Below are 48467 nucleotides of genomic sequence, written 5' to 3' on the forward strand. Positions count from 1 at the left end.
TCTCCTGAGAGATTCTCTGAGTGTCTTAAAATTTGCGCGCGATAATAGCACACTTCACTCGGCACCCAGCCACTTCTGCCAGCTGTCACGCACCAGTGTACGTTCAGCGTCGAAGTGCTCCGGCGCCACATGGCCCGGAAGTTCCTGCAATGCAAGATGGTGAAGTTCATCACGCAACGTCGTATAAGCACGGGTAAGCGCCAGCGCTTCCTGCTCGTCCATAATGTCGTTTTGCGCCAGTAATTCCAGAATGCGCACGTTATCCGACCAGCGCGTCAGCTTCGGTTTTTCATGCGCATAGCGCAGCACCAGATACTGCGTAATAAACTCAATATCTGTGATGCCGCCTTCATCCGCTTTGATATCAAAACGATCGCGATGCTTATTACCCAAATGGGCACGCATTTTCTCACGCATTTCGCGCACCTCGGTCTGCAAGGTTTTCCCATCACGGACGAGGGTCATGATATCGCGACGAATCGCATCAAACTGAGAGGTCAACTGCGGGTCGCCGTACACTACGCGAGCACGCACCAGCGCCTGATGCTCCCATGTCCAGGCTTCGTTACGCTGATAATCGGCGAAAGCGTCAGCTGATGTCACCAGCATCCCCGCCGCCCCTGACGGACGCAAACGCGCATCCACTTCGTATAAAATACCGGACGAAGTACGGGTACTAAAGAGGTGCATAATGCGCTGCGCCAGACGCAGATAGAACTGTCGCCCGTCAATCTCACGCTCACCGTCCGTCATCACGTCCATCGGACAGTCATGCAGGAAGATCAAATCGAGATCCGAGCTGTACCCCAGTTCCCAGCCGCCCAGCTTGCCATAACCGACGACGGCAAAACCACGCCCCTCGCGTTCGCTAAGATGAGTGGGTTGACCGTAGCGCGCGACCATCTGCGTCCACGCCTGCTGGACTACCGCATCAATAATAGCTTCCGCCAGCCAGGTTAAATGGTCGCTCACCTTCATCACCGGCAGTGTACCGGCGATATCAGCCGCGGCAATACGCAGTAGCTGCGTTTGCTTAAACTGGCGCAGAGCCTCCAGTTGCTGCTCTTCGTCATCTTCAGGCACGCGCAGCAAATACTGGCGCAGCTCATCACGGTAGGCGTCCGTCGCGGTGGGTTGATACAGGGTGTTCGGATCCAGCAGTTCATCGAGCAACAGCGGATACCGCGCCAGCTGGCTGGCCACCATCGGCGAGGCCGCACAGAGCGAAATCAGATGCTTCAGCGCCCCGGGGAATTCGCTTAGTAGTTCCAGATAGGTCGTACGGGTAACAATCCCCACCAGCAGAGGGGTAATGCGCGACAGCGGGACTGAGGCGTCGTCACGCGTACAGACATCGCTCAGCAGATGCGGCATTAAATGGTCCAGCACCTGGCGTCCGCGTGGGCCAATAGTGCGTTTATCCAGCTCTTTGCGGAAATCGGCTATCAGAGACAGCACGCGCCGACGATCGTCATCCGCCAGATGCGTCAGCACCGGCGTGGTGTCATCTTCCTGTAATGCATCCTGCCACAGTTCGCGCCACTGTTCTGAGAGCGACTCTTCCTGAGTTTCGGCCTCGTCATCGCCAATCAGCTCGTTAAATACCCGGCGTACGTTGTCCATATGATTGGCCAGCACATCAGTTAATTGCTGCCAGTCATCAACGTTCATCCCCCACGCCAGCCGCGCGCGATTCAGCTCATCGCCTGGCAGCGTTTGGGTCTGTTCATCATTGATGCTTTGCAGCAGGTTTTCCAGGCGGCGTAAATAGAGATAGGCTGCTCGCAGTTGTTCCGTATCGGTATCAGACAGCAGGTGCAGCGCATTGATGGCGCTAAGCGTCGGTAACAGTGAGCGGGATTGCAGCGACGGCTCGCGCCCACCGCGAATAAGCTGGAATACCTGCACGATAAATTCAATTTCGCGAATACCGCCCGCCCCCAGCTTGATGTTGTCTTTCAGACCACGGCGGCGCACTTCACGCGCAATCATCCCTTTCATGTTACGCAACGACTGGATCACGCTGAAATCAATATAGCGACGGAAAACAAAAGGCCGCAGCATGGCACGAAGCTCGCTGACGTAAGTGCCGTCGGCATCGCCCATAATGCGGGCTTTGACCATCGCATAGCGTTCCCAGTCGCGCCCTTGCTCCTGGTAATAATCCTCCAGCGCAGAGAAGCTCAGTACCAACGGACCGCTGTCGCCAAACGGGCGTAAACGCATATCCACCCGATAGACAAACCCATCCATTGTGGGCTGATCTAATACCTTGATGAGCCGCTGGCCCATACGGGTAAAGAACTGGGCGTTATCCAGCTCGCGGCGCCCGCCCTGTGTGCTGCCATGTTCTGGCCAGGCAAAAATCAGATCGATATCGGAGGAAAAATTCAGCTCGCCGCCACCCAGTTTCCCCATGCCTAAAATCAGCAGCGGCTGCGCCACACCTTCAGGATTACAGGGCGTACCCCATTCGCGACAGCAGGCGGCGTATAACCAGTCACGCGCGGCGACGATCAACGTTTCAGCCAGATGGCTTAGCTGCTGCAAAATACTCTCTTCGGTCACCAGCGACAGCGTCTGTGCCCAGGCGATACGCACCATAATGCGACGGCGAAACAGGCGTAACTCACGCATCAGCGTGTTTTCGTCACTAACGTCAGCCAATGCTTGCTGTAACCAGTCGGCATAGTGTTGCCATTCATCCGCCAGGGGTGGGGTGCTTTCCAGCTCAACCAGCCATTCGGGATGGGCAATAATGCTGTCACGGACAAAATCACTGAATGTAAGTACTGACTTCGCCTGAACGCTAAGCGAGGACTCAGATATTGCTGCTGGCAGCCGCTCAACAACGGTCGGCCAGTACTGCTGTAACGGTGAAGAGAGCTGCTTCATTTATGGGTTATCCTTTGAATGGTGCCGGATGCGTCTTTTCGCCTTATCCGGCCTACATGACAGTTACACACATCGCGTAGGCCTGATAATCGCAGCGCCATCAGGCATCCCGGCCTCGGCCCTGATTATCGTTTTCCGCTGTGCAGCCAGAACGGTTCCAGTGCAATTGCCTCGTTACGGAAGTGTTCAATTTCAATATATTGGTTGGCCGCAATGGCGTGGCGCAAACCCTGCCAGTTGGCGATCCATTCTGATGCGACATTTTCATCGTAGTATCCCGCCAGCATCAGCATGCTATCAATGTTGCGCGTCAAACGAGGAAGCTGATCGGCGTACTGATCGCCCAGCGGCTGCGCAAAAGCGGTCTTCAGCTCAGCGGCATGGCGTGAAAGATGGGTATCCGAGAAACGCTTAAAGGAGTCGGCAATTTTTCCCTGCGCCTTCGCATCAAGGAACGGCTGCCATCCTTTGGTCACCAGCCATTCGGTCAGCGCCAGCTTGGCCATTGCCGTTTGCGTGCTGTAAACCGCCGAAACAGCAGAAACGTCCGACGAAATGATCGCTTCCGACTGGGTCAAAAAATCACGTAAGTGAGCGCTCGCTTTTCGCGGCACATTACCGCCAAAAAGCATCAGAATGTGACGCACCAGGCCCATAGCCGCCAGCACCTCGGCTTTCGCCCCTTTAACGCCGCGCACCCACAGCTCTTCATGGTACTGCCACTGTGATAATGCCAACTCCAGCGCCGCTTCCAGCCCCTGCTCAATACTCGCTTTCGCCGGAACTTTCAAAATGCGTGTAGGTTTGAGTTCGCGCGGCGCATTCCCCTGAGCCAGGTGATAACCGCGCGCTGCTTTGCTCAAGCTACCCTGGCGTAAACCGGTTTGCGAAACCAGCTGGTTTGCCAGCTTCAGTACCGCACGGGTATCGCCGCTTAGCAGTTCAAGTTCAAGCTCACAGATAGGTTCTGCAAACTCGCCCGCTTTCACCTCCCCCAGATCGAGGGCCATTTCAATCCGGCTGCCATCAACATCAACCAACCATTTCTCACGGTAAAAATCGGTGCTGAACAACGGCTGCACTTGAGAAGCAAGTTCAGCAGGCAGCTCGCCATCAGGCCAGACTTCCGTTGGGAACAAGGTGAGGTCCAGCTCAGGCGCGTTTAGCGCAACGTTATATTCTGGCCGCTGGTGCAGTCCGCCCGTCACGCGTCCGGCAATTTTCATGGTCATTTCGTAATGACCATTTTCACCGCGAATACGCAGCCCCATATCGTGACCACGCAACCACGCATCCGGTGTTTCGTAGTAGATATTCAGCAACTGACTGGGCGCATGATGCTCTCCCCCCAGCGTATTCAGACGTTCACGTAGCGCATCTACAGCGTCACTATTGACGATAAATTTTAATTCGATTTCCTGGGCCATGGTCTTGTACTTATGGGTTATGTCACAGTTGAGAAAACTGACTGCGAACTAAGTTCGTTCTTTATGGTCAGTAGATAGTATTTTGCGCCAAATTGCCATGCAACGAGCAATTTGACGGGCGTAAAAGTTTCGAGTGGTGGCAAAAAGGACACAGATGATTCCGATTGATGTCGAATGCTTTGCGTAGAGACACTGATGCCACTACTATCGTTCCACTTTCTATGACAATAACGACAGCCTGATGCCAAAATTACGCCTGATTGGATTAACTTTACTCGCACTTAGCGCCACTGCAGTCTCTCATGCCGAAGAAAAGCGCTATGTCTCTGACGAACTGAACACCTGGGTCCGCAGCGGTCCGGGAGATAATTATCGCCTCGTGGGTACGGTTAACGCCGGCGAGGAAGTCACGCTATTACAGACTGATGCCAACACTAACTACGGCCAGGTGAAAGACAGCACCGGACGTACCGCCTGGATCCCGCTGAAAGAGCTGAACAGTACGCCGAGCCTGCGTACCCGCGTTCCGGACCTGGAAAACCAGGTTAAGACCTTGACCGATAAGCTCAATAATATCGATACCACGTGGAACCAGCGCACCGCCGATATGCAGCAAAAGGTAGCGCAAAGCGACAGCGTGATCGACGGGCTGAAACAAGAAAACCAGAAGCTGAAAAACGAGCTTATCGTGGCGCAAAAGAAGGTCAGCGCAGCCAACCTTCAGCTTGATGACAAACAGCGCACCATCATCATGCAGTGGTTTATGTACGGTGGCGGCGTGTTGGGTCTTGGTCTGCTGCTCGGCCTGGTTCTGCCACACATGATCCCAAGCCGTAAACGCAAAGATCGCTGGATGAACTGAATCGCCTTCTCCGCCACACTGACATATGATTAAGGGATCATAGTTTTCAAAAGGAAAGTGGCGTGAAGATTTATCTGGTCGGTGGTGCTGTTCGGGATGCGTTATTAGGGCTACCGATTAAAGATAAAGATTGGGTTGTTGTTGGCGCCACGCCGCAAGAAATGCTCGACGCGGGCTACCAGCAGGTAGGCCGCGATTTTCCCGTGTTTCTGCATCCGCAAACCCGCGAAGAGTATGCGCTGGCGCGTACCGAACGTAAGTCAGGCTCGGGGTACACCGGATTCACCTGCTATGCCGCCGCAGATGTCACGCTGGAGGCCGATCTTCAGCGTCGTGACCTGACCATCAACGCAATGGCCCGCGATGACAACGGGGAGATTATCGACCCGTATAACGGACGCGACGATCTGGAAAACCGTCTGCTGCGCCATGTTTCATCTGCCTTTAGCGAAGATCCGCTGCGCGTGCTGCGCGTGGCGCGTTTTGCTGCCCGCTATGCGCACCTCGGTTTTCGTATCGCTGAAGAAACCATGACGCTGATGCGTGACATGACCATCGCTGGTGAACTGGAGCATCTGACACCAGAGCGGGTGTGGAAAGAAACCGAAGGCGCATTAACCACCCGTAACCCACAGATATTTTTTCAGGTCCTGCGCGACTGCGACGCACTGCGCGTCCTGTTTCCGGAAGTGGATGCTTTGTTTGGCGTTCCTGCCCCCGCGCAGTGGCATCCGGAAATCGACACCGGTATTCATACGCTGATGACGCTGTCGATGGCAGCCATGTTAAGTCCGAAAGTCGACGTGCGTTTTGCTACGCTGTGCCACGATCTTGGCAAAGCATTGACGCCTAAAGCGCTGTGGCCGCGCCATCACGGCCACGGTCCGGCGGGTGTTAAGCTTGTCGAACAACTGTGCCAGCGCCTGCGCGTACCGAATGACATCCGTGATTTAGCCAAACTGGTTTCCGAGTTCCACGACCTCATTCATACCTTCCCGATCCTGCAGCCAAAAACCATCGTTAAGCTGTTTGATTCCATAGATGCCTGGCGCAAACCGCAGCGCGTGGAGCAAATCGCCCTCACCAGCGAGGCTGATGTGCGTGGGCGAACCGGTTTTGAAGCGGCAGATTATCCGCAAGGCAGGCTGTTGCGCGAAGCCTGGCAGGTTGCGCAGGCGGTGCCAACGAAAGACGTAGTTGAAGCTGGATTCAAAGGTCAGGCAATTCGTGAAGAACTGACCCGGCGTCGCATCGCGGCGGTAGCCAGTTGGAAGGAGCAGCGTTGCCCGAAAGCGTAGACACTGCGTTGCCGAATGCGCTGTGCTTATCCGGCCTACAGGTTCGACACGGATATAACCTGTAGGCCGGATAAGGCAGAACGCCGCCATCCGGCACCACGGTAAGTCATCAGAAGAACACGACGTAAACGGCAGCCGCCACAATAAAGCGGTAAATCGCAAACGGAATGAACGAGATGCGTTTAATCAGTTGCAGGAAGGTTTTGATCGCCACCAGCGCCACGATAAACGCCGTCACAAATCCGACTGCAAACATCGGGATATCTGATGCGCTGAGGAAAGACCAGCTCTTGTAGAGATCCAGCGCCGTCGCGCCCATCATCATCGGCACAGCCAGTAGGAAGGAGAATTCCGAGGCCGCGTAACGACTCACGCCCATCAGCATGCCGCCAGAAATCGTCGCCCCGGAGCGAGAAAAACCCGGCCACAGCGCCAGACACTGGAAACAGCCAATCATAAACGCCTGGCGATAGGTCATATCATCCAGCCCCGGCGCACGCGGCTCCTTCGGCTTCAGGCATTCTGCGGCAATCAGCAGTACACCACCCACCACCAGCGCATACATCACGTTGATCGGGTTAAACAGCGATTTGATAGTGTCATGGAAGATTAGCCCCAGTACCACGGCTGGAATCATCCCCAACAGGATATGTCCCAGCGTCAGTCGACCTTTGCCAGTGCCTTCATGCGGAGCCTTGCCGAAGTGAATACCGATCAGGCCAAACAGACGTCGCCAGAACATGACCACAACGGCCAGGATAGAACCTAACTGGATAACCACTTCGAATGTTTTTGCAGTGTCACCCTCAAAACCCAACAGGTGGCCAACAATAATCATATGGCCGGTACTGGAAACGGGTAAAAATTCCGTCAATCCTTCGACCACACCCAAAATTGCCGCTACCAGCAGCGAGTGCATATCACTCATTAATAAACCCCTAGATAGAGAAACCACGGCAAAAAAGAGCCGACGAAAGGACCCTTTTATACCCGTTTGTTTTAGAAATTATTAAATTAATTATTTTCTTTCAGATTATTGCCACGCTCAATGATAACCCCGACGTTCGCCGCACGGGCTACCGCGCCAGGTTTACTGAGTTTGATCCGTACCCAGGGAGAATTAAAGCGGCTAAGCAGCAGATCCGCCACCTCTTCCGCAACCCGTTCTACCAGCGCAAAGCGCCCACCTTCCACATGATTAACAACCGTTTGAGCAATATCAGCATAGCTCAGGCAATCAGCCACATCATCGCTTTTAGCCGATTTGCGGTTATCCCATGCCATTTCGATATCGAACACCAACCGTTGTTCGATCGTTTGTTCCCAGTCGTAAACACCAATAGTGGTGATTACAGAAAGTTGCTCTATAAATACAATATCCATCACGACCTGCCTGCTTTTTGGCTAACCCGGATACCACTTCCGGCGAAATATGCGTATTATCCACAGAAGTAGCGTTTTACACGACATTTTCAAAACGGAACAGCTTATGAGTGCAATCGCGCCTGGAATGATTATCTTCGCGTACCTCTGTGGCTCAATTTCCAGTGCTATTCTGGTATGCCGCCTTGCTGGATTGCCGGACCCGCGCGACAGCGGCTCTGGGAATCCGGGCGCGACAAACGTGCTGCGCATCGGTGGCAAGGGAGCCGCCGTCGCGGTGCTGATTTTCGACGTCCTGAAAGGTATGTTACCCGTCTGGGGGGCCTATGCGCTAGGCGTCAGCCCCTTCTGGCTGGGATTGATCGCAATCGCCGCCTGTCTGGGCCACATTTGGCCGGTATTCTTCGGCTTTAAAGGTGGGAAAGGCGTTGCCACCGCTTTTGGCGCGATTGCGCCGATTGGTTGGGACTTAACCGGCGTGATGGCCGGGACCTGGCTGCTGACCGTCTTATTAAGCGGCTACTCGTCGTTAGGCGCTATCGTCAGCGCGCTGATCGCCCCTTTTTACGTCTGGTGGTTCAATCCCCAGTTCACTTTTCCGGTGTCCATGCTGTCGTGCTTAATTCTGCTTCGTCACCATGACAACATTCAGCGTCTGTGGCGTCGTCAGGAGCCGAAGATCTGGACCAAGCTGAAGAAAAAACGCGAACGAGACCCCGAGTGATTTTATTGTCGGATAGCGACGCAACGGCGTCTTATCCGGCGTGGGGGATGTGATACCCCTCCACTGGCTTGCCTAATCGGTTCTGACACCACATCGCCAGAAATTCCACGCACACGCGCAGCTTCACGCTGCGATACAGCGGCTCCTGATAAACCGCCCAGATATTAGCGCTCTGCGCATAGTCCGGCAGCACACGCACCAGTTCACCGCTGGCCAGAAAAGGCTGCACATCCCATTCGGAACGCAACATAATCCCTTTTCCCTGTAGCGCCCACTGCAACACAATCTCACCGCTGTTAGAGGAAAGATGTCCCGCCACCTTGACCGACTTTTTCTCCTGACCATTGTCCAGTTCCCACACCCCGTGAGTCATATCTCGTTCTTTAGTGACCAGACAATCATGACGACTTAATTCCTGTAACGTCGTCGGCCCACCGTATTTTTGTAAATACGGTGGGGCCGCACACAATATTCTTTTGTTTTTCGTTAACAAATGCGCAATATAATAATCCGGAATCTCATCATTAATGCGAATATCCAAATCTATATTATCCTGTGCCAAATCAATTTGCCGATCGTAAAGCTCAAAATGCACCTGTAATTCAGGGTAGCTATGCATCAATTCGGTAATTGCCGGTGCAATATAACTGCGCCCAAAGCCAAAACTACAGCCAATACGAATCATCCCTGCCGGGCGCGTTTTGAGTTGCGTGACGTCATCGACCAGATGCTGATAACTCGCGAGGATCGCCTGCGCATGTTCATAGCAACGTTGACCACTCTCCGTGAGCGCTACGCCACGCGCTGAGCGGCTTAGCAGCGTCGTCCCCAGCGTGGACTCTAGGATCTGAATGCGTTTTGTCACAAACGCCGGCGTTTGTCCCAGCGTCGCGGCTGCGGCGCTGAAGCTGCCGCTATGCACAATTTCAACCAACACCTGCAGGTCTTTCGCCAGGGGATACGTGTTCAGCATGATCGGTCTATCCGTAATGTTGTTCACCGCAGTGTAATTCTCTCATGCGTCTTAAACCCTGCCTTTGCGCAATTTTTATTGCCTTATCCGGACATCATTCACGAACTGTTAATTGGATATTCACAGTGGCAAATAATATTAATCCACATTTTTAGTGGTAGTTTGTGGCGGAGAATTTATTTCCAGATAAATAAAAGAACTGGAGTTAACAAGATGAGCAATCAAAATAACCAAAATGCGATAAATACGCTGACGAACATTGTCGCTGATTTTACCGCCATGATTTCTACCCGCATGCCCGATGACGTCGTGGATAAATTAAAACAGCTGCGTGAAGGCGAAACCTCGCCGATGGGTAAAATCATCTACCACACCATGTTTGACAACATGCAGAAAGCTATCGACCTGAACCGCCCAGCCTGTCAGGACACCGGGGAGATTATGTTCTTCGTGAAGGTCGGTTCCCGTTTTCCACTCCTCGGCGAACTGCAAAGCATCCTGAAGCAGGCCGTTGAAGACGCCACGGTAAAAGCGCCGCTGCGCCATAACGCGGTCGAGATTTTTGACGAAGTGAATACCGGCAAAAATACCGGTACCGGTGTGCCGTGGGTCACCTGGGACATCATCCCTGATAACGATGACGCGGAAATCGAAGTCTACATGGCAGGCGGCGGCTGTACGCTGCCGGGACGCTCAAAAGTGTTAATGCCTTCTGAGGGCTACGAAGGCGTCGTGAAATTTGTTTTTGAAAATATCTCCACGCTGGCAGTCAACGCCTGTCCGCCAGTGCTGGTGGGCGTAGGTATTGCCACCTCCGTAGAAACCGCCGCCGTTCTTTCTCGTAAAGCGGTGCTGCGCCCTATCGGCTCACGTCATCCGAATCCGAAAGCGGCCGAACTGGAACTGCGTCTGGAAGAAGGACTTAACCGTCTGGGCATTGGTCCGCAAGGATTGACCGGTAATAGCTCGGTGATGGGCGTGCATATCGAATCCGCCGCGCGCCACCCGTCGACTATCGGCGTTGCCGTCTCTACCGGCTGCTGGGCCCACCGTCGCGGCACGCTGTTGGTTCATGCTGACCTCTCCTTCGAAAACCTGTCTCACACCCGGAGCGCGTTATGAAAAAGATCCTCACAACCCCGATCAAAGCCGAAGATCTGGCAGACATTCGCGTTGGCGATGTCATTTACCTGACCGGTACGCTGGTGACCTGCCGTGACGTTTGCCACCGCCGCCTGATCGAACTGAAGCGCCCGATTCCTTATGACCTGAACGGCAAAGCCATTTTCCACGCGGGCCCGATCGTACGTAAGAACGGTGAAAAATGGGAAATGGTTTCCGTCGGCCCAACCACCAGCATGCGTATGGAAGCGTTTGAGAAAGACTTTATCGAACAGACTGGCGTCAAACTGGTGGTCGGCAAGGGCGGCATGGGACCGCTGACGGAAGAAGGCTGCAAGCAGTTTAAAGCGCTGCACGTCATCTTCCCGGCAGGCTGCGCAGTCGTGGCGGCAACCCAGGTTGAGGAGATCGAAGAGGTGCACTGGACGGAACTCGGCATGCCGGAGTCCCTGTGGGTGTGTCGGGTAAAAGAGTTCGGCCCGCTGATCGTTTCCATCGATACCCACGGCAATAACCTGATCGCTGAAAACAAAAAGCTGTTCGCTGAACGTCGCGACACTATCGTCGATGAAATCTGCGAGCACGTGCATTACATCAAATAACCCTCCCGGAGAGGCGCTACGCCTCTCCCCTTTCGCAGGGATACAACAATGGCACCTTTAGCTGGTTGGTGGCGATACCTGGCTCCGCTGGTGGTCATCGCCATTATTGCTGTTCTGCCCGTTCCCACCGGTCTTGAGAGCCACACCTGGCTCTATTTTGCCGTCTTTACCGGTGTGATTGTCGGACTTATTCTGGAACCTGTACCGGGCGCGGTGGTGGCGATGATTGGTATTTCGATCATCGCCGTCCTTTCACCGTGGCTGCTGTTCAGCCCAGAGCAACTCGCGCAGGACGGTTTTAAATTTACCGCCAAATCGCTGTCGTGGGCGGTATCTGGCTTTTCAAACTCGGTCATCTGGCTGATCTTCGCGGCCTTTATGTTTGGTACTGGCTATGAGAAAACCGGACTCGGTCGGCGAATCGCGCTGATGCTGGTGAAAAAGATGGGGCACCGGACGCTGTTTCTCGGCTATGCGGTGATGTTCTTCGAACTTATCCTCGCTCCCGTCACGCCTTCCAACTCCGCCCGTGGGGCCGGAATAATCTACCCGATTATCCGCAACCTGCCGCCGCTGTATAACTCACAGCCCAATTGCGCCAGTTCACGCTCCATTGGCTCGTACATCATGTGGATGGGGATTGTCGCCGACTGCGTTACCAGCGCTATTTTCTTAACGGCAATGGCGCCGAACCTGCTGTTGATCGGTCTGATGAAAGGCGCGTCCCACACCGCGCTGAGCTGGGGGGACTGGTTCTTAGGCATGCTGCCGCTGAGCATTTTACTGGTGCTGATCGTGCCGTGGCTGGCGTACGTGTTATATCCACCGGTGCTGAAATCCGGCGATCAGGTGCCACGCTGGGCGGATGCGGAGCTAAAAGCGATGGGACCGCTCTGCGCTCGCGAGAAAAAGATGCTGGTGCTGATGGTCGGCGCGCTGGTGCTGTGGATCTTCGGCGGTGACTATATTGACGCCGCGATGGTCGGATACAGCGTGGTAGCGTTGATGCTGGTATTGCGCATCATTAGCTGGGATGACATCGTCAGCAATAAAGCCGCGTGGAACGTCTTTTTCTGGCTGGCCTCACTGATCACGCTGGCCACCGGGCTCAATAACACCGGTTTTATTACCTGGTTCGGCAAGCTGCTGGCAAACGGGCTGAGTGGCTATTCGCCGATGATGGTGATGGTAGCGCTGATCGTGGTGTTCTATCTGCTGCGTTACTTCTTTGCCAGCGCCACGGCCTATACCTCCGCCCTCGCGCCGATGATGATTGCCGCCGCGCTGGCGATGCCGGAAATCCCGCTACCGGTCTTCTGCCTGATGGTCGGCGCCGCCATTGGTCTGGGCAGCATTCTGACCCCGTACGCCACCGGCCCTAGCCCTATCTACTACGGCAGCGGCTATTTGCCAACGGTGGATTACTGGCGACTCGGTGCTATTTTTGGCCTGATTTTCCTCGTGCTGCTGGTGATTACCGGTCTGGTCTGGATGCCCCTCGTTTTACTGTAAAACCCTGGTGGGGCGACGTATTGTCGCCCCTTTATCCATAAGCTTCTCATATGATCGATTTCCCGATGCGCTGAGGCATACTTTTTTGTATGCAAACACCCTCATGCTGATAAGGGAAACGCTCTGGACACGGTTGCGCACGAGACACTCACACGGGGCTGGCAGGCCGAACTGGATCTGCATTTTACCTGCACCGGGCACAAAACGGTGCTCGCCTCGGCGCGTCATCATGGTCCACTGACGGTTCAGCGCCCATTTTACCCCGAAGAAAACGTCTGCCATCTTTATCTGCTTCATCCACCGGCGGGGATCGTCGGCGGAGATGAGCTCCATATCGCCGTAACGCTCGACGAAAACAGCCACGCGTTAATCACCCAGCCTGGTGCGGGAAAGTTTTACCGCAGTCGCGGACCGCAGGCATTGCTGCGCCAGCATTTTACCCTCGCGCCTCGTGCGACGCTGGAGTGGCTGCCGCAGGATACGATCCTCTTTCCCGGTGCCAACGCCGCTATTCAGACCGTTTTTCATCTGACATCCGCAAGCCGCCTGCTGGCCTGGGATCTGCTGTGTCTTGGCCGACCGGTTATGCAGGAGACCTTCAGTTACGGCACGCTGCAAAACCGCCTGGAAGTGTGGCGAGATGGGCAGCCACTGCTGATAGAACGCTTGCAGTTGCAGGAGTGGAATCTGAGCAGCGTCGCACATCATCCCTGGGTCGGTACGTTACTGTGTTATCCGGCCAGCGAGCACATGCTCGAGGGCACGCGGGAGCGGCTTACGGCGCTTGGCGATTACGCCGGGGCAACGCTTAACGATTCGCTGCTGACAATCCGTTTTCTTGCTAACGACAACCTGGTTGTCCAGCGCGTTATGCGCGACATCTGGCAATTTCTGCGCCCGCTGCTGACACACAAAGCGCCCGTACTCCCGCGAATCTGGCAAACCTAAGAGAACCCTAATGGAACTGACTCCCAGAGAAAAAGACAAGCTGTTGCTGTTTACCGCCGCGCTGGTGGCGGAACGTCGCCTGGCCCGCGGGCTGAAGCTGAACTACCCGGAATCGGTGGCGCTGATTAGCGCTTTCATCATGGAAGGGGCACGGGACGGGCAAACCGTGGCCGCGCTGATGGAAGACGGGCGTCACGTCCTGCGCCGCGATCAGGTGATGGAAGGCGTACCGGAGATGATCCCGGATATTCAGGTTGAAGCCACATTTCCGGACGGATCGAAGCTGGTCACTGTCCACAACCCGATCGTCTAAGGAGCAGCAATGATCCCAGGTGAATATCAGATCGCAAAAGGCAATATTGCGCTTAATCAAGGGCGGGAGATCTGCACAATCGTGGTGGAAAATCATGGCGACAGACCCATACAGGTGGGATCGCACTATCACTTTTACGAAGTGAACCCGGCGCTGCGCTTTGACAGGCTGGCCGCACGCGGCTTTCGTCTGAACATTGCTGCGGGCACGGCAGTACGTTTTGAGCCGGGACAAAAACGCGAAGTCGAACTGGTGCGCGTTGCTGGTGCACAAAGGATCGTGGGTTTTCGCAGCGAAGTGATGGGCGCACTGGAGGCAGATAATGAGTGACATTTCCCGGCAGGCGTACGCCGACATGTTTGGCCCAACCACCGGCGATAAAGTGCGCCTGGCGGATACCGACCTGTGGATCGAGGTGGAACAAGACTTCACCACCTACGGGGAAGAGGTCAAATTCGGCGGCGGAAAAGTGATCCGCGACGGCATGGGCCAGGGACAAATGCGCACCGATGCATGCGTGGATCTGGTGATCACCAACGCGCTGATCGTCGATCACTGGGGGATCGTGAAAGCGGATATCGGCATCAAAAACGGCAGGATCTTCGCCATCGGCAAAGCAGGTAATCCCGATATTCAACCCAACGTGACGATCCCGATAGGCGTAGGAACTGAAGTCATTGCCGGGGAAGGCAAGATCGTCACCGCGGGCGGCGTGGATACGCATATTCACTGGATCTGCCCACAGCAGGCGCAGGAGGCACTGGTTTCTGGCGTGACGACGATGATCGGCGGCGGTACCGGTCCGGCGGCAGGCACTCACGCCACCACCTGTACGCCGGGTCCGTGGTACATCGCGCGTATGCTGCAGGCGGCAGACACGTTGCCGGTTAACATTGGTTTGCTGGGTAAAGGCAATGGCTCAAATCCAGACGCCCTGCGCGAGCAAATCAGCGCGGGCGCAATTGGCCTGAAAATCCATGAAGACTGGGGCGCCACGCCTGCCGCTATCGACTGCGCGCTGACCGTGGCCGACGAGATGGACATCCAGGTCGCGTTGCACAGCGATACGCTCAATGAGTCCGGTTTCGTTGAAGATACGCTGGCGGCAATTGGCGATCGCACCATTCATACCTTTCACACCGAAGGCGCGGGCGGCGGCCATGCGCCGGATATCATCACCGCCTGCGCGCATCCGAATATTTTGCCCTCCTCCACGAATCCGACGCTGCCCTATACCGTCAACACTATCGACGAGCATCTCGACATGCTGATGGTTTGCCACCACCTCGATCCGGATATCGCCGAAGACGTGGCCTTTGCCGAATCCCGCATTCGCCGGGAAACAATCGCTGCCGAAGATGTGCTGCATGACATTGGCGCGTTTTCCCTGACCTCGTCCGATTCACAGGCGATGGGGCGAGTGGGCGAAGTGATCCTGCGTACCTGGCAGGTGGCGCACCGCATGAAGGTTCAGCGTGGCCCGTTGGCAGAAGAAACCGGTGACAACGACAACCTGCGCGTTAAACGCTACGTCGCCAAATACACCATCAACCCGGCATTAACCCACGGTATCGCCCATGAAGTCGGCTCCGTTGAGCCTGGCAAACTGGCCGATCTGGTGCTGTGGTCGCCCGCCTTTTTTGGCGTAAAACCGGCGACGATCGTCAAGGGCGGGATGATTGCCTGCGCACCAATGGGCGATATCAACGCCTCGATCCCCACCCCGCAGCCGGTGCATTATCGCATGATGTTCGGCGCGCTTGGCGCGGCGCGGCACCACACCCGGCTGACCTTTATTTCGCAGGCCGCTGACGCGCAAAACATCCCGCAGCAGCTCAATCTGCAAAGCGCTATCGCCGTCGTCAAAGGCTGTCGGACGGTGAAAAAGGTCGACATGATCCACAACGGCCTGCAACCCAATATCACCGTCGATGCTCAGACTTACGAGGTGCGTATTGATGGCGAACTTATCACCAGCGAACCGGCAGATGTTTTGCCGATGGCGCAACGCTATTTTCTGTTTTGAGGAGTGACGATGATCTATCTGACCCAACGCCTTGACCACGCTCACCGCGTTACTGCAAGCGTCACGCTGCCCATTGATGTCCGGGTAAAAAGTCGCGCCAGGGTAGCACTGAACGACGGTCGCGAAGCCGGGCTAATGCTACCGCGTGGTTTGCTGCTGCGCGGTGGCGATCTGCTAAGTACCGAAGATGGCAGCGAAGTGATCGAAGTGATCGCCGCACCGGAGTCGGTTTCCGTGGTGCGCTGCGTCGATCCTTTCCTGCTCGCCAAAGCCTGTTATCACCTCGGCAATCGCCACGTTCCGCTGCAAATCCTGCCGGACGAACTGCGTTACCACCACGATCATGTGCTGGACGACATGCTGCGCCAGTTCAACCTTGAGGTGACCTTCGCCCAGTTGCCGTTTGAACCTGAAGCAGGCGCTTATGCCAGTGAATCACACGGGCATCACCACGGCCATGCGCACTGATGCATAACAGCCAACAGCTACGTCTGATGCAGCTCGCCAGCAGCGCGCTCCCGGTGGGGTCGTTTACCTGGTCCCAGGGTCTGGAGTGGGCGGTGGAAATCGGCTGGGTGAAAAGCGTCGATGACTTCTCTGCCTGGCAAATCCAGCAGATGGAGCAAAACTTTTTTACCGTTGACCTACCGCTGCTGGCGAGACTGTATCGCGCCTGCGAGCTGGACGATCTTGCCGCAGCACGCCGCTGGAGCGCTTACCTGCTGGCCTGTCGCGAAACCCGCGAACTGCGGGATGAAGAACGCAGTCGGGGCGCGGCGTTTACGCGGCTGGTCACCGACTGGGAGGCGGATTGCTCGCGAGAATGGCGCACCCTCTTTGTCGACAGCCAACTCTGCGGCATGGCCTGGCTGGGCGTACGCTGGAAAATTCCGCTGACGGAGCTGGCGTTAAGCCTCGGCTACAGCTGGATTGAGAGCGCTGTCATGGCTGGCGTCAAGCTGGTTCCTTTTGGACAACAGGCGGCCCAGCGTTTGATTATTGCGCTCTGCGATCGCTATGCGCAGGGTTTGGCACAGGCGCTGACGTGTCCTGACACCAGCCTCGGCTCCGCAACGCCGTTGGCCGCTATCGCGTCTGCCCGGCATGAAACCCAATATTCCCGATTATTCCGCTCCTGAGGAGAAAAAATGAGTAACTACAAGCATCCCCTGCGCGTGGGCGTTGGCGGCCCGGTTGGCTCGGGCAAAACGGCGCTGCTGGAAGCGCTATGCAAAGCCATGCGCAGCAGCTATCAGTTGGCGGTGGTGACCAACGATATCTACACCAAAGAAGACCAGCGCATTCTCACCGAGGCGGGCGCACTGGAGCCAGAGAGGATCGTCGGCGTGGAAACCGGTGGCTGCCCGCATACCGCCATCCGCGAAGATGCGTCGATGAATCTGGCCGCCGTAGAAGCGCTGAGCGAGAAATTCGGTAATCTGGATCTGATTTTTGTGGAAAGCGGCGGCGATAACCTGAGCGCCACCTTCAGCCCGGAACTCGCGGATCTGACGATCTATGTGATCGATGTTGCTGAAGGCGAGAAGATCCCGCGTAAAGGTGGTCCGGGGATCACCAAATCCGATTTTCTGGTGATCAATAAAACCGATCTGGCCCCTTACGTCGGCGCATCGCTGGAGGTGATGGAGCGCGATACCTTGCGCATGCGCGGCGAGCGTCCATGGACGTTTAGTAATTTAAAATCTGGAGAAGGCCTGGAAAAAATTATCGCGTTTCTGGAAGAGAAAGGAATGTTGCGGATGTAGTAAGAGCTATCGCCGGGCGGCGGATTCGCCTGACCCGGCCTACGGTTTTGTAAGCCCGGTAAACGCAGCGCCACCGGGCAAAAAAACTTATGCTGCCGGTAATTCCGCCAGCGGCCAGCGTGGACGCACGGTCACGCCAAGATCCGCCGTTGCACCCGCTTTAAAGCGCACCATGCCCGCGTAGGCGATCATCGCCCCGTTATCGGTACAAAATTCCGGACGCGCGTAAAACACTTCGCCACGACGTTTTTGCATCATCTCGGCCAGTTTTGCGCGCAGCGTACGGTTCGCACTCACGCCCCCCGCCATCACCAGACGTTTAAAACCGGTTTGATCCAGCGCGCGTTTGCACTTGATCATCAGCGTATCAACTACCGCGTCTTCAAACGCACGGGCGATATCAGCGCGGGTCTGATCGTCATTTTCGTTATTACGAATGGTGTTCGCGGCAAAGGTTTTCAAGCCGGAGAAGCTGAAATCCAACCCCGGACGGTCAGTCATCGGACGCGGGAAGACAAAGCGTTTTTCAACACCTTGTGATGCCAGCTTTGACAACATTGGGCCGCCAGGATAATCCAGCCCCAGCAGCTTGGCGGTTTTGTCAAACGCTTCACCGGCAGCATCATCAATCGATTCGCCTAGCAATTCATACTGACCGATACCGGTGACGCTGATCAACTGAGTGTGACCGCCGGAAACCAGCAGCGCGACGAACGGGAACGCAGGGGGATTATCTTCCAGCATTGGCGCCAGCAGATGCCCTTCCATGTGGTGCACAGGAATTGCCGGTACGCCCCAGGCGAACGCCAGCGAACGTCCTACGGTAGCGCCAACCAGCAGCGCACCAACCAGACCAGGACCTGCGGTATACGCCACCGCATCGATCTCTTTTGCCGTCAGTCCCGCTTCTTTCAGCGCGGCCTGGATCAACGGTACGGTTTTACGTACGTGATCGCGCGAGGCCAGTTCTGGCACTACGCCGCCGTAGTCAGCATGTAATTTCACCTGACTATACAATTGGTTGGCTAAAAGACCTTTTTCATCGTCGTAAATGGCGATGCCGGTTTCATCGCAGGATGTTTCAATACCCAGTACACGCATGACTTGTTTTACCTCGCTTTATTACCGCGCAGTGTAGGACCAATGCGGGTTGATGTAAAACTTTGTTCGCCCCAGGAGTTTCGCTCGTGTATACTCCTTGTCCTTATAAAAGTCCCTTTCAAAATCGCGTCGGTGCTTTACAAAGCAGCAGCAATTGCAGTAAAATTCCGCACCATTTTGAAATAAGCTGGCGTTGATGCCAGCGGCAAACCGAATTTATTAAAGGTGAGAGTTACATGCCGGTAATTAAAGTACGTGAAAACGAGCCGTTCGACGTAGCACTGCGTCGCTTCAAGCGTTCATGCGAAAAAGCAGGTGTTCTGGCGGAAGTTCGTCGTCGTGAGTTCTATGAAAAACCGACTACCGAACGTAAGCGCGCTAAAGCTTCTGCTGTGAAACGTCACGCGAAGAAACTGGCTCGCGAAAACGCACGCCGTACTCGTCTGTACTAATCCATTGAGAGCCAAAGCTCTCAATTCAGACTGAGTTGTAGTTGTAAGGCCGTGCTTCCGGAAGGAATGCGCGGCTTATTTTCGTTTATACACGTCATCATTCAAGCTGCCTCAGTGTTGGCTGCAGTCGCTCACCCCAGTCACGTACTGCTGTACGCTCCTGAGGATTCGCTTCCTTGCCGCCTTGATGCATCCTGAATGATTTTGTGTATATGAGTCATCAAAAAACAGGGGCTTATGGCTGGACGAATTCCTCGCGTTTTTATCAATGACCTGCTGGCAAGAACCGACATCGTCGATCTCATCGACGCGCGGGTAAAGCTGAAAAAGCAGGGCAAAAATTATCACGCGTGCTGTCCGTTCCATAACGAAAAAACCCCCTCTTTCACCGTAAACGGTGAAAAACAGTTTTATCACTGCTTTGGGTGTGGCGCGCATGGCAACGCCGTCGACTTTCTGATGAACTACGACAAGCTCGAGTTTGTGGAAACCGTCGAAGAACTGGCCGCAATGCATAACCTTGAAGTGCCCTATGAAGCAGGCAGTGGCCCCAATCAGATAGAGCGCCATCAACGGCAAAGCCTTTATCAATTGATGGACGGCCTGAACACTTTTTATCAACAGTCTTTGATGCAGCCCGCCGCTACCCCTGCGCGCCAGTACCTGGAAAAGCGAGGATTAAGTAGCGACGTTATCACCCGTTTTGCTATTGGTTTTGCGCCCCCCGGCTGGGACAACGTCCTGAAACGGTTTGGCGGCAATGCTGAGAATCGCAAATCGCTGGTCGATGCGGGGATGTTGGTCACCAACGATCAGGGACGCAGTTACGATCGCTTCCGCGAACGGGTGATGTTCCCCATCCGCGACAAACGTGGTCGGGTCATTGGTTTTGGTGGACGCGTGCTGGGCGATGCCCTGCCGAAATATCTGAACTCCCCGGAAACCGATATTTTCCATAAAGGTCGCCAGCTGTATGGCCTTTATGAAGCCCAGCAGGATAACGCCGATCCACAGCGCCTGTTAGTGGTAGAAGGCTATATGGATGTGGTGGCGCTGGCGCAATACGGCATTAACTACGCCGTGGCATCCCTTGGGACGTCAACTACCGCCGATCACATCCAACTGTTGTTCCGCGCGACGAACAACGTAATTTGCTGTTACGACGGCGACCGTGCCGGACGTGACGCAGCATGGCGCGCGCTGGAAACCGCACTGCCCTATATGACAGACGGACGCCAGCTACGCTTTATGTTTTTACCTGACGGCGAAGACCCCGATACGCTGGTGCGTAAAGAAGGGAAAGAGGCCTTTGAAGCCCGGATGGAGCAGGCGCTGCCGCTCTCCGCGTTTTTATTTAACAGCCTGCTGCCGCAGGTTGATTTGAGTACCCCGGACGGACGCGCACAGCTCAGTACGCTGGCATTACCGTTGATTACTCAGGTACCAGGCGAAACGTTGCGCATTTACCTGCGACAGGAGTTGGGGAACAAGCTCGGCATTCTGGATGACAGCCAGCTTGAACGTTTAATGCCTAAACTAGCAGAAAATGGGGCTTCCCGCCCTGTTCCACAGCTAAAACGTACGACCATGCGTATACTTATAGGGTTGCTGGTACAGAACCCGGGCCTCGCCCCGCTGGTTCCACCGTTAGGCGCACTGGATAGTAATAAGCTGCCTGGACTTGGCTTATTCAGAGAACTGGTCAACACTTGTCTGGCTCAGCCAGGTCTGACCACCGGGCAACTTTTAGAACACTACCGTGGCACAAATGATGCTGCGACCCTTGAAAAACTGTCGATGTGGGACGATATAGCAGATAAAGATATCGCGGAAAAAACCTTCACCGACTCACTCAACCATATGTTTGATTCGATGCTTGAACTGCGCCAGGAAGAGTTGATAGCTCGTGAGCGCACACACGGTTTAAGCAGCGAAGAACGCCGGGAACTCTGGACACTGAACCAGGAACTGGCCAAGAAATAGCTGAAAGACAAAAGTATTTAACGGCTTAACTGCCGAATATCGATCGGGAAGCCCCCGACAGCCGCACGGAGAGGCAGCGGCAAAATATAAGTATGCCCTCGTTTTGCCGTTGGCGGTTTTACCGCCCAACACCAATCAAACGAATTAAGTGTGGATACCGTCTTATGGAGCAAAACCCGCAGTCACAGCTGAAGCTTCTTGTCCAACGTGGTAAGGAGCAAGGCTATCTGACCTATGCCGAGGTCAATGACCATCTGCCGGAAGATATCGTCGATTCAGATCAAATCGAAGACATCATCCAAATGATCAATGACATGGGTATTCAGGTGATGGAAGAAGCACCTGATGCCGATGATCTGCTGCTTGCTGAAACCTCCAACAGCACCGATGAAGACGCGGAAGAAGCGGCTGCCCAGGTTCTGTCCAGCGTTGAGTCCGAAATCGGCCGTACAACTGACCCGGTTCGCATGTACATGCGTGAAATGGGTACCGTTGAACTGTTAACCCGTGAAGGCGAAATCGACATCGCTAAGCGCATCGAAGACGGGATTAACCAAGTTCAATGCTCCGTTGCTGAATACCCGGAAGCCATCACCTATCTGCTTGAGCAATACGATCGCGTAGAAGCTGAAGAAGCGCGTCTGTCCGATCTCATCACCGGCTTTGTCGATCCTAACGCGGAAGAAGACATGGCGCCAACGGCGACCCACGTCGGTTCTGAACTCTCTCAAGAAGAGATGGATGAAGATGAAGACGAAGATGAAGAAGATGACGACGACAGCAGCGATGACGATAACAGCATCGACCCTGAATTAGCGCGTGAAAAATTCGCTGAACTTCGTACCCAGTACGAAATCACCCGCGACACGATCAAGGCCAAAGGCCGCAGCCATGCTGCCGCGCAGGAAGAAATTCAGAAGCTGTCTGAAGTGTTCAAACAGTTCCGCCTGGTGCCGAAGCAGTTCGACTACCTGGTAAACAGCATGCGCGTCATGATGGACCGCGTGCGTACTCAGGAACGTCTGATCATGAAGCTCTGCGTTGAGCAGTGCAAAATGCCGAAGAAAAACTTCATCACCCTGTTCACTGGCAACGAAACCAGCGAAACCTGGTTCAACGCGGCAATCGCGATGAACAAACCGTGGTCTGAAAAACTGCACGACGTTGCAGATGACGTTCACCGCGGCCTGCAGAAACTGCAGCAGATTGAAGAAGAAACCGGCCTGACCATCGAGCAAGTTAAAGATATCAACCGTCGCATGTCCATCGGTGAGGCGAAAGCCCGTCGTGCGAAAAAAGAGATGGTTGAAGCGAACTTACGTCTGGTTATCTCTATCGCCAAGAAATACACCAACCGTGGTCTGCAGTTCCTGGATCTGATTCAGGAAGGCAACATCGGTCTGATGAAAGCGGTTGATAAGTTTGAATACCGTCGTGGTTACAAGTTCTCCACCTACGCAACCTGGTGGATCCGTCAGGCAATTACCCGCTCTATCGCGGATCAGGCGCGCACCATCCGTATTCCGGTGCATATGATTGAGACTATCAACAAGCTCAACCGTATCTCCCGTCAGATGCTGCAAGAGATGGGCCGCGAGCCGACGCCAGAAGAACTGGCTGAGCGCATGCTGATGCCGGAAGACAAGATCCGTAAAGTGCTGAAAATCGCTAAAGAACCTATCTCCATGGAAACGCCGATCGGCGACGATGAAGATTCGCATCTGGGTGATTTCATCGAGGATACCACCCTCGAGCTGCCGCTGGACTCTGCGACCACCGAGAGCCTGCGTGCCGCAACGCACGACGTTCTGGCTGGCCTGACCGCCCGTGAAGCGAAAGTTCTGCGTATGCGTTTCGGTATCGATATGAACACCGACCACACGCTGGAAGAAGTGGGTAAACAGTTCGACGTTACCCGCGAACGTATCCGTCAGATCGAAGCGAAGGCGCTGCGTAAACTGCGCCACCCGAGCCGCTCTGAAGTACTGCGTAGCTTCCTGGACGATTAATCTCGCCGCATAAGCATAAACGCCACCGCAAGGTGGCGTTTTTCTTTATAGTCCCCGCCTGACCAGGGCGTCATTCACTTCCCGATACGCCTCTACCAGTTTATCCAGCGTGATCCGGCTTAACCCGCTGGGATTCGGCAATACCCATATTTGCGTCGCGCCAATGGTCAGCGTCTGTTTTCCCCACTGCGCCCCACGCTGGCTAAGCCCCTGCTCAAATGCCTGCTTCCCAAGGATAGCGAGCGCGGCTGGCTGATACTCTTCTATTTTCTCAATGAGCAGACGACCACCGTTACGCATCTCCTGTAGCTTCACTTCATTAGCCTGCACCGTCGGCCTGTCGACAAACTTGGTCACGCCACAGCGGAAATCCAGCAGGTGTTGCGCCTCTTCTGGTTTCAGTTGGCGATCGGTAAATCCCGCCTGATGGATGACCTTCCAGAAGCGATTAGCGGGATGCGCAAAGGGGAACCCTGTACCTGCGGAAGATAGTCCCGGATTGATGCCGCAAAACACCACCCGCAGCCCTGGTGCCAGTATGTCCTTAACCATAATTACTCCGAACAATACATCAGAGTAACAGTATAACGGACTGAAAATACATTGTTTATAAAATCAGCATCCGTTCGCATATGTCTGGATTGCGACGCAGAGTTACTTTATAATCCACCGCCACGGCCCCTTAGCTCAGTGGTTAGAGCAGGCGACTCATAATCGCTTGGTCGTTGGTTCAAACCCAACAGGGGCCACCAGATAAAACAAGGAGTTAGATGAGAAATCGTCTAACTCCTTTTTCTTTGGATGCAATTTGGGTCAGGTAATGGGTCAGGTAAGGAATTGCTACCCTGCCCTCTTCATCTCGCTGCCAGCATCCCCGGATAGTGATGAAAGCCAGTAGCACTGCCTGTAATATTCACCGTACCGAATTTTTACGGCTTTGCCGCAACAAGCCAGTTGCCTGCCGTGCTCGCAGAATGTCTACAGCCCGGAGATAAGGGGATTGTTCCTGCCAGTTAAATCCCTTCCTGTCGATACGCACCAGTTCGTATTTTTCCACCAGAAAATTCACGGCATCAGCCAGCGTGATTCCGGCATCGATATGTTCCTGTATAACACGTTCCTCACTGAACGGTGTGTCGTTGAGGGTGAGACCATAGTGCTGTTTCAGCAGGCGGGTCAGTAGCATTTGCCAGACAGCCACGGGTGCTAGGCAGGGCTTCGCCGCCCGCTGAGTTGTTGCAGGTAAAGTTTTCATGTTTACTCTCGTGAAGGTAATTAACTCTGAGTGGGGTAAATGGCGATGTATACGTAGCCGCAACTGCCAAGAGTATCGGCTTCGCAGGTGAAACCGTTGTGGTACAGGGTGACGCAGTGGGCGTGTTGGGGACTGAGTTCACCGGTGGTTAGCATCGACTCCATCTGGCGGATAAAGTGCGGGCATGTTTCATCCAGCTTCCGGCATTCGGTGTCACTGAACCTGCCGGTGATGCTGGCCCTGTCAGCCAGATAGTGCAGTCGGTTACCCTCCTGCACCAGACGGGCTCCCAGGCGCGGCGTGATAGCCCGCTGCAGGCCCCAGTTGATGTGGGTCATGGCGGCTCTCCTTTTATTGTCAGTTCAGGGTAATACTCATTAGGCAGGCATAAGGCCCGTTACGGTCCTGGCGGCGTTCGGCGTATACCGCGAGGACTCCTGTGATATCCGGCACATCCCTGCCGGTGTAATGGCAGACGCTACCGTGCCACTGATATTTTCCACTGCAGTAGCGAAAGATCCGGGACTCAGGATGCTGGCGGTATATCGTCATTGCCCGGCGTTTACTGATAATTTTCATGTCATACCTCACAACAGACCGTGTTCTGCGAACGAATAGATTTGCCTGCCACCGACAATCAGGTGGTCAGGGACGCGGATATCCACCAGCTGAAGCACCTGAACCAGTCGCTGCGTGAGGGTTTTGTCGGCCTGGCTAGGTGTCGTCTCGCCGGAAGGATGGTTATGCGCGAGTATCACCGCCGCCGCGTTGAAGTGCAGAGCACGTTTGACCACCTCCCGGGGATGCACCTCGGTGCGGTTAATCGTGCCGGTGAAGAGCGTTTCATGGGCAATCAACTGATTCTGGTTGTCCAGATACAACACCCGGAACTCTTCCCGCTCAAGCGCGGCCATATGCAGTCGCAGCCATTCACGTACGGCGTGGGTAGAGGTGAAGGCTACGCCGGGCTCATGCAGGTGGCGGTCCAGAGCCCTGAGCGCCCGCTGAATGAGACGCCGGTCCTGTGGCGTCATCTCGCCGGGTAAAAAGGAAAGCTGTTTCATCTGTTGCTCCTTCGGTCAGTCGATAATACGCAGAATGGCGTGAGCCTCTGGATGTTGCATGGCATACTCCCGCAGGCGGTAATAGTGTGCGGTCATCGCGTCACATTCTGTACGGCAGGCATGGTGGCTATACGCAATCAGGCAGACAGCAATACCTGCTGCTTCTGCACTCATTTGGGCATCGTTACCGTTCAGGCAGTTAAACAGACGCCATGTCTCATCGTTGTCAGGCTCGGGGGACATAAATGCGCCGCCATTGCTGAGGGTGTAGAACGACCAGATACCACCGCTGTAGCCCTCACAGAAGCGGTCCATCCAGGCGAAGATATGCGGCTCCAGGAGTAGCCACTGCGGGATAGCGCCAAAGTACTGTGGCCAGAAATCGATACGCTGTTCATCGGGGACCGGCGTGACGGTCAGTTCAAATTCGGGTTGGTTAGCGGGTGCGAGGTCGTGCTGCGTCTGTGTTGTCATGGGTATGTCTCCGTCAATAAAAACGCCAGCGGCGATGGCTGGCGTATGGGGATATAAAGTGTGTTCGGGGAGGTGAATGCGGGTAAATGCTTCGCGATCAGCGGGTGGCCGTGTCTGTACGGATGCCTGAGGTGCGGATATAGCGGTTAAGACCTTCACCGGCATCCGGCTCAAAGTTCCATGCCCGCCAGACTATCCGGCCTTCAGTATCACGAACCACCAGACGGAAGTGACTGCCCTGGTCGTCTTCGAGTGTGATATTGCTGTACGTGGTAGTGACCGCTTGCGCTTGTCTCCGGGTGAAAGGCCCCGGTGGCAGCAACACGGATTGGGTCATTTTCGGGCTCCTGATAAAAGAAAACCCCGGCAGCCTGCTAGCTGTCGGGGTGGATTTGCTGGGGAAGATACTACTATCAGTCGTTGCTGCAGTCTCCGAGAGTGGACAGAACTTTCTCAGCGTTCTTCCGGTCCGCAGTGAAGGTCCCTGCTTTGTGGTCATTGACGTAGACGTCGAACTGCCCGGCCTCAGAGATATTGCTGATGAAGTCAAACCAGGCGTTATCGCCGTTACGCCAGCCCAGGCTGGACGGAATAATGTACTGCTGGTGATCCATCACTACGGTGATAGTAGTGTCGTCATCGTGCGAACTGACCATCTTGTCATCGGCAAGGGTAAGAAAGACTGAATGCTGATAGAAACCATTCTGGTCCGGGTTCCCTGTGCAGTTGATGGTAAACGTCTTTCCGCTGGCTTCGGTCACGCTGTATTCCGTATTGCCCTGACCGTAACCCTGCTGCCAGAACCCCGGGATAGCAGAGGCATTAAAGCTCGCGAGCAGTACACCCGCCAGCATAAACCGACTTAGTGAAAGTATTGTCATTCTTGTCTCCTTTGTCGTTGTTTTATTCCTGGTTCTCAGGGTTTGAGGGTATCAGCAGTCGCCCCATCAGTTTGCCGTCATGGGCGTACTCAAAGTATTTTTCTTTGGTATACGGGTCCGTCACCTCCTGGTATTCCAGTTTGATGTTATCGGCAATACACAGCGCATTCATCAGTGGCTGGACGGTTTTTTCCTGCATATCCACGAGGTAGTAGTAACTGCCATCCTCGCAGCCATCGGGCGACTGGCGGGTACGTAAAACCTGCAAGGTGGGACCGGATAAGTAGTCAACCTGTGACCATTCTTCACTGACATCATCCTGGTGGCTGACCACATCACTGAAACGCGGTGGGGTGAGGTCCTTAAATTTACTGATGGCCTTCAGGTCATCACTTCTGTCATCGCATGCGATGAGAAACAGAGTGGTGGCAACCAGCGCCAGCAGAGGCAGTGTTTTACGTTTCATTATTTTTTTCCTGAAATCAGACGAACCACTTTGGCAAAGACATAAATGCCCACGAAAATACCCACCGGCACGCCGACGAACGGTGTCAGCGCGACACTGGCAGCACCGGCTGCGCCACCTCCCGTCAGCAGTGCGGCAACAGTGGCAAGGGTCAGGGCCGCGAGACTGTCGGACACCCCGGTTTTGTTCAGAATGATGACGATGACAACAATGGCGATAATGGCAATAACGGGCATAGGGCTCCTCCCTGTTGCCGGGTTGATAACAACGCTTACGCTATTCTGGTGGGCTGTCGGCCGGAACAAACGTAAGCAGTGACTGCTGGATAAAGCGAAAATGGGGTAAGGACTGAATAAAGCCCGGGTCTTCAACAAGACGACACAGACTGTCGTTACGCCGGAAAGTCTCCTGCAGGGGCTGAACCAGATGGATTTCATCCAGGGAGAATACGGCGATATGTCCGTCGTGCTCTGCCACCAGATACCAGGCCTGCTGGTGGATAAGTAACCGGCAGGGAGCCAGCCGCTCACAGCGCTGCCCCTCGGCAATCAGAGTCACCCGCCTGCGCCCGGTAATGGCCTGAATCAGTCGCCAGAAAGACAATGCGCCTGATGGCGAAGGAGCCGGACTGGCGGGTGCGATTACGCAGGGAGACTCATCGCACATCAGCAGTGCGTTTACCAGACGACGGTCAAAGCCAGGGAAAAGACCGGCCATCCCGCTGCGGTGGGCAAAGATAAGCACGTCGGGCACCATCTGCGTCTCACTGCCCGCAGTGCGTAAGCGGCAATATCCGGACTGATACTCCAGGTCCAGATACATCAGCCGCTCACGAAAATCACGCCGCAGCGTGCGCACCGACACACCAAACTCAGCGGCAAGCTTACGCACACTCAGCGTTTCCCCTGCCACCAGACGGCTGATTATCAGTGACAGCCTGACAGCCAGCCGGTCATGGCGGCGTTCTGCCTGTGTCATGAGACGTTCTCCGTGAAAGTTAACTGACTGAAAATGATGTGATTACTTTAAAGAGGGGGTCGGACAGGGTATGGACACCACAGAAACTATTTTTCATTTCTGCAAAAGCCAGAGGCAGCGGGGGTTACAGGCCTTCCCTCGGTGAGTGAGGACCGTCAGCACGGTGCGATGCGGACAGGTGGTGTCCGATATTAACAAAGCAGCAACATTAAACGGTCACTGCAGTTGCGTGAGCAGGGCTTCCGCCATCACCCACAGTGCCCGGTTAAGTTTCACGTCCCCGTCGATACCGCGAACGGCACGGGTATGTGACCGTCCTCCTTTGGCATTACGGCCACTGAGCCCGCCCTTAATCAGGTTCTCCTGAATACGCTGGTACGTGGTCCACAGGTCATTGCTCTCATCCTGCCAGCGGCGAGGGGAGAGGATCTGCGATTCAGTCACCGGCTGGTGGTCTTCACCAAAGCGGTATGTGAGGGCGGCTTTTGCCAGTGCCTGCTGTGCCGGGGGTGGCAACAGCAACGACTGCATGGCATCCCGTTTCTCCCCCACCCGGTCAAAAATCCCCAGCACCTCATACGCGCCTTCAATCACCTGACTCACCACGTCCCCCTTGTGTGGCACCCGCACCTCGCCAAACGACTCACCGCAGACGAGCCCGTTCTGACAAACCGCACGAAATAGTCCCGGCAGCATCTGGTACGAACTGCTGCCATCGTGAGAGTTGAGCAGGATTATTTCCGGCACCTGCTTACCGGTTATCTGTCCCTCACGCCGTAGACGCAGCATATGCTTGGTGTGTTCGCGACGCTCCGGATCACGCACACGGGTCTGACAGGCAAAGAATGGCTGGAAGCCTTCTCGCTGCAGGCTGTCCAGCAAGGAGATGGTGGGTATATAGGTGTAGCGTTCACTACGGGATTCATGTTTGTCCTCGCTGAACACACTGGGCACCACGCGAAACAGCTCCTCGCGGGTTAACGGACGGTCACGACGAATAATGTTTGCAGCGCCAAAGCGCGAAGCCAGACGGGTCATAAGCAGACTCCTCATAACGGGAAAACAAATAAAGGGGATCCCCGTCGCATCGGCGACAGGGTCAGGGAAATAACAGGGATGGGTTAAATACTCAGAAGAAGAAATCCCAGACGGCGCGGGCCACAGAGACCACGGTGGTGCGCACGGCCTGAATGACGGCCCGCACAGGGGCGGGTATCAGGGGAAAGGCACTGATGCTATCGAGTACGGCCCCGACGGTTTCACCAAAATCGCTACGAGCCTGTTCCCGGACTACCGTCGTGCGAAAGGAAGGATGGAGTTGCGACACCACCGGGCTGGTGGCCTCACGTGGCAGGCACTTAATCATCCGCTCGGCCATCACCTTAAGCCCCCATTGTAGACGGACCGACACAGCACACACCGGATGGACGGGCTGGAACAGCTCATGCAGCAGGCAGATTTTGCGGCTGATATTCTGCTTCTGCGCCGTGGACAACTGTCCCCCACCGCTGGTAGGTTCGGCCTTATCCGACTGGCTGATAACAAACAGCACCTTATGCCGGTATACCTCTCCAATCACCTGATGATAAAAATGTTCATCCACCGTCAGCGCCCGGTCATCGGCCTTAATCAGCCACAGTACCAGGTCGAGGCGAGGAAGCTGTTCGCGGTACAGCGCAGCATACTCGGTATCGCGAGCGCCACTTTCGCCCACGCCGGGCAGATCCATCAGCGTTATATAGCGGCCGCCAACCTGCAGGCGAAAGCGCAGTGGCTCACGTGTACAGGCCGCCACATCGCTGACCGGTGATACCTCACTGGCAAACAGGGCATTGCAGAGTGAGGATTTACCGGCACCGCTCTTACCCATAATGCCGATTACTGGCTCGTAATGGGTTAACTGATTTATCTGCTGCAATATACGTTCAGACACCCACTGTGGCAGGCCAGCAAGCGATTGCTGAAACGACTTCAAACCTTCAGAATTGTTCATTAGCTACTCCTCTGAAAAATTATACAAAAACGGCAGAATCGTGAGATTCTGCCGTTAATCGGGTATGTTCAGAAGAATGATATCTATCTGAAAATAATTTGAATTAAGGTAAGCGACGAGCCACGGTTGCCTGTGATCCCAGTCCCTGAGTCGTTAGGTTATTCTGATATCCCTCATCCCCAGACCAGAACAGTGGATAAGGGCAAATTGCCTGAGGGAGCTATAGGGCATTGGGCAGCAAGGTTTTATAGTTGGATGGCATCAATTTAACGGTATAGAAACATCAGCCCATACGATGACTGTCTACGTTTAAGACATAAATTCTTGCTGTTACATAAGTATTAATGCTGATTATCATCAATTTGATTATAATCATGGCACTTTATGGATTACCGTATTAAATATTCATTTTTTCCCTATAGTGATGATTCATACTTGGTTCCCTTTCTAAGCGGCTTGAGGACTTGAGTTTGGTCCAGCGCGAGAGGTTGGCCTACATCGATTTTCGGCTCTATTTCTTCGGTGAGATCGGACGCCCTGATCTGATTGAGCGCTTCGGTGTGGCTCCGGCAGGGGCGACACGCGATTTGGCTTTGTACCGGGAAATTGCGCCGCATAACATCACCTTCGATGGTAGCAACAAGATTTATCGCATCGGGCAGGAGTTCTCACCGTTGTTCGAGCACGCATCGCTGCGCGTTCTGTCGGCGCTGTCTCTCGGTTTTGGCGATGGCGTGAACGGCTCAATGCAGGCGCTGCTACCATGCGAATCCCCCGCAGCCCTAAGCATTCCCAAGATGGATGTGTTAGCCACGATTTGCCGAGGCATCCACGCTAAGCGACCCGTCGCCATCCGCTACTACTCGATGAGCAGCGGCGAGTCCGAGCGGGTAATTGTGCCCTTTGCTTTGGTTGATACCGGCATGCGCTGGCACGTCCATTTGATCGCAAGAGTAGAGAGTTTCGGGATTTCGTCGTCACCCGCATCGAAGCACCAACATTGCTCGACGAGGAGCCACAAGCCAACGAACGACAGGATAACGACATCCAGTGGACGCGCATCGTCGAGCTGGATTTCGTGCCGTACCCGAGCGTTGAGCGGCCCGATATTATCAAGATGGACTATCGTCGATGCTACGCTGATCCACGCGCCCAGTTCATCCAAGAACCAGGACGGCAAGCGCGACCCGGAAATGCACCAGACCAAGAAGGGGAACCAGTATTACTTTGGCATGAAGGCGCACATCGGCGTTGATGATGAATCGGGGCTGGTACACAGCGTGGTGGGCACGGCAGCCACCGTGGCGGATGTCACCCAGGTCGACAAGCTGCTGCACGGCGACGAGAACGTCGTCTGCGCCGATGCCGGCTACACCGGCGTCGAAAAGCGCTCCGAGCATGCCGACCGAGAAGTGATCTGGCAGGTCGCTGCACGCCGCAGCACCTACAAGATGCTCGATAAACGCAGCGCCCTGTACAAAGCCAAGCGCAAGATCGAGAAAGCCAAGGCGCAAGTGCGAGCAAAGGTAGAGCCCCCGTTTCGCGTGATCAAGCGGCAGTTCGGCTACACCAAGGTACGTTTCCGAGGGCTGGTGAGGAACACTGCACAACTGGTGACGCTGTTTGCCCTGTCGAACCTATGGATGGCCCGCCGACATTTGCTGGCAAGCGCAGGAGAGGTGCGCCTGTAATGCGGAAAATGGCCGTCGCAAGGTGCTCGCGACGGCTGAAAGCACCGAAATGAGCGGGTGATCCGATCGTTTTTGATCGGTTCACCGCTTTCAAAATCAGCAGTGGCTGAAGTCAGCCGGAAATACAGGGCTACTTCAGACCATCCCTAGCTAGGGCTCGTAGTTCGGCGCAAGGCTGAAGTCGCTTGGCTGCTTCGCTGTGCAGATCCATGACCCACTTTCCATCAAACTCCCGGTTGTAGTTCCACAAGCATCTCGCGAGTCTTGCCGGCCCGCTCCACTAACAAGACCACAACATCTCCAACGTTCTTGTCGTCTAGCCGGGCCTGTAATGTGGTGACGTCGTCGACGGTGATACCGTCGATGCTGATAACGCGATCGCCGGGCACGATGCCGCCTGCGGTGACCTCGACGCCGACGAGCCCGGCCCTGTGCGCCGCCGAGCCCGGCGTCACGCGCAATACGAATACGCCCTTACTGCCGGTCAGCGCCTGCAGACGCGCGTTGATCTGCTCATCCACCTCGATGCCCAGTGCCGGACGGATGTACTTGCCGGTCTTTATGAGTTGCGGCACCACGCGCATGACGGTATCGACCGGCACCGCAAAGCCTATGCCGGCCGAGGCGCCAGACGGACTGTAGATGGCGGTATTGATTCCGATCAGCCGCCCAGCCGAATCGAGCAGCGGGCCACCGGAATTGCCGGGGTTGATGGCGGCGTCGGTCTGGATCAGGTGATCGATGGCCGGGCCGCCCGCTTCTCCCGGCAACGAGCGGTCGAGCGCGGAGACGATACCAGTGGTGAGCGTCCAGTCCAGGCCGAAGGGGTTGCCGATAGCGAACACCTTCTGACCCACCTTGAGGTCGGCACTGGTGCCGACCGGCACGGCCGGCGGGCGCTTGAAACCGACGCCGATCTTGAGCACGGCGATGTCGTGCGCGGGGCTCGTCCCCACCAGCGCGGCCTGGTAGTCGCGGCCGTCGGCCAGTTTGACGGTGGCTTCGGACGCGCCCTGGATGACGTGGAAGTTGGTGACGACGTGGCCGGCGTCGTCCCAGATGAAGCCCGAGCCAGTGCCGCGCGGCACGGAGAACACGTTGCGCGTCCAGACATCGCGTACTAATTGCGCGGTGGTGATGTAGACCACCGAGGCGCGCGATTTTTCGAACAGTTCGATGGTGGTTTTCTCGTCCGCCGCCAGATCGCCACGCGCCATCACGGTGCGTTCTGCTGCCTCGCGCGGACTGAACCATGCCTCGATGGCGGGCAGAAACTGCCACAGCAGCATGAGCGCGGCAATGCAGGCGGTGATGAAGAGCCCGCGCCGGACGAAGCGGTCCGGCGCGGGGCGTTGGTACGGGTCGAGATAGGCCATGAGACGTCTCCTGTTGATGGGCAATCAGCGCCACAGCCCGCTCGGGCGCCAGCGCGGTGGGCGCGTCGCCAAAGCAGATTCCGGCAAAAAATGGGGCGCGCGGAGTGGCAACGCTGATGCTGGCCCAGGCGCCAACGTCAGCAGGCGTGCGATGCGCTCTTGCGTTGCCGGACGCGTGCGCAAGCAGGAGGGCTCGGGATTGCCCCATCCCGACCATGGCCAGGCACGCCAGGAGCGGCTGACCCGCTCGATTTTCGCCAGCGCGGACGCCAGCCCCTGCGGGTCGCCAGTCAGTTCCGCCGCAAGGCGGTCAGCGTCGAACTCACGCACGCGAGACAAGCCGAGCTGTGCGAGCAGGGCCAGCTGGGGCGATGCGGCCAATAACAATAGACCAGGCCAATAGACCTCCGCCGCGCCAACCAGCTGCGCGGGCAGGCTGAGCAGGATCGCGATCTGTCCCATAAGGGCCAGTAGGCTCGTGAGGCGACTGTCGGAATCCGCCAGCCCCATGACACGCAGATCCTCATTAGCGATGTGCGCGACCTCGTGCACGAGCACACCCGCCAGCTCGCGTGGGCTCAGGCTGCGCAGCAGGCCATCGGTGAGGGCGATCGATGCCTCCTGCTTCGATCCGGTGGCGAAGGCGTTGACGACGGCACTGGGCACATAGTGCGGCACCGGCGTGGCGGGCAAACCGGCACGGGCGGGCAGCTCGCGCAATAGGGCCCACATCTTGTGGGCTTCTTGCGGGTGCAAGGCCCGTACGCGGTACAGGCGCAAGCTCAGCGCCGACGCGGCTACCGGTTCCAGCAGCAACGCACCTGCAATGGCAAACAGCGCGAGCCACAGGCAGCCTTCCCCAAACGGCAGTCTCCCTGCTGCGGCTGCGATCCCGACCAGGGTCAGGACCAACAGCCCGGTCTGCAGGCGGTTGAGCCAGCGGTGTTGCAAGAGCGCCGTGCGCGGATCACTGGGATGATGACGGGTCATGCTCAGAGGTCTCGGCGGCGCGGTCGCCGCGCTTGCGCAGCAGCCAGTAGGTCGCACCTAGAGCCAGCGTGGCGCTTGCCAGCGCGGCTATCTTTGCGGGGCTCGCGTCGGAGTCGAGGATCACGAACTTGCGGGAGAGTGCGATCAGCGCGATCAGGACCACCGTCTTGACCTGGATGATGCTGTCCCGACGCAGCGCCACGCGCACGATGGAATGCTTGAACTCCATCGCGATCAAGAGCGTCATGATCATGCCGAACACGCTCTGGAATACCTCGTGGTCCAGGGGATTGAAGGCATCTAGAACCAGCAGCGTGAAGACGATGGAGATGAGCTGGAACAGCGACACCACGATGATGACGGCGATCACCGCCGACAGCACGAGCGCGACGACCTGCTCGAAGCGCTCGTAAAAACTCATGATGGCCAATTGGTCACGTAAGACCTGAAATGGGTTAAGGCGTGTTGATTTCATGACGATGAACTCCCTGGAAAACGGCTGCTGTCGAGACGGCGGCGCATTGCGCTGATGTGTCCTTCAATCAGCTCGGTCGACATGCCAAGCGTCGACATCACCTGTTCCGCCAGCCCAATAGCTGCGGCAAAGGATTGCTGATACACGCGCACGTTGGGCATGGCGCGAAATGCATCGGCCGCGGTCGTACTTCTGCATGACACCCACAAGGTCAGCGCCGGACGGTGCTCGGCAATCGCCTGGGCGATGCGCAACGCTTGCTGGGCATGGGCGAACGTCAGCACCACCAAGTGCGCATGCGTCAAGCCGGCAGCCAGCAAGGTATCGGGCCGACTGGCATCGGCATGGAACACCGGCGCGCCGGCGGCACGCGCGGCCTCGACCTTCTGCGCGTCCGCCTCCAGCAGCAGATGCGCCACGCCGGCGTGGCGAAGAATCTCGCTGACTGTCAGGCCAAGCTCGCCCGCGCCGCAAATGATGACATGGTCTCGATATCGCGTCGTCTGCGCGGCGATCTCGACTTCTTCAGCCTGGGGTGGCTGAATGACGCCGCCGGTGCGGCTCAAGAACCGGGCAAGTACATCGTGATGGCGGATCAGTAGCGGTGCCAGGGCCATGCTGAGCACCAGCGCGACCAGCATGGGTTGGACGACGGTCGCGGGGATCAGATGCTGCTGCAAGACCGTGCCCAACAACAGCAGGGCGAACTCGCCGCCGTGCCCCAACGCTATGCCCGTGCGCCAGGCATCGAGGGCGGACAGGCGCGTCGCCCGCAAGGCCAGCGTATTGAGCAGGATCTTGACCGGTACCAGCACCACCAGCCACGCCAGCACCGCCAGCGGTGCCGAAAGAATCTGTGCTGCGTCCAGTTGCAGGCCGATGGTCACGAAGAACACGCCCGACAACACATCGCGAAACGGCCTGAGGTGGCTTTCCATGTGGTGCCGAAAGTCGCTCTCGCCCAGCACCATCCCGGCGAGGAAGGCCCCCAGGGCGGCAGATACGCCGACCGCGTGCGCAGCGGCGGCGGCGGCCACCACCACGCACAAGGAGACGAGCACGAACGATTCCTCGTGGCCCCGCCGCGCCACCCAGCCCAGCAGGCCATGCAACAGACGGCGCGAGGCGAGGGCCGCTGCTGCGAACAGCAGCAGCACACCGAATACTTCGAGCAGCACATGCTCGATCTTCGGCGACTCGCCGCGCGCCCAGATCGCCAGCAAGGCCAGCAGGGGCACGCTGGCCAGGTCCTGAAAGACCAGCACGGCGATGGCACTGCGTCCGTGGCGGGTGGTGAGCTCGCCTTGGTCGGCCAGTTGTCGGCTGACCAGCGCCGTGGACGACATGGCCGCCGCAGTGCCGAGCAGCGCGGCGCTCTGGCCGGGCTGCCCCAGCCACATCAATAGCAGGATCAGCGGCGGGGCCACGGCGATCATCTGCAGAGCGCCCGCCATCAGCACCGTCCTGCGGGCGAGCCAGAAGTCTCCGAGGGAGAATTCCAGTCCGACCATGAACAACAGCAGCGCCACGCCCAGCTCGGACAGAAAGCTCAGCGTCTCCCCCGGCGCGATCACGCCGATGACTGAGGGGCCCAGTACAACGCCGACAGAGAGATACCCCAGCAAGGCGGGCACTCTGAACGCCGCTGTCGCCATCGCCGCCAGGCTGCAAGCCGCCAGCAGGATTAGCGTAGTGCCGAGCAAGCCCTGCATCGGTCAGCGTCCCACTTGCGTCGACGTCCAGCGCACGATGTCCTGCGCGCCCATCACGCCGGCCTGACGGGCGATCTCCCGCCCACCCTGGAACAGGGCGAGCGTCGGGATGCTGCGGATACCGAACTGCGCGGCCAGGTGGGGCTCAGCCTCGGTATTCACCTTCGCCAGCCGGATCCTCGGTTCGAGCTGGTGCGCCGCTTGCTGGAACTGTGGCGCCATCATCTTGCACGGCCCGCACCATGGCGCCCAGAAATCGACCAGCAGCGGCAGATCGCTGCGCTCCACGTGGCGCGAGAACGTCGCCGTGGTCAACTCGATGGGCTCGCCCGTGAACAAGGGCTGCTGGCAGCGGCCACAGTTGGGATGTTCCGATAGCTTCGCAGTCGGTACGCGGTTGATGGACTGGCAATGCGGGCAGACTAGGTGAAGATCATTCTTCATGGTTCGCCTCCTTGGACCACAGTGAGGCTGCCTCGCTTCGGGTCACAGACAATGCCGACCAATCAACGCCTTGGAGCCAATCGTTCCCGTTTTTGCTTACTCCGGCCTCTTCCAGATGAGCAGCGATGAATGCTTCGGCCTGCATGAGCCACCTTCGGGCAGCATCTTCCTTACTAGGAATCAGCAGGATTTCAGAGACGCTGCTGGCATTCAGCCCGTCCACACGGATAAGCAGAAAAATGCGCCGCCACAAACGCGGCATGTCCTTCAGCAGGTCAAATGCAAAAGCGAACTCGCTCGACCGATCAATCAGCTCCTCCTGTTCCGCGATCGTTGCGACATCGGGATGCTGACTGCCAGCGAAAATATCGGCCAGCTTGAGTGTGTCATCGTGCTGATAAAATTCGAAGATTTCCTCTTCCACCATGGCCTCGGCCACGTCTTGGGCATCCGGTTCGACCGGCGCGTCCAGAGAAACGGATTCGCCAAATTGCCGGCTGCTTGCCACTTCGTTATCCAGGACGGCGAACAGATGCTTCAAAAGACCGGTGTAAGCCTCTTTTTCCCCCGGCACGGATTGCCATTCCACCTTAGCTCGGACAATCGCTTCATCCACCACGTCGCGCAGCGTCGGATAATCGCGCGGTAAATCGCCGACGGCCCGCAGATAAGCCAGCTCACGCCTTGCGACAGCCTCAAGTTTCGACAGTAGAGGCATTCGGGTCACCTCGGCCTCATGGGCGGCTGATGCGGGTTTTGCGGCAATCCGCACCTTGAGCTCGCGCAAGCGCTCGCGTCGTGCTTTGCGCTTGATTTGATCCTGAGCATGCAGTCGGTCAAAATGCTTCTTGGCCTGACGGAACAACGACTGTGCGAGCATCTGCGCGAGGGGCGTCAGCTCGTTATGTGATGCAGTAACGCTGACAATCTTTTTGCCGGGCAGGTGCATATAGCCACTGGCCAGAAATTGCCGCTTGATCTTGTCGCGATCAAGGACGATTTGAAGTCGCGCTGAATCTTTAGTGTGTTTGTCGAGCAATGGCTTGAGGGCGTGCTCGATCACATTTCCCAAAGCTCTCTGCCAAGGTTCATGAAACTCTTTGTCGATAGCTCGATAGCTATATTGTATCTGCATGTATGACTCCTTCGATGTCATTTCTACGGAGGCATGAATCGAGGATGCTCATATCCATAGATTTTGGTTTGGCACGCTCTTACCCCAGGCGCGTTTTGCGAAGACTCCAACTCAAGAACAAAAGCGTGACGCCATAGACTGCCGCATGGAAACCCAACAGCCAGCCTGCGGCCACGAATGACTCGACCGGACGGGTAAAAAATATCCACAAGACGATAGCACCAAGGATAATCGAGAGCAGTCCACTGAGGGCAAGCCAGATTTCACCCTTGATTTCCCGACGCAGCCGAACGGCGGCGGATATCTCCAGCACACCGGTGAAAATCGCCCAGAAGCCCACGCTAGCCCATAAAAAAGAAGCCAAGACTATCGTGGCGACCCAAGGAGCAACCAGGACGACGACGCCCGTAAGTATGCCGACAATGCCGCTGAACAGCAACCAGCCCCAGCGCTCTTTTTTCTGGATATGGCGCACCGCTGCAAACAAGTTGAACGCGCCATTGACCAAGGAAAATGCGCCGAACATGATGGTCATGGCCAACAGAGCCGATTGTGGCATCCAGAACGCGAGGGCTGCAAAAATCAATGCCAAGACACCGCGCAGCACAAAAAGCCACCAATTTTGGCTCAGCGAACACAGTGCTTTGGTGGGGTCATCCGCATTGGAATTGGCGATGGTGTCTGTGTTCATGCAATATCTCCTAAAGATCTATACAAAATAAAAAATCAAACACTCATGGGACAAGAGAGGGGGCGCTATGCGCCCCCTCTCCAGCGGTTTCAGAACAACTTGGACAGTTTTGCCTTGACTTCATCGAGCCAGCCTTTTCCGCAGCCTCCCCCTCCCGTCTTTTCCTTGATTTTCTTGAGTTCAGCGTACAGGGGCTCAAAGTCCTTCCTTTTTCCATAGCCCAGCAGTTCTGCCATTTCCAACTGCTGCCGGGCTTCGTTCAACAATGTCTCCAGGCGCTCATTGGATGCTTCGCTGCGCTGACCATCTTCTACCAGGGGCTCGGCGCGCTTCAGGAGCAGCTTCGCACGCAGGACGGGCAGCGGAAGCACGCTGCGCTCCTCGACCAGCGTGCTGAGCGCTGACTGCAGCGCGGCTTTGGCTTCTTCGATCTTGCCCTGATCGATCAGCGGCACGACTGCCTTCACGGCTGCGGGATAGGACGCCAAAGGGATGTTGGTGACCGTGATCACGATTTCACTGGCCAGCAAAGCCAGCACGTGGCGAGCCTGTTGCACCTCGCCATGTTTGAGGGCATCCAGCGCCTCGTCGGTCATCGCCTCAATGGTTTCCGTGTTGGCGAACAAGTCGTGCACGATGGTGCGCACATCAACGCCGGCCAGGGCGAGCGTGGGTTCGCGCGCGACGATCAGCTCCAGCTTTCCCGTCACTTCGGCCAGCGTTGCCAATGCGCGTGCAGTGTCCTTGCCGTCAAGTGCGGCCAGCGCTGATTTGGTCAGCGACAAGGCCGAGACTGCCTCATCGAGGACTTGTTTACGTTTGTCTGCCGCCTGTGAGTCCGTTTCTTTCTGAACCTCAGGCTGTACCTCCGTGACGACTTCAGGCTTGGACTCTGGACTGACAGGAAGGCTGCTTACCGCGGCCTGTTCGTTTATTCCTTCGTTCGTCGCATTGGGATTCGGTGTTTGCTCATTCATGGTGATATGCCTCGTATGAGATAGTGAAAATAGGCGAATCTATTGGGGCTGAATGCGAACATCGCGAGACTGACCGGCAGAGCAGTCAGCCCCTTCATCACCTCAAAACAGCTTTTGGATGCGCGTCTTCAACTCGTCGAACCATCCCTTGCCGCTTTTGCCACCAGCCGACTTTTGCTCAATGGACTTCACCTGATCGAAGATGGGTTTGAAGTCCGCCTTCTTGCCATAACCCAGGATCTGCGCCATCTCGATCTCCGTGCGCACGGACGACAGCAAGGTGCTGAGCTCCTCGTTCTGCTTGGCATCGCGCCTGTCGGTCTCGGCCAGCTTTTCAGCTTTTGCCATCGCGGCTTCGGCCCGTAGCACGGGCAGAGGAAAGGCGACCGAGGTCACCACCAGCGTGTTCAGTGCTCGGACGAGTTCCGCTTTGGCGTTGTCGATCTCGCCGCTGTCGATGAGCCGTGCGGCCGACTTGATCGCTGCCGGGTACGTTGCCATCGGAAGGTTGTCGGTTTGGATTACGATTTCGCTGGCCAGATTGGCAACGATGGGCCGGGCCTTTTGCACCTCGCCATCACCCAACAACTCCCGAGACAACTTGACCGCTTTCTTTACCGATTCCACGTTGGCGTGGATATCGTGGGTGATGACGCGTACATCGACCGGCGCTAAAGCAAGTTTGGCGTCGCGTGCCAATACCAGTTCCAGCTTTCCGCTGGCCAGTTCCAGCGCAGCAAGCGCCTCCTTGGTCTTCTTTGCATCAAGGAGGGTCAAAGCCTCCTGGGTCTTGGTGAGCGCCGTGATGGCGTCTTGAGTGAGCTCGGCACGCTTTTTATCGGCTTCCCGGGCGGCCTTGTCATCTACCTGTGGCTGTGCCGCCTTGGATGCGGCAGAGGGTGCTGCAGCACCTGGGCTAGAACCTGCCGCCGATTGGGCCAGAGCCGGTCCGCTCAGTCCGACGACGACCGCCAGGGCAAGTGCGGAGAAGGTGTATTGTGGCTGTTTGATATTCATGATCTTGGGCTCTTGGTTGAAGTTAGTTGACTGAGATTTCAATCTGTTTCGGTTTGGCTTGCTCGGCCTTGACAAGCCGCACTTCCAGCACGCCGTCTTTCATGGAAGCCGTCACCTTGGTCGGATCAACGTTGTCAGGCAAGACAAAGCTGCGCACAAAGCGGCCATACGCACGTTCGATGCGGTGGAACTTCTTGCCCTGCTCCTCTTTTTCCAGTTTGCGCTCGCCGCTGATGGTGAGCACACCGTTTTCCGCGCTGACGCGCACGGCATCCTTGGGGACCTCCGGCAGATCCAGCTTGAGGAGGAATGCGTTCTCATCCTCGCTGATGTCCGCCATTGGTGCCCAGTCCGCCGTGGTCATGGCTTCGTTGCCGGTACGGGCGCCCTGTCGCTGGGGTATTCATCCGAACATCGTCGCCAGGCGGTTTTGCAATTCATCCAGTTCCCGGAAGGGGTCCCACGGAGTCAATGCAGACATATCGGTTCTCCTTGAACAATGCCGACGAATTGGATGACGCACTGAACAGAGCCGTCGGTTTACTCTGAATGGCACCTACTACTGTTTTCAGTTCCGAACAAGTCCTTGAGTCAATTGACGGATATCGCTTTCGTCGAGCGTTTCCCGCGCCAGCAGCTCGCGCGCACAGCGCTCCAGCACCGCGCGGTTGATGTCGAGAATCCGGTAGGCGTGCTCGAACACGCCCATCACGATGCGTCGCTCGCCGACTTCTTCTTGCGCGAGCCTTTGCCAGCGTCGCCGTGCGGCGTCTCGGTCGCCTTCGCGACATCCGGCTGCTCCGGCTCGGCCGGGGTCTGCGGTAGCTCTTTGCGTTCGAACACCACGCGTTCGGCCTTGTCGTCCCAGCGTGCGCTGGCGTGATCGCCCTTGCCGATGCTGCCACCGAGCATCTCGCGCGCCAGCGCAGTTTCCAGCTCGCTGCGGATCAGGCGCTTGAGTTCACGCGCACCGAACTCGGGTTTGTAGCCTTCTTCCGCGAAATGGTCGATCAGCGTCTGATCGAAAGTGAGCGTCACGCCCTGGCTGGCGGCGCTGCGCGCCACGCGATCGAGCTGCAGGCCGACGATGTGGCGGATCTCCTCCTTGCCCAGCGCATGGAAGACGATGATCTCGTCGATGCGGTTGAGGAACTCGGGCCGGAAGTGGCCGCGCAGCACGTCCATGACCTCGGCCTTGGTCTTTTCGTACTCCTCGTCGGCCGCCCCACGCGCCTTCAGCCGTCGCTGGATGATGTCCGAACCCAGGTTGGACGTGGCGATGATGATGGTGTTGGTGAAATCCACCACCCGGCCCTTGCCGTCGGTGAGGCGACCGTCGTCGAACACTTGCAGCAGGATGTTGTAGACGTCAGGGTGTGCCTTCTCGATCTCGTCGAGCAGCAGCACGCTGTAGGGCTTGCGCCGCACCTTCTCGGTGAGCTGACCGCCTTCGTCGTAACCGACATAGCCCGGAGGCGCGCCCACCAGCCGCGCCACGGTATGGCGTTCGCCATATTCCGACATGTCGATGCGCAACAGGGCGTGCTCATCGCCGTAGATCGATTCGGCCAATGCCTTGGCGAGCTCGGTCTTGCCCACCCCGGTCGGGCCCAGAAACAGGAAGGTAGCCACCGGTTTGCTGCCTTCGCGCAGGCCGGCGCGGGACAGCCGCACGGCATCGGCCACGGCACGGACCGCCTCGTCTTGTCCCACCAGGCGCTCGTGCAGCCGTTGTTCCAAGTGCAGCAGCTTTTCGCGCTCTTCCACCGTCAACTCGTTGACCGGGATGCCGGTCAGGCGCGAGACGATCTGCGCCACGTGTTCCGCCTTGACCTCGGCACTGCCGGAGGCCCGCTCCCGCTCCCAGTTCTCGACGAGCTTCTTGAGCTCGGCCTCCTTGGCTTCGATGCGCTTGCCGAGCTCGGCGGCCTGGTCGTACTGCTTGCGCGCGGCCACGTAATCCTGTTCACGCCGCAGCTGGTGCAGTTCGGACTCCAGCTCCTGCACGGCCACCGGCCGGGCCGTGGCCGACAGCTTGACGCGCGCGGCCGCCTGGTCGAGCAGGTCGATCGCCTTGTCCGGCAGGAAGCGCGCCGTGATGTAGCGGTCAGACAACTCGGCCGCCGCGATGATCGCGTCCTCGGAGATGCTGACCTTGTGGTGCGCCTCGAAGGTGTCGCGCAGGCCGCGCAGAATCATGATGGCCTGGGCCACCGTCGGCTCGGGCACCGTCACCGGCTGGAAGCGCCGCTCCAGTGCGGCATCCTTCTCGATGTATTTCTGGTACTCGTTCAGCGTCGTGGCGCCGATTAGGTTGAGTTCACCGCGCGCCATCATCGGTTTGAACACGTTGGCCACGTCCAGCCCGCCTTCGCCACCGCCCTGGCCGGCACCGACGATGGTGTGCACCTCGTCGATGAACAAAATCAGCTCGCCCTGGTGCTCGGTCACCTCCTTCAGCACCTTCTGCACGCGCTCCTCGAACTCGCCGCGATATTTGGCGCCGGCCACCATGGCGTTGATGTTGAGTTCCACCAGGCGCTTGTCGCGCAAGGTCTCGGGCACTTCACCCGCCACCATGCGCTGCGCCAGCCCTTCGACGATGGCGGTCTTGCCCACACCCGGCTCGCCGATCAGCACCGGGTTGTTCTTCTTGCGCCGGGCCAGCACCTCGATGGTGGTTTCGATCTCCTGCGCGCGGCCGATCACCGGGTCGAGCTTGCCGTCGCGCGCCATCTTGGTCAGGTCGCGCGAGTACTTGTCGAGTTCTGGCGTGTTGGTCGGCGTCTCTGCGCGTCCATCCTCGGCGCCCTTGCCGACCACCTTGCTGACCTGTTGGCGCAGCGCCTGCGGCGTCAGGCCGTAGCGGCGCAGCAGGTTGGCGGCCAGCCCTTCGCCTTCCTCGGCCAGACCGATCAGGAAATGCTCTGGACCGACATAAGAATGGCCGAGTTCATTGGAGGCCACGAAGGCGCGGCTGAGCGCATCCTTCACGCGCGGCGACACGCCGATCTCGCCCTCGAAGGGCTTGTCCCCGCGCTTGGCCTCAGACTCGATCTGCCGCTTGAGGTCATCGACCTTGATCTTGAACTGACCCAGGATGGTCTTGACCACGTCGCTGTCGGCCAGCGCCAGCAGCAGATGTTCGGTATCCACCTCGGAGCGGCCAAATTCGGCAGCGTGTTTGGCGGCCTCCTGCAACAAGGCTTCCGACTGTTCGCTGATGCGGCTGGCCAGCCCACTGCCGCGACGGCGCGGTGCACCCGAACCTGCTGCGGCGGGCTCGCCAAACGAGGCATCGACCACGTCATCGGTATCGGCGGCAACTGGCGTCGCGTCGTCGCCGATGCGGAAGAAGTCACTGCCGAGGAAGTCCTCGAACAGGCCGCTGCGCGAACCGAACAAGGCTTCCAGCGGCGAAACGGTGCGCTTTTGCTGGCGCACTAATTGCCGGTAATGGTCGTCGCACAACAGCATGGTGCTGTGACGACCGTTGAGATTGGCTTCCACCCGCACGGTGGCGGGTTGGCCGCAGACCTGGCATTGTTTTCTGGCCATGCTGATGCTCCTTAGAAGGTTGAAAAGGTTGAGGCGACGAGGCATCGCGAGCCGCGACACCTCGTCTCGGGCCGGGTTTTTCTTGTGACGAACGAGCCGGCGACGTCAGCCGTTGATCGGGATCGAGCGTCCCTGCTTCGGCGCACTGACCTCGCGCTTGTCGATCGTGACCGTGAGCACCCCGTTCTTGAACGATGCCTTGATCGAATCCTGGTTGGCGTCGTCAGGCAGGTTCAAGGCACGCTGAAAGCTGCCGTAGGAGCGCTCCACACGGTGGAAGCCACCTTCCTTCTTCTCCTGTTCCTGGCGCTTCTCGCCACGCACCATCAGCACGTCGTTGTCGAGGGTGATCTGGATGTCCTTCTCCTCGACACCGGGCACTTCCAGGGCAATCTTGTACTGCTTGTCGGTTTCCTGGATGTCCAGGGCCGGCTTCAGCATGCCCGACCAATCGGATGGCCACTGCGGCATGTTCAACGCCGGAAAACCGAAGCCCCGGAATGCGTCATCGAACAGCCGGTCGATTTCCCGATGCAGTTGCAGGATCGGGCTGACTGGCCCGCTCGCCGCTGGCAGGTCATTGCGCTGCACCGGCAGGGAAGAGGCGGTCTGCTGCTCTTGCTGCTCGTTCTTGAACCAGTTCCAGGGAGCCAACTTCTTGAAATCGATGTCCATGTCATACCTCCAGAAAAATTGGAAAACGAGTTACTCAAGCCCTTTGCCTGCTGCGACGGGCAGTGCGCCCAGGCGACACGGGCTGCTCGGATGACTTCTGCTGTTCACGCTTGCGCATCACCTCCTTCTTTGCTCCGGCTCGGGTCTGATCATTGATGCACTGATCGATTTCACTTTGACGAAGCCGCCACGTCCCGCCCACCTTGAAAGCCGGAATTTCCCCGTGTGCGGCGAGCCGATAAAGCGTCCGCTTGCCGACTTTCAAGTACGCAGCCAATTCATCGAGCGTGAAAATCACCTGTAGGTGCGCTTTCATCTCACCCTCTCCAATCGCGTCGCTTTGCGGTTCCGGCCAAGGAAATCCTTGCAATACTAGGCCTACCATGAAAAACTTAAAGAGTCAAGAGTCAATGTGCAGCGTTCTCCCGCCCCATTGATGCAGGTCAACTGCTCAGGCAAGGCACAGGGGGGCGGCCTGATCAGGCAATGGACAGCGCCTGGCTCCTCAGCCTGCGTGTGCCACAGGTGCCTCGATCAAACACCGATCCTCACGTTGTAGCCGAGTGCCCGCAGCCCCTTGCTTGTCTGCATGTTCCTTGGCGGAAACTCGTCTGGGCGCGCCCAGACGACGATTTCCCCGAGGCTGCTCAGGCCAACGTGCGGAATTGCCCAGTCGTCGCTGCGGATCGCGTTCCAGAGTCGGGCCGAAACACTTCCGTTGCCCCAGACAACGTAGTTCAACAGTATCCGTCCGGCCAACACACCTTCCCGACACCGCCGCCGAAGGCCATGGCCCATCAAGCGGATTTTCCATGCGCCCTCAGCGCCGTACCTACAGCAAATCTTTCAAGGCCCAGGTCATTCAGGAGTGTTCTGAACCCGGTGCCTCCATCGCAAACATCGCCTTGGGCTACAGCCTCAATGCCAACCTCGTCCACAAATGGATTCGCCTGCTTACCCAGAAAACCACGGCTATCCAGCCAGCGTTCATCCCGTTGCCTTCTCAAATGCTCGGCGCGGGTTCGCATGCTCAAGCGCGCTGCTGCGATCATGAGTTTGATCCAGTCGGCCCGTAATAATGGGCACGATCCGTATGCCTATCTCAAGGATGTGCTGAGACGGTTGCCGACGCAGCGAGCTAGTGAGATTGCAGAGCTGCTGCCGCATAGGTGGCATCCGGCATAGTCGCGCAAGATGGTTTGCCCGCATGCTTACGTTCAACAGCTCAAGCACCGTCCGCCCTTCGCGGGATCGTTGCCGCCAGAGCCACACGCCGAACTTTTCCACCTTGTCGTCGCCGGCCTGCGGTCAGTCAGGCAAGCCCAGGTGCGAGCCTGTACATATATTTGTGTAATTGCCTGATTTTGATATGTTCAATTCAACATCAAATGAAGGTTAAATTATGGACGACAAACAATTGCAGGCTCTGGCTAACGAACTGGCCAAAAATCTCAAAACCCCTGAAGATCTCAGTCAGTTCGATCGCCTGCTCAAGAAAATCAGTGTTGAGGCTGCTCTCAACGCTGAACTGACTCACCATCTGGGACATGATAAAAATCAGCCCAAATCGGGAACCAACTCCCGTAATGGCTATTCCACGAAAACCGTCACCACTACCGACGGGCCGATGGGATTACGTACTCCACGTGATCGTGATGGTTCCTGAAGTGGCACACTGAATTTGGCCACCTGAACAGAGGTGATATGCTCACCTCAGAACAACACAGGTGCTCCAATGAAAAAAAGAAATTTCAGCGCAGAGTTTAAACGCGAATCCGCTCAACTGGTTGTTGACCAGAACTACACGGTGGCAGATGCCGCCAAAGCTATGGATGTTGGCCTTTCCACAATGACAAGATGGGTCAAACAACTGCGTGATGAGCGTCAGGGCAAAACACCAAAAGCCTCTCCGATAACACCAGAACAAATCGAAATACGTGAGCTGAGGAAAAAGCTACAACGCATTGAAATGGATAATGAAATATTAAAAAAGGCTACTGTAGATTCAATTGGTCAACGCAACAGTCATGTGAAAACATGTAGTTGCGGAGGATTGTTGAATGAGACGAACATTTACAGCAAAGGAAAAAACATCTGTTTTTGAACTGTGGAAGAACGGAAAAGGCTTCAGTGAGATAGCTAATATCCTGGGTTCGAAACCAGGGACCATCTTCACGATGTTAAGAGATACTGGCGGCATAAAACCCAATGAGCGCAAGCGAGCTGTTGCTCACCTGACGCTGTCTGAGCGCGAGGAAATACGAGCCGGTCTGTCAGCTAAAATGAGCATTCGAGCCATCGCTACAATGCTGAATCGTAGCCCTTCAACAATCTCACGTGAAGTTCAGCGTAATCGTGGTAGGCGCTATTACAAAGCCGTTGATGCGAATAACCGGGCCAACAGGATGGCTAAAAGACCAAAACCGTGCTTACTGGATCAGAATATGCCGTTGCGAGAGCTTGTTCTGGAAAAGCTTGAGATGAAGTGGTCCCCAGAGCAAATATCAGGATGGTTAAGGCGAACGAAGCCGCGTCAAAAAACACTACGAATATCACCTGAGACAATTTATAAGACGCTTTACTTTCGTAGTCGTGAAGCGCTACACCACCTGAACGTACAGCACCTGCGCCGATCGCACAGCCTCCGTCATGGCAGGCGCCATACTCGCAAAGGTGAAAGAGGCACTATCAACATAGTGAACGGAACGCCAATCCACGAACGTTCCCGGCATATCGATAACAGACGCTCTCTGGGACACTGGGAAGGCGATTTAGTCTCGGGTACAAAAAACTCCCATATAGCCACACTTGTAGACCGAAAATCACGTTATACGATCATCCTGAGACTCAGGGGCAAAGACGCTTTATCAGTGAATCAGGCTCTTACAGATAAATTCCTGAGCTTACCACCTGAACTCCGGCGATCACTGACATGGGACAGAGGAATGGAGCTGGCCAGACATCTGGAATTTACTGGCAGCACAGGAGTTAAAGTTTACTTCTGCGATCCTCAGAGCCCCTGGCAGCGGGGAACAAACGAAAACACTAATGGGCTAATCCGACAGTACTTTCCCAAAAAGACATGCCTTGCCCAATATACTCAATATGAGCTGGATCAGGTTGCAGCTCAGCTAAACAACAGACCGAGAAAGACACTGAAGTTCAAAACACCTAAAGAGATAATTGAAAGGGGTGTTGCGTTGACAGATTGAATCTACA

At 56.5% G+C, this 48467-nt stretch carries 50 protein-coding genes, 1 tRNA gene and 7 pseudogenes; 24 read left to right on the forward strand and 34 right to left on the reverse strand.

Annotated features, from left to right (window positions below):
- Positions 1 to 54 precede the first annotated feature (54 nt).
- Together glnE and OGX92_RS19605 are read right to left on the reverse strand one after the other, a co-directional pair.
- Positions 55 to 2895, reverse strand: a complete 2841-nt coding sequence (glnE, locus tag OGX92_RS19600; protein WP_164562475.1) for a bifunctional [glutamate--ammonia ligase]-adenylyl-L-tyrosine phosphorylase/[glutamate--ammonia-ligase] adenylyltransferase — start codon at positions 2893 to 2895, stop codon at positions 55 to 57.
- Positions 2896 to 3020: 125 nt separating this feature from the next.
- Positions 3021 to 4322 (reverse strand): CYTH domain-containing protein, encoded by a 1302-nt coding sequence (locus tag OGX92_RS19605; protein WP_191222143.1) that lies wholly within the window; start codon positions 4320 to 4322, stop codon positions 3021 to 3023.
- Positions 4323 to 4563: 241 nt separating this feature from the next.
- Between OGX92_RS19605 and OGX92_RS19610 the strand changes: the two genes are divergently transcribed.
- Both OGX92_RS19610 and OGX92_RS19615 read left to right on the forward strand, forming a co-directional pair.
- Positions 4564 to 5184 (forward strand): TIGR04211 family SH3 domain-containing protein, encoded by a 621-nt coding sequence (locus tag OGX92_RS19610; protein ID WP_003828434.1) that lies wholly within the window; start codon positions 4564 to 4566, stop codon positions 5182 to 5184.
- Between the two features lie 62 nt (positions 5185 to 5246).
- Complete coding sequence (locus tag OGX92_RS19615) at positions 5247 to 6482, forward strand: multifunctional CCA addition/repair protein (RefSeq protein ID WP_286586976.1); 1236 nt, start codon at positions 5247 to 5249, stop codon at positions 6480 to 6482.
- 109 nt (positions 6483 to 6591) lie between these two features.
- Here the strand turns inward: OGX92_RS19615 and bacA are convergent, their stop codons facing one another.
- Together bacA and folB are read right to left on the reverse strand one after the other, a co-directional pair.
- Positions 6592 to 7410, reverse strand: a complete 819-nt coding sequence (gene bacA, locus OGX92_RS19620) for an undecaprenyl-diphosphate phosphatase (protein WP_003828439.1) — start codon at positions 7408 to 7410, stop codon at positions 6592 to 6594.
- Between the two features lie 86 nt (positions 7411 to 7496).
- Positions 7497 to 7865 (reverse strand): bifunctional dihydroneopterin aldolase/7,8-dihydroneopterin epimerase, encoded by a 369-nt coding sequence (folB, locus tag OGX92_RS19625; RefSeq protein WP_003024659.1) that lies wholly within the window; start codon positions 7863 to 7865, stop codon positions 7497 to 7499.
- Positions 7866 to 7971: 106 nt separating this feature from the next.
- Here folB and plsY point away from each other — a divergent pair, with 106 nt between their 5' ends.
- Entirely contained in the window at positions 7972 to 8589 is a 618-nt protein-coding gene (plsY, locus tag OGX92_RS19630) for a glycerol-3-phosphate 1-O-acyltransferase PlsY (RefSeq protein ID WP_003828443.1), read from the forward strand.
- Positions 8590 to 8620: 31 nt separating this feature from the next.
- Here the strand turns inward: plsY and ttdR are convergent, their stop codons facing one another.
- Entirely contained in the window at positions 8621 to 9562 is a 942-nt protein-coding gene (gene ttdR, locus OGX92_RS19635; RefSeq protein ID WP_164562473.1) for an L-tartrate utilization transcriptional activator TtdR, read from the reverse strand.
- 213 nt (positions 9563 to 9775) lie between these two features.
- On the opposite strand from ttdR, the gene ttdA reads away from it, so the two are divergent.
- The 10 genes from ttdA (at position 9776) to ureG (ending at position 17851) form a co-directional block, all read left to right on the forward strand.
- Positions 9776 to 10684 carry a L(+)-tartrate dehydratase subunit alpha gene (ttdA, locus tag OGX92_RS19640; protein ID WP_003828445.1) on the forward strand — a complete coding sequence of 303 codons (909 nt, stop codon included), beginning with the start codon at positions 9776 to 9778 and terminating at the stop codon, positions 10682 to 10684.
- Positions 10681 to 11286, forward strand: a complete 606-nt coding sequence (gene ttdB / locus OGX92_RS19645; RefSeq protein WP_286586977.1) for a L(+)-tartrate dehydratase subunit beta — start codon at positions 10681 to 10683, stop codon at positions 11284 to 11286. The genes ttdA and ttdB overlap by 4 nt, the downstream gene beginning before the upstream one ends.
- A gap of 48 nt (positions 11287 to 11334) precedes the next feature.
- Positions 11335 to 12798, forward strand: coding sequence for an anion permease (locus OGX92_RS19650; RefSeq protein ID WP_286586978.1), 1464 nt, complete (start codon positions 11335 to 11337; stop codon positions 12796 to 12798).
- 123 nt (positions 12799 to 12921) lie between these two features.
- The gene (locus OGX92_RS19655) at positions 12922 to 13746 is read left to right on the forward strand and encodes an urease accessory protein UreD (RefSeq protein ID WP_196776262.1); all 825 of its coding nucleotides are present in this window, start codon (positions 12922 to 12924) and stop codon (positions 13744 to 13746) included.
- A 10-nt stretch (positions 13747 to 13756) separates the two neighbouring features.
- A complete protein-coding gene (locus OGX92_RS19660; protein WP_003024678.1) occupies positions 13757 to 14059 on the forward strand; it encodes an urease subunit gamma in 303 nt (100 codons plus the stop codon).
- Between the two features lie 9 nt (positions 14060 to 14068).
- Positions 14069 to 14389, forward strand: coding sequence for an urease subunit beta (locus OGX92_RS19665; RefSeq protein WP_003828455.1), 321 nt, complete (start codon positions 14069 to 14071; stop codon positions 14387 to 14389).
- Positions 14382 to 16085 (forward strand): urease subunit alpha, encoded by a 1704-nt coding sequence (gene ureC, locus OGX92_RS19670; RefSeq protein ID WP_279275484.1) that lies wholly within the window; start codon positions 14382 to 14384, stop codon positions 16083 to 16085. The genes OGX92_RS19665 and ureC overlap by 8 nt, the downstream gene beginning before the upstream one ends.
- A gap of 9 nt (positions 16086 to 16094) precedes the next feature.
- Entirely contained in the window at positions 16095 to 16553 is a 459-nt protein-coding gene (gene ureE / locus OGX92_RS19675) for an urease accessory protein UreE (protein WP_286586979.1), read from the forward strand.
- Positions 16553 to 17224, forward strand: a complete 672-nt coding sequence (locus OGX92_RS19680) for an urease accessory protein UreF (RefSeq protein ID WP_286586980.1) — start codon at positions 16553 to 16555, stop codon at positions 17222 to 17224. The genes ureE and OGX92_RS19680 overlap by 1 nt, the downstream gene beginning before the upstream one ends.
- 9 nt (positions 17225 to 17233) lie before the next feature.
- On the forward strand, positions 17234 to 17851 hold the full coding sequence (gene ureG, locus OGX92_RS19685; RefSeq protein WP_003828463.1) for an urease accessory protein UreG: 618 nt from the start codon (positions 17234 to 17236) through the stop codon (positions 17849 to 17851).
- A gap of 87 nt (positions 17852 to 17938) precedes the next feature.
- On the opposite strand, the gene tsaD is transcribed toward ureG, so the two are convergent.
- Positions 17939 to 18952, reverse strand: coding sequence for a tRNA (adenosine(37)-N6)-threonylcarbamoyltransferase complex transferase subunit TsaD (gene tsaD, locus OGX92_RS19690; RefSeq protein ID WP_003024694.1), 1014 nt, complete (start codon positions 18950 to 18952; stop codon positions 17939 to 17941).
- A gap of 236 nt (positions 18953 to 19188) precedes the next feature.
- Between tsaD and rpsU the strand changes: the two genes are divergently transcribed.
- The 3 genes from rpsU to rpoD all read left to right on the forward strand — a co-directional run bounded on the left by rpsU (position 19189) and on the right by rpoD (position 23396).
- Positions 19189 to 19404, forward strand: a complete 216-nt coding sequence (gene rpsU, locus OGX92_RS19695; protein WP_001144069.1) for a 30S ribosomal protein S21 — start codon at positions 19189 to 19191, stop codon at positions 19402 to 19404.
- A 237-nt stretch (positions 19405 to 19641) separates the two neighbouring features.
- Positions 19642 to 21387 carry a DNA primase gene (gene dnaG / locus OGX92_RS19700; protein WP_063941841.1) on the forward strand — a complete coding sequence of 582 codons (1746 nt, stop codon included), beginning with the start codon at positions 19642 to 19644 and terminating at the stop codon, positions 21385 to 21387.
- 164 nt (positions 21388 to 21551) lie between these two features.
- Positions 21552 to 23396, forward strand: coding sequence for an RNA polymerase sigma factor RpoD (rpoD, locus tag OGX92_RS19705; RefSeq protein WP_038634001.1), 1845 nt, complete (start codon positions 21552 to 21554; stop codon positions 23394 to 23396).
- 45 nt (positions 23397 to 23441) lie between these two features.
- Here the strand turns inward: rpoD and mug are convergent, their stop codons facing one another.
- Positions 23442 to 23948: a G/U mismatch-specific DNA glycosylase gene (gene mug / locus OGX92_RS19710; RefSeq protein WP_079939802.1), complete on the reverse strand. Its 507-nt coding sequence runs from the start codon at positions 23946 to 23948 to the stop codon at positions 23442 to 23444.
- A gap of 124 nt (positions 23949 to 24072) precedes the next feature.
- Between mug and OGX92_RS19715 the strand changes: the two genes are divergently transcribed.
- Positions 24073 to 24148, forward strand: a tRNA-Ile gene (locus tag OGX92_RS19715).
- A 161-nt stretch (positions 24149 to 24309) separates the two neighbouring features.
- Here OGX92_RS19715 and OGX92_RS19720 read toward each other — a convergent pair.
- From OGX92_RS19720 to OGX92_RS19775, 12 genes are all read right to left on the reverse strand, one after another.
- The gene (locus OGX92_RS19720; RefSeq protein ID WP_006812012.1) at positions 24310 to 24651 is read right to left on the reverse strand and encodes a TA system toxin CbtA family protein; all 342 of its coding nucleotides are present in this window, start codon (positions 24649 to 24651) and stop codon (positions 24310 to 24312) included.
- Between the two features lie 20 nt (positions 24652 to 24671).
- On the reverse strand, positions 24672 to 24989 hold the full coding sequence (locus OGX92_RS19725; RefSeq protein WP_006812013.1) for a type IV toxin-antitoxin system YeeU family antitoxin: 318 nt from the start codon (positions 24987 to 24989) through the stop codon (positions 24672 to 24674).
- Between the two features lie 19 nt (positions 24990 to 25008).
- A complete protein-coding gene (locus tag OGX92_RS19730; RefSeq protein ID WP_001548171.1) occupies positions 25009 to 25230 on the reverse strand; it encodes a DUF987 domain-containing protein in 222 nt (73 codons plus the stop codon).
- 8 nt (positions 25231 to 25238) lie between these two features.
- Positions 25239 to 25715 carry a JAB domain-containing protein gene (locus OGX92_RS19735; RefSeq protein WP_000811693.1) on the reverse strand — a complete coding sequence of 159 codons (477 nt, stop codon included), beginning with the start codon at positions 25713 to 25715 and terminating at the stop codon, positions 25239 to 25241.
- A 15-nt stretch (positions 25716 to 25730) separates the two neighbouring features.
- Positions 25731 to 26189 (reverse strand): antirestriction protein, encoded by a 459-nt coding sequence (locus OGX92_RS19740; RefSeq protein WP_000211838.1) that lies wholly within the window; start codon positions 26187 to 26189, stop codon positions 25731 to 25733.
- A gap of 97 nt (positions 26190 to 26286) precedes the next feature.
- Positions 26287 to 26526 carry a DUF905 domain-containing protein gene (locus OGX92_RS19745; RefSeq protein ID WP_180208556.1) on the reverse strand — a complete coding sequence of 80 codons (240 nt, stop codon included), beginning with the start codon at positions 26524 to 26526 and terminating at the stop codon, positions 26287 to 26289.
- Positions 26527 to 26602: 76 nt separating this feature from the next.
- Positions 26603 to 27070 (reverse strand): YfjT/YkfB family phage-associated protein, encoded by a 468-nt coding sequence (locus tag OGX92_RS19750; RefSeq protein ID WP_001547765.1) that lies wholly within the window; start codon positions 27068 to 27070, stop codon positions 26603 to 26605.
- A gap of 22 nt (positions 27071 to 27092) precedes the next feature.
- Positions 27093 to 27536: a YfjS/YafY family lipoprotein gene (locus tag OGX92_RS19755; protein WP_001547764.1), complete on the reverse strand. Its 444-nt coding sequence runs from the start codon at positions 27534 to 27536 to the stop codon at positions 27093 to 27095.
- Entirely contained in the window at positions 27536 to 27772 is a 237-nt protein-coding gene (gene ypjK, locus OGX92_RS19760; RefSeq protein ID WP_001144031.1) for a protein YpjK, read from the reverse strand. The genes OGX92_RS19755 and ypjK overlap by 1 nt, the downstream gene beginning before the upstream one ends.
- A gap of 40 nt (positions 27773 to 27812) precedes the next feature.
- The gene (locus OGX92_RS19765; RefSeq protein WP_001581462.1) at positions 27813 to 28514 is read right to left on the reverse strand and encodes a DeoR family transcriptional regulator; all 702 of its coding nucleotides are present in this window, start codon (positions 28512 to 28514) and stop codon (positions 27813 to 27815) included.
- 216 nt (positions 28515 to 28730) lie between these two features.
- Positions 28731 to 29552, reverse strand: a complete 822-nt coding sequence (locus OGX92_RS19770; RefSeq protein WP_286586981.1) for a DUF932 domain-containing protein — start codon at positions 29550 to 29552, stop codon at positions 28731 to 28733.
- Between the two features lie 91 nt (positions 29553 to 29643).
- Positions 29644 to 30507 carry a GTPase family protein gene (locus OGX92_RS19775; protein WP_286586982.1) on the reverse strand — a complete coding sequence of 288 codons (864 nt, stop codon included), beginning with the start codon at positions 30505 to 30507 and terminating at the stop codon, positions 29644 to 29646.
- A 488-nt stretch (positions 30508 to 30995) separates the two neighbouring features.
- On the opposite strand from OGX92_RS19775, the pseudogene OGX92_RS23635 reads away from it, so the two are divergent.
- Together OGX92_RS23635 and OGX92_RS19780 are read left to right on the forward strand one after the other, a co-directional pair.
- A pseudogene (locus tag OGX92_RS23635) lies at positions 30996 to 31385 on the forward strand (BrxR family helix-turn-helix transcriptional regulator); the annotation flags it as partial.
- 237 nt (positions 31386 to 31622) lie between these two features.
- A pseudogene (locus OGX92_RS19780) lies at positions 31623 to 32198 on the forward strand (IS5 family transposase); the annotation flags it as partial.
- Between the two features lie 224 nt (positions 32199 to 32422).
- On the opposite strand, the gene OGX92_RS19785 reads toward OGX92_RS19780, so the two are convergent.
- The 15 genes and pseudogenes from OGX92_RS19785 to OGX92_RS19855 form a co-directional block, all read right to left on the reverse strand.
- The gene (locus tag OGX92_RS19785) at positions 32423 to 33574 is read right to left on the reverse strand and encodes a S1C family serine protease (RefSeq protein WP_286586983.1); all 1152 of its coding nucleotides are present in this window, start codon (positions 33572 to 33574) and stop codon (positions 32423 to 32425) included.
- Positions 33575 to 33598: 24 nt separating this feature from the next.
- Positions 33599 to 34564 carry a zinc metalloprotease HtpX gene (locus tag OGX92_RS19790; RefSeq protein WP_016154555.1) on the reverse strand — a complete coding sequence of 322 codons (966 nt, stop codon included), beginning with the start codon at positions 34562 to 34564 and terminating at the stop codon, positions 33599 to 33601.
- On the reverse strand, positions 34542 to 35039 hold the full coding sequence (gene psiE-GI / locus OGX92_RS19795) for a heat resistance protein PsiE-GI (protein WP_016154556.1): 498 nt from the start codon (positions 35037 to 35039) through the stop codon (positions 34542 to 34544). The genes OGX92_RS19790 and psiE-GI overlap by 23 nt, the downstream gene beginning before the upstream one ends.
- A complete protein-coding gene (gene kefB-GI / locus OGX92_RS19800) occupies positions 35036 to 36751 on the reverse strand; it encodes a heat resistance system K+/H+ antiporter KefB-GI (protein WP_001295706.1) in 1716 nt (571 codons plus the stop codon). Before kefB-GI ends, psiE-GI begins: the two co-directional genes overlap by 4 nt.
- A gap of 3 nt (positions 36752 to 36754) precedes the next feature.
- Entirely contained in the window at positions 36755 to 37195 is a 441-nt protein-coding gene (gene trx-GI / locus OGX92_RS19805) for a heat resistance system thioredoxin Trx-GI (protein ID WP_000786815.1), read from the reverse strand.
- Entirely contained in the window at positions 37185 to 38330 is a 1146-nt protein-coding gene (locus tag OGX92_RS19810) for a hypothetical protein (RefSeq protein WP_016154557.1), read from the reverse strand. Before OGX92_RS19810 ends, trx-GI begins: the two co-directional genes overlap by 11 nt.
- Positions 38331 to 38409: 79 nt before the next feature.
- On the reverse strand, positions 38410 to 39021 hold the full coding sequence (hdeD-GI, locus tag OGX92_RS19815; protein WP_001090779.1) for a heat resistance membrane protein HdeD-GI: 612 nt from the start codon (positions 39019 to 39021) through the stop codon (positions 38410 to 38412).
- An 89-nt stretch (positions 39022 to 39110) separates the two neighbouring features.
- The gene (yfdX2, locus tag OGX92_RS19820) at positions 39111 to 39998 is read right to left on the reverse strand and encodes a heat resistance protein YfdX2 (protein WP_016154558.1); all 888 of its coding nucleotides are present in this window, start codon (positions 39996 to 39998) and stop codon (positions 39111 to 39113) included.
- A 102-nt stretch (positions 39999 to 40100) separates the two neighbouring features.
- Positions 40101 to 41015 (reverse strand): heat resistance protein YfdX1, encoded by a 915-nt coding sequence (yfdX1, locus tag OGX92_RS19825; protein WP_016154559.1) that lies wholly within the window; start codon positions 41013 to 41015, stop codon positions 40101 to 40103.
- A gap of 22 nt (positions 41016 to 41037) precedes the next feature.
- Positions 41038 to 41496 (reverse strand): annotated as a pseudogene (hsp20-GI, locus tag OGX92_RS19830) (small heat shock protein sHSP20-GI).
- Between the two features lie 87 nt (positions 41497 to 41583).
- A pseudogene (locus OGX92_RS23640) lies at positions 41584 to 41808 on the reverse strand (hypothetical protein); the annotation flags it as partial.
- A complete protein-coding gene (gene clpK / locus OGX92_RS19840) occupies positions 41724 to 44573 on the reverse strand; it encodes a heat shock survival AAA family ATPase ClpK (protein WP_016154561.1) in 2850 nt (949 codons plus the stop codon). The gene clpK and the pseudogene OGX92_RS23640, both read right to left, overlap by 85 nt.
- A 105-nt stretch (positions 44574 to 44678) precedes the next feature.
- Complete coding sequence (gene hsp20 / locus OGX92_RS19845; protein WP_000350435.1) at positions 44679 to 45248, reverse strand: small heat shock protein sHSP20; 570 nt, start codon at positions 45246 to 45248, stop codon at positions 44679 to 44681.
- Positions 45249 to 45282: 34 nt separating this feature from the next.
- On the reverse strand, positions 45283 to 45564 hold the full coding sequence (locus OGX92_RS19850; protein ID WP_000643630.1) for a helix-turn-helix domain-containing protein: 282 nt from the start codon (positions 45562 to 45564) through the stop codon (positions 45283 to 45285).
- A 218-nt stretch (positions 45565 to 45782) separates the two neighbouring features.
- Positions 45783 to 46046, reverse strand: coding sequence for a hypothetical protein (locus OGX92_RS19855; protein ID WP_001295708.1), 264 nt, complete (start codon positions 46044 to 46046; stop codon positions 45783 to 45785).
- Between the two features lie 14 nt (positions 46047 to 46060).
- On the opposite strand from OGX92_RS19855, the gene OGX92_RS19860 reads away from it, so the two are divergent.
- From OGX92_RS19860 to OGX92_RS19880, 5 genes and pseudogenes are all read left to right on the forward strand, one after another.
- Positions 46061 to 46324: a transposase gene (locus tag OGX92_RS19860; RefSeq protein ID WP_001247776.1), complete on the forward strand. Its 264-nt coding sequence runs from the start codon at positions 46061 to 46063 to the stop codon at positions 46322 to 46324.
- Positions 46269 to 46433, forward strand: a pseudogene (locus OGX92_RS19865) (transposase domain-containing protein); the annotation flags it as partial. The gene OGX92_RS19860 and the pseudogene OGX92_RS19865, both read left to right, overlap by 56 nt.
- Positions 46434 to 46650: 217 nt before the next feature.
- Positions 46651 to 46911, forward strand: a pseudogene (locus OGX92_RS19870) (transposase); the annotation flags it as partial.
- A 72-nt stretch (positions 46912 to 46983) separates the two neighbouring features.
- A pseudogene (locus OGX92_RS19875) lies at positions 46984 to 47241 on the forward strand (transposase); the annotation flags it as partial.
- Between the two features lie 67 nt (positions 47242 to 47308).
- Entirely contained in the window at positions 47309 to 48460 is a 1152-nt protein-coding gene (locus OGX92_RS19880) for an IS30-like element IS30H family transposase (RefSeq protein WP_001254955.1), read from the forward strand.
- The last annotated feature ends 7 nt before the right edge of the window (positions 48461 to 48467 follow it).

This window comes from Citrobacter sp. Cpo089 (assembly GCF_030332695.1).
Classification (GTDB): domain Bacteria; phylum Pseudomonadota; class Gammaproteobacteria; order Enterobacterales; family Enterobacteriaceae; genus Citrobacter; species Citrobacter portucalensis.

Bases quoted from the DNA above. Each gene is read 5' to 3' on its own strand.
- ttdA (WP_003828445.1), top strand. From the start codon at position 9,776: ATGAGCAATCAAAATAACCAAAATGCGATAAATACGCTGACGAACATT.
- OGX92_RS19765 (WP_001581462.1), bottom strand. From the start codon at position 28,514: ATGACACAGGCAGAACGCCGCCATGACCGGCTGGCTGTCAGGCTGTCA.
- mug (WP_079939802.1), bottom strand. From the start codon at position 23,948: ATGGTTAAGGACATACTGGCACCAGGGCTGCGGGTGGTGTTTTGCGGC.
- hdeD-GI (WP_001090779.1), bottom strand. From the start codon at position 39,021: ATGAACACAGACACCATCGCCAATTCCAATGCGGATGACCCCACCAAA.
- OGX92_RS19810 (WP_016154557.1), bottom strand. From the start codon at position 38,330: ATGCAGATACAATATAGCTATCGAGCTATCGACAAAGAGTTTCATGAA.
- OGX92_RS19850 (WP_000643630.1), bottom strand. From the start codon at position 45,564: ATGAAAGCGCACCTACAGGTGATTTTCACGCTCGATGAATTGGCTGCG.
- bacA (WP_003828439.1), bottom strand. From the start codon at position 7,410: ATGAGTGATATGCACTCGCTGCTGGTAGCGGCAATTTTGGGTGTGGTC.
- OGX92_RS19880 (WP_001254955.1), top strand. From the start codon at position 47,309: ATGAGACGAACATTTACAGCAAAGGAAAAAACATCTGTTTTTGAACTG.
- yfdX1 (WP_016154559.1), bottom strand. From the start codon at position 41,015: ATGAATATCAAACAGCCACAATACACCTTCTCCGCACTTGCCCTGGCG.
- OGX92_RS19790 (WP_016154555.1), bottom strand. From the start codon at position 34,564: ATGACCCGTCATCATCCCAGTGATCCGCGCACGGCGCTCTTGCAACAC.
- ypjK (WP_001144031.1), bottom strand. From the start codon at position 27,772: ATGCCCGTTATTGCCATTATCGCCATTGTTGTCATCGTCATCATTCTG.
- OGX92_RS19660 (WP_003024678.1), top strand. From the start codon at position 13,757: ATGGAACTGACTCCCAGAGAAAAAGACAAGCTGTTGCTGTTTACCGCC.
- folB (WP_003024659.1), bottom strand. From the start codon at position 7,865: ATGGATATTGTATTTATAGAGCAACTTTCTGTAATCACCACTATTGGT.
- OGX92_RS19605 (WP_191222143.1), bottom strand. From the start codon at position 4,322: ATGGCCCAGGAAATCGAATTAAAATTTATCGTCAATAGTGACGCTGTA.
- OGX92_RS19665 (WP_003828455.1), top strand. From the start codon at position 14,069: ATGATCCCAGGTGAATATCAGATCGCAAAAGGCAATATTGCGCTTAAT.
- ttdR (WP_164562473.1), bottom strand. From the start codon at position 9,562: ATGCTGAACACGTATCCCCTGGCGAAAGACCTGCAGGTGTTGGTTGAA.
- OGX92_RS19775 (WP_286586982.1), bottom strand. From the start codon at position 30,507: ATGAACAATTCTGAAGGTTTGAAGTCGTTTCAGCAATCGCTTGCTGGC.
- OGX92_RS19855 (WP_001295708.1), bottom strand. From the start codon at position 46,046: ATGGGCCATGGCCTTCGGCGGCGGTGTCGGGAAGGTGTGTTGGCCGGA.
- OGX92_RS19720 (WP_006812012.1), bottom strand. From the start codon at position 24,651: ATGAAAACTTTACCTGCAACAACTCAGCGGGCGGCGAAGCCCTGCCTA.
- OGX92_RS19730 (WP_001548171.1), bottom strand. From the start codon at position 25,230: ATGAAAATTATCAGTAAACGCCGGGCAATGACGATATACCGCCAGCAT.
- OGX92_RS19860 (WP_001247776.1), top strand. From the start codon at position 46,061: ATGCGCCCTCAGCGCCGTACCTACAGCAAATCTTTCAAGGCCCAGGTC.
- ureG (WP_003828463.1), top strand. From the start codon at position 17,234: ATGAGTAACTACAAGCATCCCCTGCGCGTGGGCGTTGGCGGCCCGGTT.
- dnaG (WP_063941841.1), top strand. From the start codon at position 19,642: ATGGCTGGACGAATTCCTCGCGTTTTTATCAATGACCTGCTGGCAAGA.
- clpK (WP_016154561.1), bottom strand. From the start codon at position 44,573: ATGGCCAGAAAACAATGCCAGGTCTGCGGCCAACCCGCCACCGTGCGG.
- OGX92_RS19745 (WP_180208556.1), bottom strand. From the start codon at position 26,526: ATGACCCAATCCGTGTTGCTGCCACCGGGGCCTTTCACCCGGAGACAA.
- psiE-GI (WP_016154556.1), bottom strand. From the start codon at position 35,039: ATGAAATCAACACGCCTTAACCCATTTCAGGTCTTACGTGACCAATTG.
- glnE (WP_164562475.1), bottom strand. From the start codon at position 2,895: ATGAAGCAGCTCTCTTCACCGTTACAGCAGTACTGGCCGACCGTTGTT.
- OGX92_RS19725 (WP_006812013.1), bottom strand. From the start codon at position 24,989: ATGACCCACATCAACTGGGGCCTGCAGCGGGCTATCACGCCGCGCCTG.
- OGX92_RS19610 (WP_003828434.1), top strand. From the start codon at position 4,564: ATGCCAAAATTACGCCTGATTGGATTAACTTTACTCGCACTTAGCGCC.
- rpoD (WP_038634001.1), top strand. From the start codon at position 21,552: ATGGAGCAAAACCCGCAGTCACAGCTGAAGCTTCTTGTCCAACGTGGT.
- ureE (WP_286586979.1), top strand. From the start codon at position 16,095: ATGATCTATCTGACCCAACGCCTTGACCACGCTCACCGCGTTACTGCA.
- yfdX2 (WP_016154558.1), bottom strand. From the start codon at position 39,998: ATGAATGAGCAAACACCGAATCCCAATGCGACGAACGAAGGAATAAAC.
- OGX92_RS19770 (WP_286586981.1), bottom strand. From the start codon at position 29,552: ATGACCCGTCTGGCTTCGCGCTTTGGCGCTGCAAACATTATTCGTCGT.
- rpsU (WP_001144069.1), top strand. From the start codon at position 19,189: ATGCCGGTAATTAAAGTACGTGAAAACGAGCCGTTCGACGTAGCACTG.
- OGX92_RS19755 (WP_001547764.1), bottom strand. From the start codon at position 27,536: ATGAAACGTAAAACACTGCCTCTGCTGGCGCTGGTTGCCACCACTCTG.
- plsY (WP_003828443.1), top strand. From the start codon at position 7,972: ATGAGTGCAATCGCGCCTGGAATGATTATCTTCGCGTACCTCTGTGGC.
- tsaD (WP_003024694.1), bottom strand. From the start codon at position 18,952: ATGCGTGTACTGGGTATTGAAACATCCTGCGATGAAACCGGCATCGCC.
- ureC (WP_279275484.1), top strand. From the start codon at position 14,382: ATGAGTGACATTTCCCGGCAGGCGTACGCCGACATGTTTGGCCCAACC.
- OGX92_RS19740 (WP_000211838.1), bottom strand. From the start codon at position 26,189: ATGACAACACAGACGCAGCACGACCTCGCACCCGCTAACCAACCCGAA.
- OGX92_RS19680 (WP_286586980.1), top strand. From the start codon at position 16,553: ATGCATAACAGCCAACAGCTACGTCTGATGCAGCTCGCCAGCAGCGCG.
- OGX92_RS19785 (WP_286586983.1), bottom strand. From the start codon at position 33,574: ATGGCCTATCTCGACCCGTACCAACGCCCCGCGCCGGACCGCTTCGTC.
- kefB-GI (WP_001295706.1), bottom strand. From the start codon at position 36,751: ATGCAGGGCTTGCTCGGCACTACGCTAATCCTGCTGGCGGCTTGCAGC.
- trx-GI (WP_000786815.1), bottom strand. From the start codon at position 37,195: ATGAAGAATGATCTTCACCTAGTCTGCCCGCATTGCCAGTCCATCAAC.
- OGX92_RS19750 (WP_001547765.1), bottom strand. From the start codon at position 27,070: ATGACAATACTTTCACTAAGTCGGTTTATGCTGGCGGGTGTACTGCTC.
- OGX92_RS19735 (WP_000811693.1), bottom strand. From the start codon at position 25,715: ATGAAACAGCTTTCCTTTTTACCCGGCGAGATGACGCCACAGGACCGG.
- OGX92_RS19650 (WP_286586978.1), top strand. From the start codon at position 11,335: ATGGCACCTTTAGCTGGTTGGTGGCGATACCTGGCTCCGCTGGTGGTC.
- hsp20 (WP_000350435.1), bottom strand. From the start codon at position 45,248: ATGGACATCGATTTCAAGAAGTTGGCTCCCTGGAACTGGTTCAAGAAC.
- ttdB (WP_286586977.1), top strand. From the start codon at position 10,681: ATGAAAAAGATCCTCACAACCCCGATCAAAGCCGAAGATCTGGCAGAC.